The organism is Pseudomonas sp. BP11-1-1 (genome assembly GCF_052112105.1).
Lineage (GTDB): Bacteria > Pseudomonadota > Gammaproteobacteria > Pseudomonadales > Pseudomonadaceae > Aquipseudomonas > Aquipseudomonas alvandae.
In genome coordinates this window covers 1-56850 of record NZ_JAUTYU010000023.1, presented here as the reverse complement: position 1 = coordinate 56850, position 56850 = coordinate 1, and the positions used below count along the sequence as shown (strand labels likewise).

Genomic DNA, 56850 nt, shown 5'->3' with positions numbered 1-56850 from the left:
CGACTCGCCCCTGGGCAACTTCCGCCTGCGGGCCGAATTTCGTCTGTGGCGCGAGGCTGGCGAACGGCATTACGCCATGTTCTCCCAGGACGACAAGCGCACGCCGATCCTGATTGAAGAGTTTCCCATCGCCAGCCTGCGCATCAATCAGTTGATGCCGCAGCTCAAGGCCGCCTGGCAGGCCAGCGCGCCCTTGAGCCACAAGTTGTTCCAGGTGGAATTCCTCACCACCCTGGCCGGCGACGCGATGATCACCCTGTGCTACCACCGCCCGTTGGATGAACACTGGCATGCCGCGGCGTCGAAACTGGCGACCGACTTGGGCGTCAGCATCATTGGTCGCTCCAAGGGCAAGCGCGAAGTGATCGGCCACGATTACGTGGTGGAGAAACTTGAGGTGGGCGGTCGCACCTTCAGCTATCGCCAACCCGAAGGCGCCTTCACCCAGCCCAACGGCACGGTCAACCAGAAGATGCTCAACTGGGCTTATGAAGCCCTGGGCGATCGTGCTGACGACCTGCTGGAGTTGTACTGCGGCAACGGCAACTTCACCCTGCCGCTGGCAACCCGCGTGCGCAAAGTCCTCGCCACCGAAATCAGCAAGACCTCGGTCAACGCCGCGCTGAGCAACCTCAGCGAGAACGCTGTGGATAACGTCACGCTGGTGCGCCTGTCCGCCGAAGAGCTGACCGAAGCCTTGAACGAAGTCCGGCCGTTCCGTCGTTTGCAGGGCATAGACCTGAAAAGCTACGAATTCGGCAGCGTCTTCGTCGACCCGCCTCGCGCCGGCATGGACCCGGACACGTGCGAACTGACGAGGCGGTTCGACAACATCCTGTACATCTCCTGCAACCCCGAGACCCTCGCCGCGAACATCGCGCAACTGAACGACACCCACCGCATCACGCGTTGCGCGTTGTTCGATCAATTCCCTTGGACCCATCACATGGAATCCGGGGTGTTGTTGACGCGGCGCTGAACCCGCCTTTTGGGGTAAAGGATTACCTTGTGGCGAGGGGATTTATCCCCGCTGGGCTGCGGAGCAGCCCCATGCCTGTCTGTGCCATCAGTTTGCGAGCGCTGCGCGCTCGAGCGGGGATAAATCCCCTCGCCACAATTGCCTTCCCCAATCTCTCGGCTGATGCAATGTTCGATCATCGAACACTTATTGCCCGCCGACGGCTGCTTTATTTGACCAAATTAACCATCTAGTACAATTTATCTCCACCGGCTGGATCCCCGCCGACACCAACAATAAAAAATGTGGAGAAATGTGCGATGCCTCCGATCGTTCTGGTGCTCAACGGCCCGAACCTGAACCTGCTCGGCACCCGCGAGCCGGCAACCTATGGCCACGAAACCCTGGCTGATATTTCTGCGTTATGTGCCCGCACCGCCGAGGAGCTGGGTCTTGCCGTGGAGTTTCGCCAGACCAACCAGGAAGGTGAATTGCTGGACTGGATTCACGGCGCCCGTGGCCGATGTGCCGGCATCATCATCAACCCGGCGGCCTGGACCCACACCTCCGTGGCAATCCGCGACGCCCTGGTGGCGAGCGAAGTGCCTGTCATCGAAGTCCATCTTTCCAATGTCCACGCCCGCGAGACGTTCCGTCACCACTCCTTTGTTTCATCGGTGGCCATCGGCGTGATGTGCGGATTCGGCAGCCATGGTTATCGCCTGGCCCTGGAACATTTCAGTCAGCGGTTGAAGGGTTGATACGCATGTCGAATATCACTGTGCTGGCCGGGCTCATCGGCGCGGGCATCCAGGCGTCGCGCACGCCGGCGCTGCATGAGCGCGAAGGCGATGCCCAGGGCATGCGCTACCTCTATCGCCTGATCGATCTCGATGCACTGAAGCTCGACAGCAGCGCCCTGCCCGACTTGCTGCTGGCCGCCGAGCGCATGGACTTCACTGGCCTGAACATCACCTTTCCCTGCAAGCAGGCGATCATCCCGTTATTGGACGAGTTGTCGCCCGAGGCCAGCGGGATCGGTGCGGTGAATACCGTGGTGCTCAAGGACGGCAAGCGCATCGGCCATAACACCGACTGCCTGGGGTTCGCCGAAGGTTTTCGTCGTGGCTTGGGTGATGTCGCGCGCAAGCGCGTGGTCCAGATGGGCGCAGGAGGCGCCGGCGCGGCGGTGGCCCATGCATTGCTGGTGGAAGGCGTGGAGACGCTGAGCATTTTTGATGTCGAGGTCAGCCGTGCCGAGGCATTGGCGAACAACTTGAATCAACACTTCGGCGCCGGCCGCGCTCGTGCCGGGCATGACCTTGCAATTGCCATGGCCGAGGCCGACGGCTTGGTGAACACCACACCCATGGGCATGGCGAAACTGCCGGGCATGCCGGTGCCGGTCGAGTTGTTGCGGGGCGACCTGTGGGTGGCGGAGATCGTTTATTTCCCGTTGGAAACCGAACTCCTGCGCAACGCCCGCGCCCTCGGCTGCCGCACGCTGGATGGCGGCACCATGGCGGTGTTCCAGGCGGTCAAGGCGTTCGAACTGTTCAGCGGCGTGGCGCCGGATGCGCAGCGGATGCTGGCGCATTTCCAGAGCATGAATCACTAAAGCCGAGTGAAAATCCCTGCGAGGAATGAACTGTGGGAGCGAGCTTGCTCGCGATTGCGGTACACCAGTCACCATCGAGGTTGGCTGATCCACCGCTATCGCGAGCAAGCTCGCTCCCACATAGGATTGCTTGCACGTCAGGTTCGGTGTCAGGCCCGCAAATATCTCAACACCGACTCACACACCATCTGCCGATGCCGCTGCTTGACCGCTTCGTCCGACAGGTCGATCTGGAAGATCTCACCGAACGTCTGGCGGTTGGATACCCGGTAGAAGCAGAACGAGCTGATCAGCAAATGCACATCCAGCGGCTCGAGGCCGGCACGGAATACGCCTTCTTCGGCGCCACGACGGAGGATCACGCCCAGGGAATCGAGGATGGTGTTGGTCATCGCCTTGATCGCACCGGACTGTTTCACGTATTCGGCGTTGTGGATGTTTTCGATGCAGACGATGCGCACGAAATCCACGTTGCGATCATGGTGATCGAAGGTGAATTCCACCAGGCGCCGGATCGCCTCGACCGGCGCCAGTTCCGCCAGGTGCAGGCGGCTTTCTGTGGTGCGGATATCACCGTAGAGTTTCTCCAGCACCTCGACGTACAACTGCTCCTTGCTGCCGAAGTAGTAATAGATCATGCGCTTGGAGGTGTGGATGCGCTCGGCGATGGCGTCGACCCGGGCGCCGGCCAGGCCTTGCTGGACGAACTCGACGATGGCTTCCTGGAGAATATTTTCCCGGGTTTTCTCCGGGTTGTTCTTGCGACTCTTGCGCGGCGCGGCGACAGGCTCGTCGAGGGCTGCGGGAAGCTCTGGATTCATAGTCATTGCGGGCTCAGGCCGTCACTGCACAGGTGGGCGATTATGGGCTGCACCGGGCAGTGAAGGAAGCCAAGGCACTGCCCTTTACCGCCACGGTTACGATTTCCCTACAACTTGGCGTGTCGCACGCCGCCGCTGCGGGACTTGGCCATGGCCGCCAGGCGCACCGCGACGTTGGCCGCGCCGTAACCGGCGTAACCGTTCTTGCGCTGGATGATCTCGAAGAAGAACCGCCCTTCGAACGGCTCGGTGTAGACGTGGAACAGCTCACCGCCTTGGGCATCACGGTCGTACAGCACGTTGAAATAGGCCAGTTCGCTGAGAAACTCGTCGTCGAAATCGAAACGCGCCGCCAGGTCGTCGTAATAGTTGAGCGGAATGTCGAGCAACGGCACCCCCGCCTCTTTGGCACGGCTGACTTGGGCAAAAATATCATCGCAATCGAAGGCGATGTGATGCACGCCGGAACCGCGATAACTCGACAGCGCGTGTGAAATAGCAGTGTTGCGGTTCTCGGAAATGTTCAACGGCAAGCGAATCGAACTGCAACGACTGCGCAGGGCACGGCTTTTCACCAGGCCATAAGGGTCGGGCAGCACCACTTCATCGTCAGCCTCGAAATCCAGCAGGCTCTTGTAGAACAGCACCCAACTGTCGAGGCTGTCGGCGGGCAACGCCATCGCCATGTGGTCGATGCGCTTGAGCCCGGCGCCGACGGCGGCAGCCGGTTGCAGGTGGAAATCGGTGCCATAGACATCGGCGTCCCGATCCACCAGGTAGATCAGGCTGCTGTCCGGCGCGCGCACCGCCGCCAGTTCCAGTTCGTTGGGCCCGACCAGGCCGCGATAAGGCTGGCCTTTAAAGGCCACGGCCCGTTTCAGGGCGCTGGCGCTGTCCTTGACCCGAACCGCCATGGCGCACAGCGACGGGCCATGGGCTTCGAAAAAGCTGTGGGCGAAGGAATACGGCTCGCAGTTGAGGATCAGGTTGATATCGCCCTGGCGCAACAGGCTGACGTTCTTGGAGCGATGCTGGCCAGCCTTGACGAAACCCAGGCGCTCCAACCAATGGGCGAGCTTGGCCCCCAGGTTATCGTTGACAGCGAACTCCAGGAACTCGATGCCGTCGTACTCGCTGGCCAGCGCTGTTTCAAAAAGAATGTCGGGGTTCTGCGCGGGCGCTTGTTCGGCCAGGCGCTGACGGGTCTTTTCTTCCAGGTACAACAGCGAACGCAAACCGTCGGCAGCGTTGGCCCTTGGTGGCGCGGCGCGAAAACCGTCGTTGAAGATTTCCAGCGACAGCGGCCCGGTGTAGCCACTCTGGATGATCGGCGCGAGGAAACCTGGCAAGTCGAATTCGCCCTGGCCCGGGAAACAGCGGAAATGCCGGCTCCACTCCAGGACGTCCATCGCCAGGATCGGCGCATCGGCCATTTGCACAAAAAAGATCTTGTCGCCGGGAATCTCGGCGATCGCACTCGGGTCGCCCTTGAGGGACAAGGTGTGGAAGCTGTCGAGCAGCACGCCGAGGCTCGGATGATCAGCCTGGCGCACGATGTTCCAGACCTGTTGGTACGTATTGACGTGCCGGCCCCAGGCCAACGCCTCATAACCGATGCGCAGGCCCCGCGCGCCGGCCCGCTCGGCCAGCAGGCGCAGGTCGTCGATCAGGATCTGTTCATCGCCAACGCTGTCAGCCGAGGCATTGCTGCACACCAGCACCAGGTCGGTGCCCAACTCCTGCATCAAATCGAATTTGCGCTCGGCCCGTTCCAGGTTGCGCGCCAGGCGATCGCGGCGGCAGCCTTCGAAATCACGAAAGGGTTGGAACAGCGTGATGGCGACACCCAGGTCGGCGCACATCTGCCGGATCTCCCGAGGGCTGCCATCGTAGTAGAGAAGGTCGTTCTCGAAGATCTCCACGCCGTCGAAACCGGCGGCGGCAATGGCTTCGAGTTTTTCCGGCAGGGTACCGCTCAACGAAACGGTGGCAATGGAACGCTGCATGACTTCGGCTCCCGGGACAGGCGTCGGCTACAAAAAATGCGCCGCTTTTTAAAAGAGTCAGGGGATTATTGAGCTGACGGTTTCTTTGGGCAATTTAATATGTACCGTCTGGTTAGTTTTTAGGGCGATTATCGAACACAATGCCCGATCAGCGAATTGACGATTTTTTGTCCACTGCCCACCATCGGCCCCACGTTGACGCCCGACTTCGGGCTCAATGCAGACCCAGACCACACCATAAGAATTTCAAGAACGGGTGCACCTTATGATTCCTTCCCAAAGTTCCCGCCTGGCCCCCGGCCCGGTTGCCACCCGCGGTGGCATCGGCGACAAGATCCGTGGCGCGATGGCCGTGGGCAAGACCCGTTGGGGCATGCTCGCCCTGGTGTTCTTCGCCACCACGCTGAACTACATCGACCGCGCGGCCCTCGGGGTGATGCAGCCGATCCTGGCCAAGGAAATGAGCTGGACGGCGATGGACTACGCCAATATCAATTTCTGGTTCCAGGTCGGTTATGCGATCGGCTTCGTGCTGCAAGGCCGATTGATCGACCGGATTGGCGTCAAGCGCGTGTTCTTCTGCGCCGTGCTGCTCTGGAGCCTGGCGACCGGCGCCCACGGCCTGGCCACCTCGGCAGTGGGCTTCATGGTTTGCCGCTTTATCCTCGGCCTCACCGAAGCCGCCAACTACCCGGCCTGTGTGAAAACCACGCGGCTGTGGTTCCCGGCCGGCGAACGGGCCGTGGCCACCGGGATCTTCAATGCCGGGACCAACGTCGGTGCGATGTTTACCCCGATGCTGCTGCCACTGGTCCTGCACGTGTGGGGCTGGCAGGCCGCGTTCCTGTGCATGGCGACGCTGGGCGGGATCTGGTTGCTGTTCTGGGGCCTGAAATACTTCAACCCCGAAGACCACCCGAGCGTGAAACAGTCGGAACTGGACTACATCCAGGCCCAGGACGAACCGGACCAGGCCCGCGTGCCCTTCTCTCGAATCCTGCGCATGCGCGGTACCTGGGCGTTCGCCCTGGCCTACTCGATCACTGCGCCGGTGTTCTGGTTCTACCTTTATTGGCTGCCGCCGTTCCTGAACCAGCAATACAACCTGGGCATCAACGTGACCCAGATGGGCATCCCGCTGATCATCATCTACCTGACCGCCGATTTCGGCAGCGTCGGCGGCGGGATCCTGTCTTCATTCCTGATTGGCCGCGGGGTCAATCCGATCAAGGCGCGACTGATGTCCATGTTGCTGTTCGCCTGCTGCATCGTCGGGGTGATCATGGCGGCCGGTTCCAGCAGCCTCTGGGTCGCGGTGTTTGCGATTTCCCTGGCCATCGGTGCACACCAGGCCTGGACCGCCAACATCTGGAGCCTGGTGATGGACTACACGCCCAAGCACATGATGAGCACGGTGTTCGGCTTCGGCGGCATGTGCGCGGCCATCGGCGGGATGTTCATGACGCAGCTGGTGGGGCACATCCTCACGATCACGAACAACAACTACACCGTGCTGTTCACCCTGATCCCGGCGATGTACTTCATCGCGCTGACCTGGATGTACTTCATGGCACCGCGCAAGGTGCCTACGCTGGAAAACTGAAACTGGAGGCATCTCCGGGCAATCAAGCCGAGCACATTTGTGGCGAGGGGATTTATCCCCTCGCCACAGGAGTCTGCATAGCCTCTTACTTACGCCGCTGTTGCCACGCCGCCGCCAACCCACTCAAGCAGATCAAGGTAATCCCCACCACCGTGGTCAGCGTCGGCGTATGGCTGAAAAACAACCAGCCCAGCAACCCGGCAAAGATGATCTGGCAATACCCGAACGGCGCGAGCAGCGCCGGGGCGGCAAAACGGAAGGCCTGGGTCAGCATCAAGTGCGCGGTCATCCCGCAGGCCCCCAGCGCTAGCATCATCAAGCCGTGGGACACGCTGGGCACCTGCCAGAAGAACGGCACCAAGGCGCTCATCACCAACGTGTTGCACAACCCGGCGAAAAAATTGCTGGTCGTGGGGCTGTCGATCTCGGCGAGTTTGCGCGTGAGCAGCTGGTAGAAGCAGAAAAACAGCGCCGAGCAGAACGGCAACAGCACCGCCGGCGTGAACAGATCGCCACCGGGATGAACAATGATCAACACCCCGATGAACCCGAAGATCACCGCAATCCACTGACCGCGCGTCACGTGCTCGCCCAGCAGCGGTACCGACAATGCCGTGACCAGCACGGGGGCGAGGAAGTTGACCGCCGTCGCCTCTGCCAATGGGATGAACATCAGCGACGTGGTGAAAAACAGACTGGTGCCCAACAGGCACAACGCCCGCGCAACCTGCCACAACGGGCGCTTGGTGCGCAGCACGCGCAGCCCCGAGCGCGGCAGGAAAATACCCGCCATCAACAAGGTGTGCACCACGTAACGGGCCCAGACCACCATGATGATCGGATAGAAACCCGAGAGGTATTTGGACAGCGCGTCGTGACTGGAGAACAGGAACGTTGCGACCAGGATAAGCACGATGCCCTTGAAAGCCTGATTGACGCCGGAGAGCGGAGTGCTGATGGTCATGAAGGAAACCTGCGTTGCTTGATATTGAGGCCGTGATGCACAGTGCAGTTATTGGGCCAGCGAGGGTTCCGATAGTTCTGGATCCCAAGTGTAATGAAAATTCGGCGGCCGGACAGGATTGGCTCGCCGATGAACCAAAATCCTCGTCCGTTGCCTCACTGCTCAAGCACGCCGCGCGCCTTGGGCGCCCGGAAGCTAGACTCACCGCCACAGCAGTCATTTCTTCGCAGGGCCATTCAGAGGACTTCCCACATGTTATGGAAAAAAGGTCGCCGCAGTGACAACGTGGTGGATGCCCGTGATGACGGTGGGGGCGGCGGTGGAATGCGTTTCGGCGGCGGCAAGGGGTTGAGCCTGACGGCGATCATCCTGATCGTCGGCATCGGCTGGATCACCGGCCAGGACCCCATGCAGATCCTTGGGCAATTGGCCGGGCAGATGGACCAAGGGGCCGCGCCCACCTCTTCTCAAACCCGCCAGGCGCCGCCGGCCAATGATGAACAGGCCGAATTCGTGCGCGCCATCCTCGGCGATACCGAAGACACCTGGGGCCAGGTCTTCCAACAGGCCGGTCGCCAATACCAGCAACCGAAGCTGGTGCTGTTCAGCGGTCGGGTCAACTCGGCCTGCGGCCTGGCCTCCTCGGCGACCGGCCCGTTCTATTGCCCGGCGGACCGGCAGGTCTACCTGGACATGAGTTTCTTCCAGGAAATGTCCCAGCGTTTTTCGGCCGCCGGGGACTTCGCCCAGGCCTACGTCATTGCCCACGAAATCGGCCACCACGTGCAAACGCTGCTCGGCGTCTCGGCGAAAGTCCAGGAGGCGCGCCAGCAAGGCCGGCAAATGGAAGGTGACGGCGGCTTGCTGGTGCGCCAGGAATTGCAGGCCGATTGCCTCGCCGGCGTCTGGGCCAACCACGCGCAAAAACGCCTGAACTGGCTTGAGCCGGGGGACATCGAAGAAGCCTTGAACGCCGCCAATGCCATTGGTGACGATCGCCTGCAGCAGCAAGGCCAGGGCCGCGTGGTGCCGGACTCGTTTACCCATGGCACCTCGGCGCAACGGGTGCGCTGGTTCAAGACCGGTTTCGCCCAGGGCCAGGTCAGCCAGTGCGACACCTTCGCGGCGAAAAACCTGTAGATGAAGTGGGCGACGTTGATCTGGCTGGTGCTCGTTTGCGCCGTTGCCCAGGCCGAGGAACACGCCGTCAAGGCAGTCGCCCAAGGTCGCCTGTTGCTCAAGGGCGGGGTCATGGCCGTTGCCGTGAGCCCGCCGCCGGCTTCGATCCAGCGGGTGCTGATCATCGTCCACGGTCGGCTGCGCAATGCCGACACTTATCTTCGCAGTGGCGAAAAGGCCGCCGCGCAGGCCGGTCAAACGACAACCACGCTGATCATCGCCCCGCAATTCCTCAACGAACAGGACGTGGCGCGCCATCAACTGCCCGCCGACCTCCTGCGTTGGCAAGGCAACGACTGGATGGCGGGAGGGCTGTCCATAGGGCCGAATCCAGTCAGTTCCTTCCAAGTGCTGGATGACATCATTGCGCGGGTCAGCGATCGACAGCAGTTCCCTGAGGTGAAGGAGATCGTCATCGCCGGCCACTCCGGCGGCGCACAAGTGGTGCAGCGCTATGCCCTGCTCGCCCACGGCACCTACCGCATCGCGCCACGGTTCGTCATTGCCAATCCATCCTCATATGCCTACCTCGACGCGCAGCGGCCCATGGCGTTCGCCCTCGCCAGTTGCCCGTCCTTCAACCGTTGGAAATACGGCCTGGAGCACCTGCCCGCCTACGCCGCCGGGCAAACGCCGACGCAACTCGAAGATAACTACATCAAGCGCGACATCACTTATTTGCTGGGACAACAGGACATTGATCCGGAGCATCCGGCGCTGGACAAAGGCTGCGAGGCGCAGACCCAAGGGGCGTACCGACTGCTGCGCGGGCATTTCTTTTTCGACTACCTGACGCGACGCCATCCGCAGGGGCTGAATCAGCGACTGATCGAAGTGCCCGGGGTTGGGCATGATGGGGATGGGATGTTCAATTCGCCGGAGGGGTTGAGGGTGTTGTTTGGGCAGTGAGTCTTGTGGCGGCTTATCGGACCTCATCGCGAGCAAGCTCGCTCCCACAGTGGGCCTGGTGCAGACACAAATCTTGCGCTCGACAAAAATCCCCTTGTGGGAGCGAGCTTGCTCGCGATGACGGTCAATCAGCCAACCGACCTCTCAAGCCGACAACATCCGCCGCAACTCAAAGCAATCCCGCGCATGCCAATCCGTCAGCTCCGGCCACGGATTATCCGGCAGATTCACCAGCACCGTCCGCGCCCCTGCCGCGCGACCGCAGTCTAGGTCGAAACGGTAGTCACCCACCATGGCCATCGAGCCCGGGGCCACGTCCCATGCCTCGGCCAGTTTCAACAGGCCTCCGGGATGCGGCTTGGGCGGTGCTTCGTCGCGGCCCAACACGTCCTCCACCGCGAAACAATCTGCCAGGCCAATGGCTTCCAGGGTGATATGGGCCAGCTCGCGAGCGTTGCGGGTCAGGATGCCCAGGCGATAGCCGCGTCCGGCCAGCTCACGCACCAGCTCGACCGCCCCGGGCGCGGGCTTGGAGCCCAGCGCCAAGTCCCGTTCGTGTTCCAGCAGCCAGGCGTGCTTGGCGGCGGCTTCTGCAGCGGGCAGGGCCGCCAGGTGGGTGAGGATGTCGTCTTCGGCCGGAATCGCCAGGGCTACGCGGATCGCGGCGAAGTCATGCACGGCGATGGTCAGCGTGCCGTCCATGTCGAACACCCAATGCCGCACATCGGCCAGGCTCATGCCCAATCCTTGCGATGGCGGATCAAGCCTTCCTGGGTCACCGACGCGACCAGTTGTCCGGCGCGGTTGTACACACTGCCCCGGGAAAAACCACGGGAATTGCCGGCCCACGGGCTGTCCATGGCGTAGAGCAGCCAGTCATCGGCGCGCAGGTCCGCGTGGAACCACAACGCGTGGTCAAGGCTCGCGACCTGCATATCCTTGTGCCACACCGATTTGCCGTGGGGCAGCAGCGAGGTGGTCAACAGGCCGAAGTCCGACGCGTAGGCCAACAGGTATTTGTGCAGGGCCGGAATGTCCGCCAAGGCGCCATCGGCACGGAACCACACGTATTTGACCGGATCGGCCGGTTGCGGGTTGTAAGGATCTTTTTCGGTGACCGGGCGCACCTCGATCGGCTTGGGGCACAGCAGTTTTTCGCGCATGTGCTCCGGCAGCAGATGGGCGCGCTGCTGGGTCAGCTCCAGCTCGGAAGGCAGGTTTTCCGGCCCGACGACTTGCGGCATGCTGCTCTGGTGCTCGAAACCCTGCTCGTCGTACTGGAAAGAGGCGCTGCAGGTGAAGATCGGGTTGCCCTTCTGGATCGCCGTGACCCGCCGGGTGCTGAAGCTGCCGCCATCGCGAACGCGATCGACCTGGTAGACCACCGGCAACGCCGCATCCCCCGGACGCAGGAAATAGCCATGCATCGAGTGCACGTGGCGCGCCTCTTCCACGGTCTGGCTGGCCGCCGACAATGACTGGCCCAGTACCTGGCCGCCGAACAGCTGGCGAAACCCGAGGTCCTGGCTACGACCGCGAAACAGGTTCTCTTCGATCGGTTCCAGGGTCAGCAGGTCGACCAGATCTTCCAACACGTGGCTCATTCAGACTTTCCTCACACAGCGCAAAAACCGCGCAGTCTGTGCTGCGGCGGATCGATAATTGGCCCGGGCCATTTTGGCGGGCATTGTAACGTCCGTGTCGGCTAACCGTGCAGCGTCTGCAACCACTGCTCACGATCGATGCGATAGAGCACATGGTGACGCAATGGATGATCAACCGCGAGCTTGGGGTGTTCGAAGTCATCCGCCGGATCATGCTGCATGCCGATGGCCTGCATGACCTTCTGCGACGGCAGGTTATCCACAGCGGTAAACGCCACCACTTCGTCCAGCCCCAGGCGGTCGAAGGCACAGCGCAACGCCGTCCACGCCGCTTCGCTGGCATAACCGAGCCCCCAGTGTTCGCGGGCCAGGCGCCAACCGATTTCCACCGCCGGGGTGAAATGCGCGTCGAACCCGACCACGCCCAGCCCGGTGAAGCCAATGAAAGCGCCAGTGTCCTTGCGCTCCAGTGCCCACAAACCAAAACCATGCTCGGCAAAATGCCCGCGCACGCGGCCGATCAACGCAGCGCTTTCCAGGCGACTCAAGGGTGCCGGAAAATAACGCATCACTTGCGGATCGGCGGACATGGCCGCAAACGCCGGCAAATCATCGTCGCGCCACTGCCGCAATATCAGCCGTGCGCTTTCCAGTTCCAGTATCGGCTCCATCTTCACTCCCTTTCCATGCCCCAGAGTCTACATCGCTGGTAGGATCCTTCACTCATTCGCTGCTGAAAACACTATGCCTTTGCCGCTGATCTACCACGAAGACTACAGCCCCGAGTTCCCAGCGGATCACCGCTTCCCCATGGACAAGTTCCGCCTGCTGCGCGACCACCTGGTAGAAAGTGGCCTGACGACAGATGCGGACCTGTTGCGCCCCGCCCTGTGCCCACCAGATATCCTCGCCCTGGCCCATGACCGCGCTTATATCGAACGCTACATGGGCGGCGAGTTGTCCCGCGAAGACCAACGGCGACTTGGCCTGCCCTGGAGCGAAGCCCTGGCCCGGCGAACGGTACGCGCGGTGGGTGGCTCGCTCCTGGCCGCCGAAAAGGCCCTCGAACACGGGTTGGCCTGTCATCTGGCCGGCGGCACCCATCACGCCCACTACGATCACCCGGCCGGCTTTTGCATTTTCAATGACCTGGCGGTGATCAGCCGCTACTTCCTGGCCAGCGGTCGCGTCTCGCGGGTGTTGATTTTCGACTGCGACGTGCACCAGGGCGACGGTACTGCTCGAATACTCCATGACACCCCGGACGCCGTGACAGTTTCCCTGCACTGCGAAAAGAATTTTCCGGCACGCAAGGCGCAAAGCGATTGGGACATTCCGCTGCCGATGGGCATGGACGATGCCGCTTACCTTAAAGTCGTGGACGATGCGCTCAATTACCTGCTGCCGCTCTACCAGCCGGACCTGGTGCTGTATGACGCCGGCGTCGACGTGCACAAGGACGACGCCCTCGGTTACCTGAAACTGACCGACGAAGGCCTCGCCGCCCGGGACGAGAGCGTGATGCGTCATTGCCTCGGGCGGGACATCCCCGTCGTCGGCGTGATCGGTGGTGGCTACAGCAAGGACCGCAAGGCCCTGGCCCGACGCCACGGGATCCTGCACCACAGCGCGCAAAAGGTCTGGATGTCATCAGGCTGTCATTGAACGCTGGGCGCGTTACCCACAATGCCTGTGGAGCGGCCTGTGGATAACCTGAGCGAAACGGCTCGCAGCCTGTGTTGCCTATGGCTCGCAGGGGCTTGGTTGTTTTTTGATCACCTTAATTTAAGAACGCCACCTACCTTGTGGGAGCGGGCTTGCTCGCGAACGCGGTGTGTCAGTCGATATTTGCCTCACTGACACACCGCTTTCGCGAGCAAGCCCGCTCCCACAGGAATTTGTGCTGATAGAATGCCGCGCTATTCCTAGCTTCCGCAGTTCACACCATGACCTCGACCACCCAGCCTCCCTTCCCAAACATCGCCATCATCGGCGGCGGCCCTGCTGGCCTGATGGCGGCCGAGGTGTTGAGCCAGGCCGGTGTCCGGGTCGATCTGTACGACGGCATGCCCTCGGTGGGCAGGAAATTTCTCCTGGCCGGCGTCGGCGGCATGAACATCACCCACTCCGAAGCCTTCCCGGCCTTCCTGTCCCGCTACGGCGAACGCGCGTCGAATATCGCCCCGCTGCTGCGAGCATTCGGCGCGGATGAGTTATGCCAATGGATTCACGGCCTGGGCATCGACACCTTCGTCGGCAGCTCGGGACGGGTATTTCCAACCGACATGAAAGCCGCCCCGCTGCTGCGCGCCTGGCTCAAGCGTTTACGTGAGGCCGGGGTGGTGATCCACACCCGCCACCGCTGGCTCGGCTGGAACCCCGACGGCAGCCTGCGCATCGCCAGCCCGGAGGGAGAAAAGAGTCTTGCGCCCGACGCGACATTATTGGCATTGGGCGGCGGCAGTTGGTCGCGCCTGGGCTCCGATGGTGCCTGGATGCTGCCGCTGGAACAGCGCGGCGTGGCCCTTGCGCCGCTGCAGCCGAGTAACTGCGGATTCGACGTGACGGCCTGGAGCGACCTGATGATCAGCAAATTCGCCGGCGCCCCGCTGAAGAACATCGCCATCGGCCTCAACGACGATGTGCCTCGCCTGGGCGAATGCGTCATCACCGCCACCGGCATCGAAGGCAGCCTGATCTATGCGCTGTCGGCAGCGATTCGTGAGGCCATCAACCAGCACGGCCGCGCGACCATTCATCTGGACCTGTTGCCGGGCCGGCCTGTGGATAAAATCCTCCAGGCCCTGAACAAGCCACGCGGGTCGCGCTCGATGGCCAAGCACTTGCACAGCCAGTTGGGGATCGACGGGGTCAAGGCAGCCTTGTTGCGCGAGCTGACATCCGTCGATTGCTTCGCCGACATGGCGCGGCTGGCGGAAGCGATCAAGACCTTGTCGGTCACGCTGGTGAAAACCCGTCCGCTGGACGAAGCGATCAGCAGTGCCGGCGGCGTGGCCTTCGAAGCGTTGGATGAACGGCTGATGCTCAAGCAGCTCCCCGGCGTTTTCTGCGCAGGAGAGATGCTCGACTGGGAAGCGCCAACCGGCGGCTACCTGCTCACGGCGTGCTTTGCCAGTGGTCGGGCGGCGGGGTTGGGGATGGTGGAGTTTCTACGAAACAGCGGGAAGTTATAAGCTGCAAGCTGCAAGCTGAAGACCATCGACATACAACTTGCGGCTTGCAGCTTGAAACTTGCAGCTGCCGTCAAGGCTTACGCTTACGCGGCCCGGTATTGAACACCGGCACTTTTCGCACCGGCTTGACTGACGGCTCCACCGGCCCCGAATCGCCACTGTCCACCCACTTGCCCAGGTTGCGCTTGCCGCCACTGCCCTGGGTTTTCGGTTTCTTCGGCTTCTTCGGTTTCTTGATCACCTGGCCGCTGGCATCGGTCTCCGGCACGCGGTGCTCAGGCTCGAAATCCTGCTCCATCTGCCGGGGCAATGTCTGACGAGTCAAGGTCTCGATGGCCGACAGCAGATTCACTTCATCGGCGCAGACCAGGGAAATCGCCTGCCCGGTGGCGCCCGCCCGGCCCGTGCGGCCGATGCGGTGGATGTAGTCCTCGGCGACGATCGGCAGGTCGAAGTTCACCACCAATGGCAAATCCTCGATATCCAGGCCACGGGCGGCGACGTCGGTGGCCACCAGGATCTGCACTTCGCTGGCCTTGAAGCGATCCAGCGCGCGCTGGCGGGTCGCCTGGGGCTTGTCACCGTGGATGCCATCGGCATTGACACCGAGGCCCTGGAGTTTTTCCACCAGCGCATCGACGCCGTTGCGGGTCTTGGCGAACACCAGCACCTGTTTCCACTTGTGCTTGCGCATCAGATGAATGAACAGCTCCGGCTTGCGCTTCTTGTCCACCGTCACCACCCATTGCTTGACGGTGTTGGCGGCCACGTTGCGCGGGCTCACTTCGATGCTCAGCGGATCGTTGAGCATCTGCCCGGCCAACAGGCGGATCGCATCGGAAAAGGTCGCCGAGAACAGCAGCGTCTGGCGCTTCTTCGGCAGCGCCTTGTAGATGTTCGCCAGTTCCTCGGAGAACCCCAGGTCGAGCATGCGGTCGGCTTCGTCCAGCACCAGGGTCTGCAACTGGTTGAACTTCAGCGCGTTCTGGCGGAACAGGTCGAGCAAGCGGCCCGGCGTCGCCACCAGCAAGTCGACGCCTTTGCGCAACTTCATCATCTGCGGGTTGATGCTGACGCCGCCGTACACGGCGTAGGTGCTCAAGGGCAGGTTCTGCGCGTATTGGCGCACGCTTTCGTGGACCTGCTCGGCCAGCTCGCGGGTCGGCACCAGGATCAACGCACGCACCGAGTTGGCGGCGACTTTCGGCCCTTCGGTGGTCAGCAACTGCAACAGCGGCACGGCGAAACCGGCGGTCTTGCCAGTACCGGTCTGGGCCGCGGCCATCAGGTCGCGCCCGGCGAGCACGGCCGGCATGGCTTGGGCCTGGACCGGCGTCGGAGTCTGGTAGCCGAGCGTCTCGAGGGCGCGCAGCAGGGGTTCGATCAGGCCAAGGGTGGCGAAAGTCATGGAGGTACCGTAGGAAAAATCAGCGCAGGGTGTGCAATGCGCGGCAGTTTACCCTAAATCAGGATTCGGCCGGTGCAGGCTTGGGCTTGCGCCACTGCGGCAAGCCGATCAACACCACGGCGCTGATGATCACCAGCATCGCCAAGGCTTCTTCGATGCCAATGGTTTCTCCTGCGAAGACGATGCCCAGCAACACCGCCACCGCCGGGTTGACGTAGGCATAGCTGGTGGCCGCCGCCGGACGCACATGCTTGAGCAGGTACATGTAGGCATTGAAGGCGATGATCGAACCGAAACCGATCAGGTAGACCAGCGCGAACCAGCCTTCCAGCGGCGGCATGCTTTCCAGGCGTTCGCCACTGGCGAAGCTGCCGATCAACAGCACCACGCCGGCTACCAGCATCTCCACCGCGCTGGCCATGGCACCTGCGGGTAGTTGCACATGTTTGCTCAACACCGAACCGAAGGCCCAGGACGCCGCCGCAAACACCAGCAAAGCCGCCCCCAAAGGACTCGATTGCAGGTTGGAACCCAGGTTGAGCATGGCGATGCCGATCAATCCCAGCACAATCCCCGCCCACTCGAGACGGGTATTGCGTGCGCCCCAGAAATATCCGCAGAGCAAAGTAAACAATGGCACCGTCGCCACGGCCAGCGCCGCCACGCCCGAAGCCACGCCCGTATGCTCGGCGATACTCACCGCACCATTGCCGAAGGTCAGTAGCAACACGCCAATGAGCGCCCCGGCCTTCCATTGCGCCCAGGTCGGCGCCGGCGCGCCCTTCCACCGCAAGAAGCCGTACATCAACGACCCGGCGATCACAAAACGAATCCCCGCCAGCAGCAACGGCGGCCAATGCTCGACGCCGATGCGAATCACCAGGTAGGTCGAACCCCAGATGACATACAAGGCGAAAAAGGCAGCGATCAACGGCAACGGAAAACGGCGTGGGCCAGGCATGTTCAACTCGAAGTCAGGACGATGAAACCCATCATTCTAAAAAGGCGCTCGGCAGAAATTAAGTTACAAAATCTGTTTATCCGAGCCATACACTTTTCAAGGCACGACCAATACGACTGAACACAGACCAACCCTGTGGGAGCGAGCTTGCTCGCGATAGCTTTGGATCAGCCAACATAACATTGACTGATACACCGCAATCGCGAGCAAGCTCGCTCCCACAAAAGGTTTCGCGGTGCGTTCAGAACCCGCGATGGCGCTTGAGGTGTTCGTTGATCTTCGCCGCCGGCACTTTCTGCAAACTGCACAGCAGGTCATGGGACAACTCCCGCAACCCATGCTTCTGGCGCAATTCCGCAGCGAGGTGCGCGGTAAGGTTGGCGGCCATTTCGGCGTCGGCCATGGCCCGGTGAGCCTGGCCGGTGTGGGGCAGGCCGGCGAATGCGTTGAGCGTGCCAAGCTTGTGGTTCGGCGCCGATGGCATCAAGCGCCGGGCCAGCAACAACGAACAGGCAAAGTTCTGCAGGCGGGTGCGCTTGATGCGCCCCAGTTCGAAGTCCCAGAACTTCTGGTCGAACGCGGCGTTATGCGCCAGCAGCGGCGTGATGCCGACAAACTCGTTGACCTCGTTCATCACTTTTTCCGCAGGGGGAGCGCTGCGCAGCATGGCGTTGCTGATCCCGGTCAGTTGTTCGATGAAGGCCGGCACGCGAACACCGGCGTTCATCAGGCTCTGGTAACGGTCGACGATCCGGCCTTGTTCAAGGATCACCACGGCGATTTCCGTGGCCCGGCAACTGCTGCTCGGGGTGATGCCGGTGGTTTCAAAGTCGATGACTGCGATGCGTTCCAAACCTGTGGGGCTCCTTGAAGATCAATTCTTGAGCAGCAACGCGCCTTCGATGGGCACGTAGCGGCTGGCGGCGCGGATCAGCGAGTTGGCGGTCAGCCCCGGCACACCGTAGGCCACCGCTTGCACGCCGTGCTTGCTGATGATGCGTTCGAGCAGCATGTCGAAATCGCCGTCGCCGGAGGCCAGCACCACTTCATCGACATGGTCGGCAGCGTCCATGATGTCGAGCGTGATGCCCACGTCCCAGTCGCCCTTGGCCGAACCGTCGCTGCGTTGGATGTAGGGCTTGAGCTTCACGGTGAAGCCGAGGTTGCGCAGGATCTGCTGGAACTGCTGTTGCTTGCTGTCGCCGCGATCGATCGCGTAGGCATAGGCCTCGACGATCTGGCCCTGTTTGCTGACGTCAGCCCATAGCGCCGCGTAGTTGAAATGGCAGCCATAGGCTTGGCGCACGGTGTAGTAGAGGTTCTGGACATCGGCGAACACTGCGATTTTTTTCACCGCGTTTCCTCATGAATGCACACGCGTGCAGGCCAGCCGGCCCGAAAAGTCGCCCAGTATGCCAGCCTCGAGGAATGTTCCGCGAATAATCGGCCCGAGGCGCCCGGGCGCCTCGGACGAATGGCAGGTCAGACGAACGAGTCGTCGTCGCCGAAGAAGGACGAATCGTCGCCGTAGTCCGCGTCGCTGACACCGCCCGGGTCGTTGTCGTAGGAACCGTTGTCGGCCACGCGCTGGTCATCGCCCCAGCCGTTGTCGCCGCTGTTGGCCGTATCGTTGACGGGCTGGGCCGGTTCTTCCTTGAGGATCTCGACGATTTCCTGAGGCTGATTGCTGTGGAACAGACTGCTGATGCCCTGGGCCAGCATCACGCCACCGGCCACGCCCGCCGCGGTTTTCAGGGCGCCACCGAGGAAGCTGCTGGCCGCCGGGGCCGGCTGTTGCGGCGCGCCATAGTTGCCGGGCGCGGCACCAAAACCTTGCTGGGCCGGCGCGTTGAACGACGGCCGTCCCGGTTCACGCCAGCCGCCACCGCTGGGCGCTGGTGTACTTGCAGGATGCGAATCGCGGTTGCCGCCACCAAAAATACTCGAGAGAAAACCACCGCCGCCGCTGGGCGCCGAAGCCGGATTGCGAGCCTGCTGCAACTCGGCTTGCAATTGCTCGACCTGCTGGGCGAGTTGCTTGTTCTGCTCGTCCAGGCGCTTGATCGCCGCCTCTTGCACCAGAATCGCCTGGGCCATGAAATAGCCCGCCGCAGGCTGGTTGGCCAAGTGTTCCTTGATCCGCGCCTCAGCCTGGGCGTCGCGCGGGGCTGATTCCTTTTCGGCCTGTTGCAGCCGTGAAAACAGTCCATCGATCAGGGTTTGTTCTTCGCTGTTCATGGCGACCTCATCAGATTGCCGGATAAAAAACCAAGCCGGTCCACAAAAGACCGGTGCCCGTCAGTAATGGGGTCCGCCAGGAACCTTTCAATGGTCTTTACCTGATGTTTACGTTTGTTTATGCGGTCACCTGATGGGTAAAGTGTCGGACCGCTTTTTTGAACTGCGATACCGACCCATGAATCCCTTAGAAGTACTGCGTGACTCCTTGTATTTTTTCAAACGCCATCTGGGCCGCATCGCCCAGTTGTGCCTGCCGCTGGTGATCATTGAAGCGGTGCTGCAACAAGGAGTGGACAACGCCTTCGGGGCCGACGGTTTTTCCGGCTACAGCGTGATCGTCGGTCTATTGGTGTACCCGTTGTATACCGCAGCGTTGATTCTGTTCCTCGATGCCCGCAGCCGTGGCGAAGCCCCGCGGGCGCGCGACCTGCTCGCGGCCGCCCTGCTTCAATGGCCACGCTTCGCCTTGCTGACCGCCCTCAATACGCTGCTGATCCTGATTGGCATCTCATTGTATTTCCTGCCGGGGTTGTGGCTGATGGTGGTCCTGGCCTTTGGTGAATACCTGTTGGTGTTGAGGGGTATGTCGCCTCTGGCCGCCATGAAGGAAAGCGCGCGCCTGAGTCGAGGCCATTTCTGGCGAATCCTGCTGTGCATCCTGGCCGTAATGGTCCCGCTGTGGCTGCTCAAGGGCGCCAGCGTCTCGGTGTACCCTGCACCGCAGAACCCCTTGATCAGTCTGCTGATCGATAGCATTCACAGCTTCCTGCAACTGTTCACCACTGTGGTGTTGTTCCGAATGTTCATGCTGATTGCCGAAAAACCCGAGCCATGAGCCGTCTGCTGCGATACACCGTGCTGGGCCTGTTGTTGATCGTCGGCATCGGCGTCTTCTCGATCTATGGGCTGACCTGGCGTCCCCAGGCCCGGGAAGCGCTGCCCGTCAGTTGTGCCGCGGACGCCGCGCCGCTGATGCCCGGCCAGGCGTTGAAGGTGATGACCTGGAACGTCCAGTTCCTGGCCGGCAAGCGCTACGTGTTCTGGCACGACCTGGCCCAGGGCGACGATGAAAGCCCGACCCTCGAAGACATGGCCTTTAGCCTCGACGAAGTGGCGCGGGTCATTCGCGATGAACAGCCGGACGTGGTGTTGCTCCAGGAACTGGACAACGGTGCCAAGGCCAGCCATTACCAGGAACAACTCAAGCTGCTGCAGGAGCGCCTGGCCGACCTCTACCCATGCGGCACCAGCGCCTTCGACTGGAAAGCCGATTTCATCCCCAGCCCGCGCATCTTTGGCAGCGTTGGCCGGCAATTGGCGACGCTGAGTCGCTACCGCATCGACCATGCCGAGCGGGTGCAATTACCCGTGGCGGATGGGAGTTTCATCAGTCGTCAGTTCCAGCCGAAAAACGCCTTGCTGGTGAGTTACCTGCCACTGAGCGGCAGCGGCCAAGTGGCGGTGCTCAATACACACCTGGAGCGGGCGGCACGGCCGGACGACACCGCGCAGAAACAGATCGATGCCGTGTCCAAGGCTTTGGACAAGCTCGAATCCGCCAGCACGTCCTGGCTGATCGGTGGCGATTTCAACCTGTTGCCCCTGGGTCAATACCGGCGCCTGCCGGCGGAACAGCGCTCGCCCTACTCCGCCGACAGCGAGCTGCATCTGTTGTGGGACAAATACCCGATGATCCCGACCAACAACGAGGCCAGCGGCATCGACCGCGAACACTGGCTCACCCACTACCCGAACGACCCGGGCCTCAACGGCCCCGACCGCACCGTCGACTACCTGTTCTACAGCCCACGCCTCAAGCGGGTCGAAGCCCAGGTCCGGCAGGACGACACCTTGCGCATCTCCGATCATTTGCCGGTGATTGCGCGGTTTTTGTTGCCGGCAGCGCCTTAGCCGACTCACCGCCAAACACCTGTGGGAGCAAGCTGGCTCGGCCCACAAGGATTTCGAGAGCAGCACGGCCCTGTGGCGAGGGAGCTTGTTCCCGCTTGAGTGCGCAGCGCTCATTGCTTTTGGGGCCCGCTGCGCGCGCCAGCGGGAGCAAGCTCCCTCGCCACAAAAGCTCTCAAGCATCACGCCACAGATCGATCAACGCTCCCACAGGCCTGCCGGCGCCAAAACGCATTACAGCGCCACCGGCGTAACCAGCCTCCCCTCTTCGAAATAGGTATCGAGATTTTCGAGAACCAGGTCCGCCATGGCTTGGCGGGTCTCGTGAGTACCGCTGCCGATATGTGGAAGCAATACGACGTTATCCATTTCCAGTAACGCGGCCGGAACATGGGGCTCGTCCTCGAACACGTCCAAGGCGGCACCGCCGATTTCCGACTCAAGGAGGGCCGTGACCAACGCCGCCTCATCGACGACACTGCCCCTGGCCACATTGATCAGAAAGGATTTGGGACCGAGCGCGCGCATGACCTGTCGATTGATCAGATGCCGGGTTTGCGGGCCGCCAGGAACGAGAACAACAAGGTAGTCCGCGGCAGTGGCCAATGCTTGAAGGTCGGCGTAATGGGTATAGGAAACCTCGGCATACGGCCCATTGGGTCGATAATACGCGACGTTCATGTCGAAGGCCGAGACCCGTCTGGCGAGCGTCTTGCCGATCTTGCCCAAGCCTACGATGCCGCAGGTTTTACCGTGCAGGTCATTGCCCAAGGGGAATTTTGCCTCCCGCCATTTGCCGGCCCGCACGAAGCGCTCGGCCTCGCAGACTCTACGGGATACGCAAAGCATCAACGCCAGTGCCGTTTCGGCCACGCTGTTGTTGAGCACGTCCGGCGTATTGCTCAACTGGATACCACGACGGGCCAGGTAAGCCGTATCGAGAGCGTCATAACCGACACCGAAACTGGTAATCACCTCGAGATGGGGCAGCTGTTCCAGGACCTGATGGTCAGCCCCGTACACACCACTGGTTACAACCGCGCGTATAGAATCGCCATGTAAAGCGACCCAGTGGGTGAAGTCGGCAATCTCCCAGCGCTTGTGGACGCTGTAGTGTTCTTCCAACGACTGCATCAAGGATGGGTGCATGGGCCCCCATACCAGCACGTCCATTTTGAGATCGATCACGGTAGCTCCCCTTTCAAGGAGGCTCTGGATAGAGCCTCGCAAACCTATCCACTGCCGAACCGAGGAGATTCCTCAGGGACGGGCACCCACCTCGGTTTCCTGAACCGTCCACGGCTTGACTTGTTCGCTGAGCGTCAGCCCCAAACCGGGACGGGTGGGGACGAGCATCCGGCCGTCACGGGTCTCCAGGCGCTCGTTGAACAAAGGCTCAAGCCATTCGAAGTGCTCGACCCAGGGTTCGGTCGGATAGGCTGCCGCCAGGTGAACGTGCAGTTCCATGGCGAAATGCGGGGCCAGCATCAGGCCCGCTTGCTCAGCCATCGACGCGACCTTCAAGTAAGGGGTGATGCCGCCCACTCGTGGCGCGTCCGGCATCAAGAAGTCCGCGCCGCGCAGCTTGATGAATTCGGCGTGCTCGGCGACGCTGGTGAGCATTTCACCCGTGGCGATCGGCGTATCGAATTGTTGTGCCAACGCGGCGTGGCCTTCGGCGTCATAGCAGTCCAGGGGCTCCTCGATCCAGATCAGGTTGTACGCCTCGAACTGGCGGCACATGCGCTGGGCCGTCGGCCGATCCCATTGCTGGTTGGCATCGACCATCAGCGGGAAGTTGTCACCCAAGTGCTTGCGCACCGTGCTGACCCGCTCAATGTCGAGGGCACAATCCGGTTGTCCGACTTTCAACTTGATACCGCCGATGCCCTTTTCGCGGGACACGTCGGTATTTTTCATCAGTTGATCCAGCGGGGTATGGAGAAAGCCTCCCGAGGTGTTGTAGCAACGCACCGAATCGCGTTGGGCGCCGAGCAAACGGGCCAGCGACAAGTTGGCGCGCTTGGCTTTCAGGTCCCACAACGCCACGTCGAACGCCCCCAAAGCCTGGGTCGACATGCCACTGCGGCCCACCGAGGCGCCAGCCCAGCAGAGTTTGGTCCAGAGCTTGGAAATGTCACTCGGATTTTCGCCGATCAGCACCGGGGCGATTTCCTTGGCATGGGCGAATTGCCCCGGTCCGCCGGCACGTTTCGAGTAACTGAAGCCGAGGCCACGATGCCCCTCGAGGGTTTCAATTTCAGCGAAGAGGATGGCGATCTCGGTCATCGGTTTCTGCCGCCCGGTAAGCACCTTGGCATCACTGATCGGATTGGCCAGCGGCAAGATCACCGAAGCGACACGAACCCAGGCAATACGGTCGTCATCGGAGGACTTGGGAAGGTCTTTTGATACGAACATGTGTGCGCTCCTTGGACATTGAAAAGCGTTCAGGTGTGGAAGCTCCTGCCAGCCTATGATTGCGCAATCATAGGCTGATCAAAAAAAAGCCCTCGCTCGATAAAACCGAAGACCTTTGAATGGATACTACACTGATTGCGCAATCATTCAACCGAAGGCAACCGATAAACAGATTTTCAATTCAGGTGCTCGCGCGGTCGATCAAGGTGAAACCGGTGTCAATCCGCACCGTTTTCTGGGCCAAAGGGTTTTCGAATCGCTCAAGCAGCGCCTCGGCCACTTGCAAGCCGATGCGCTTGCCGTCGACGCTGACAGTCGACAACGCCGGGTAGACCTGCGCGGCACTGCTCAGATCCCCGAACCCCATGACGGCAAGGTCGCCGGGCACATTCAAGCCTTGGCTGGCGGCTTCGGCCAAAACGCCTTGAGCCACGGTGTCCGAGCTGCACACCACGATGTCGGGCCGCGGTGATTGGTCCAGCAGTCGCCGAAGCCCCTCTCGCCCGACTTCGAGCGTGGCAGGTGGCGCCAGGATTTCCATGGGCACTTGCTCGATTCCCTGGCGTTTCAGCTCGGCGATAAGGCTGTTGCAACGGCGCAGACCCCGGGGGTCGCTGATGGTCACCACGGAAAATCGCCTGTAACCCTTTTTCACTAGGTGTCGCGCGGTCTCCTCCCCCACCTTTTCGTGGGAAAAACCCACCAGCATGTCTAAAGGGTCCTCACTCAAGTCCCAGGCCTCAACCACGGGAATACCCGCCTGAGCGAGGCGCAAGCGGCTTGATTCGGTGTGAAGCGTACCGGTCAGTACGATGCCATCCGGACGCCGGCCGAGTACCGCCTCCAACAGTTTTTCTTCCTGCTCTGCGCTATAGCCTGTAAGGCCCAGCAGGGTCTGATAGCCCGCCTGGGTCAGGCGGTCCATCAACGATTGCACGGTGTCTGCAAAAATGGAGTTAGCGATAGTGGGAAGGAAAATCGCCACTAGGCGGCTTTTGTTGCTCGCCAAGCCACCGGCCAGCATGTTTGGCACATAACCCGACTGGCGCACCGCCTCCCGGACCTTTTCCCGCGTGTTCTCGCTCACCAGCTCCGGTCGATGCAAGGCCCTGGAAACGGTCATTGGCGAGACCCCGGCAATCTTTGCCACATCGATCAATGTCAAGCTGGCCCCTTTGTTGGCCGCTGTCATCGATGCTTCAGTGGTGGGCGTTGCGGGTTTCTTTGCCATGACATGTCCAAATCTGGAGCTGAGTAACCGAGGCTGCGTGGAAAAGCAGCTTATCCGTCGGTGAATTTACCATCTGCGACCCTGGCCAAGCCGGGGATTTTCACTTGCGCGGCTTGACCCGCGCCGTCGCTTCCGCCACCAACGGATCATCCGGCCAGTAATGCTTGGGATAGCGCCCCTTGAGATCCTTCTTCACCTCGGCATAGGTGCTGCGCCAGAAGTTCGCCAAATCCTGGGTCACTTGCACCGGCCGACGCGCCGGCGACAGCAGGTGCAGCTTGACCACCTGCCGTCCGCCGGCGATGCGCGGGGTATCGGCCAAGCCGAAAAGCTCCTGCAAGCGCACGGCAAGAATTGGCGGATGCTCGCTGTAATCCAGGCGAATCGACGATCCCGAAGGCACGTTCAAATGGTGGGGCGCCTGTTCGTCCAGGCGTTGCGGCAAAGGCCAGGGCAGCAGGTTGTGGACGATGCTCGACAAATCCAGGTTCGCGAAATGACTGAGTCGAGAGACGCGTCCCAGATACGGCATCAACCAATCCTCGAGACTGCCCAGCAATGCCGTGTCGCTGACATCCGGCCATTCGCTTTCGCCCTTGGCCTCCAGGTCGAGCCGGCGCAACAGCGCCACGCGCGCTTGCCATTGCCGCAACTCCGGCGTCCACGGCAGCAGCTCCAGGCCCTTGCGCCGCACCAGGTTGACCAGCGCCTGGCTGCGGGCTGCTTCATCCAGCCCGGCCAGCGGCTCGCGGCTGAGCACCAGTTCGCCGACCTTGCGCTGGCGTTCGGCCCGCAGCACGCCTTCGCGCTCGTCCCAGTCCAGTTGATCGACCGTCTGCACCTGCTCGGCCAGCACTGAATCGAACAGCGCCGGGTCGAAATCCGTCGCCAGGTAAATCCGCTCCTCCCGCTGGCCCTGGCGACTGCCCAATTCGGCGATCACCAGCCACGCTTGTTTCATCAGGCTATCCGCCTCGGCGAACAGCGCCGCACGACCATTGGCCAGGCGATACTCCGCACCGCCGGGGCGCCGTTGCTGGGCGACACGATCCGGATAGGCCAACGCCAACAATGCACCGAGCCAGCGTGGATGATCGGGATCGGCGACGGCTTCCCCGGCCTTGCCCCGTAGATAGCCGCGATATTGCCGGGCCAATTGCCGGGCCCGCTGCACGCCACCTTGGGCGCCGCGTGCCGCTCGCTCCTCGCCGGACAACAAGACCAGACGGCTGTGCAGATCTGCGCCGGCGCCGCGCAGGATGTCGCGCTCGCCAAGCAGCGCCGCCACGTTGCAAGCCATGTCCGCCAACCCCAGCGCCTGGCCACGCAACAGCAAGTGTGCGATACGTGGATGAGCCGGCAGCTCGGCCATGGCCTGGCCGTGGCGGGTCAGTTGGCCGCCATCGAGTGCGCCGAGACGTTGCAACAGATCCTGGGCCTGGGCATACGCGGCGGTCGGCGGAACGTCGAGCCACACCAACTGCTGCGGCGTCACGCCCCAACGCCCCAATTGCAGGGCCAACCCGGCCAGGTCCGCCGAAAGAATCTCGGCGCTGCCGTAGGCGGCCAACTGTTCGTGCTGGTCTTCGGACCACAACCGATAGCACACCCCTGGTTCCAGGCGCCCGGCTCGACCGGCCCGTTGGGTCGCGCTAGCCCGGGAGATGCGTTGGGTATCGAGACGGGTCATGCCGCTGCCCGGATCGAATCGCGGTACGCGGGCGAGCCCGGCGTCCACCACTACCCGCACACCGTTGATGGTCAGGCTCGTCTCGGCGATGTTGGTGGCCAGCACGACTTTACGTTGGCCGGGCGGCGCCGGATCGATGGCGGCGCGCTGGGCAGCGAGGTCCAGTTCGCCATGCAACGGGCACAGCAACACGTTGCCGCCGTCGCCGAGGGCATCGGCCAATTGTTGATGAACGCGACGGATTTCCGCTTGCCCAGGCAGGAACACCAGCACGCTGCCGGTTTCATCGTGCAGCGCCTCGAGCACGGTCTGCACCAGTCGCGGCTCGATAAATTCCCCAGGCTGGAATGGCCGGCCCCAGCGCACCGCCACCGGGAACATGCGCCCTTCGCTGCGCAGGATCGGCGCGTCGTCCAGCAGTCCAGCCAGGCGCTCACCTTCCAATGTCGCGGACATCAGCAGGATCTTCAGCGGCTGCTCTTCGCGAAACAGCTCCCGGCCATTGAGGCTCAGGGCCAGCGCCAAATCAGCGTCAAGGCTGCGCTCGTGAAATTCATCGAAAATCAGCAGCCCCACGCCTTCCAGGGCCGGGTCGTCCTGCAAGCGGCGGGTGAGGATGCCTTCGGTGACCACTTCAATGCGCGTATGGGGGCCCACCTTGCTGTCGAGGCGAATCCGGTAGCCGACGGTTTCGCCGACCTTTTCCCCCAGCTCGCTGGCCAGCCGCTCGGCCGCCGCCCGTGCCGCCAGGCGCCGGGGTTCGAGCATGAGGATGGTCTGCCCGGCCAGCCAGGACTCGTTCAACAGGGCCAGGGGAACTCGGGTGGTTTTACCGGCGCCAGGGGGCGCTTCGAGCACCGCTTCGTGGCGCTTGGCCAGGGCTTGGCGCAGCGCGGGTAAAACTTCATCAATCGGCAAGGAAATCATGCTGGCTCCAAAACAGAGGGCCGAGTATAACGGCGAACTGTTTAGCGTGGTCTGGACTCCAACCAGCAACGCCCATACCTGCTCAGGAGATTGCTATGCGTATTCCCTATCGCGTGATCGGCGGCGTCCTGGTCGCCACCCTGCTGACCCAGATCAGCGCCTGTGGCTCGATCTTCTACCCGGACCGTCGCGGCCAGATCGAAGGCAAGATCGACCCGGCCATCGCCGCGCTCGATGCCGTCGGCCTGTTGTTCTACATCATCCCCGGCCTGATCGCCTTTGCCGTGGACTTCGCCACCGGCGCGATTTATTTCGAGCCGGGCAAGAGCGTCCAGATCGACCCGGAGAAACTCAAGCCAGCCATCAACCCCGACGGCACGGTCAATAATCACAAGCTGCAAGCCATCCTTGAAAGCGAACTGGGCCGCAGCTTCCCGCTGGACGATCCACGCCTGATCCAGCACAAGGGCAACGTTCAACAACTGGCCACCCTCGGTCTGAAACCCGCTGCTTGAAGCAACCCAAGGATGATCGCGTCATGACCACTGGTGCCGAACACGCTCGCCTGCTACGCCTGGCCACCCGGGCGTCGGTGGCCGTGGCGCTTATCCTTGTCGCCGCCAAGGCGCTGGCCTGGTGGTCGAGTGGTTCGGTGAGCATGCTCGCCGGCCTGACCGACTCGGCGCTGGACGGCGTCACTTCGTTGCTCAATCTGCTGGCGGTGCATTACGCGCTGCGCCCTGCCGACGACGATCACCGCTACGGGCATGGCAAGGCCGAGTCCTTGGCGGGCATGGCCCAGGCGCTGTTTATCGGCGGCAGTGCGGTGCTGATTGCCTTGCAGGCTTTCGAGCGGCTGAAAAACCCGTTGCCCGTGGAAGCGCCTTGGCTGAGCGTCGGCGTGATCGTGTTTTCCCTGGTGCTCACCTTGGCGCTGCTGGCGTTGCAGCATAGGGTCGTGCGCGCCACCGGCTCCAACGCGGTGCGCGCCGATTCGCTGCATTACCGTTCGGACTTGTTGCTCAACGGCAGCATCCTGGTCGCGCTGGTCCTGGCCGGGTTCGGTTGGTATCAACTCGACGCCTGGTTCGGCCTGGGCATCGCCCTCTACATTCTGTGGAGCGCGGTGCAGATTGCCCGGGAGAGCCTTGCAGTGCTGATGGATGAAGAACTGCCGCCGGACGTCAGCCAGCACATGCTGGAACTGGCATGCGCCGTACCCGGCGTGGTCGGTGCCCATGACCTGCGCACGCGGATCTCCGGCAACCATTGGTTCGTGCAGTTGCACTTGGAATTGCCGGGGGAACTGACCTTGTCAGTCGCCCACGGCATCAGCGACCAGGCCGCCGACGCGATTCACCGCGCGTATCCAAAGGCCGAGGTGCTGGTGCATGCGGATCCGCTGGAAGTGGTGAAGCCCACCAGCGCCTAGCTCGGGCTCACAAACTTGTGGCGAGCGGATTTATCCCCGCTGGACTGCGAAGCAGTCCCAAAGCAGCCAACTCAATCTGCCTGGCACACCGAGGCGGAGGTTCAGGGCCGCTTCGCACCCCAGCGGGGATAAATCCCCTCGCCACAAAAAGCAGCGTCCGCACGATCTTTGCCACGCCTCAGTACGTCACCTGATACCCACGGCTACTCAAGCAACTCCCCTCGGCCTGGCGATAGGTCTGCACCACCTCCGGCGCCGGTGGGTAGGTGTAGTTGCGCGGATCGAAACCACTCTGCTGCACCGCCCAGCGATAGCAATCGTAGCCGTCCTGGTTGACCTGCTCGGGAGACTGGCCGTTGGCCGGGTAAGCCACCACGTCAAAACCGTTGCCCTGGGGTTGTGGCTGCGGGTTCGCGGCCGGCGCCTCGACCACGACGTAATCCTGGGTATTGGCTTCGTAGATGTAATACGCGCCGGCGGCAAGGAAGAACAGCGAACTGCCGATCCAGACCTCACGGGCATAGTCCGGCAGATAGCGCGTGCGAATCCCCCGTGGCGGCTGGACCACGACATAACGCGGGCCTTGCGGGCGATACCAGTAGCCACCGGAATAGAAATAATCCTGGCCGCGATAAGGCACGCGGTAGTTGCGATCCGGGAAACGATCGATCACATACCCAGGCCGATACTGTGGCCCCGGGCCCCAGCCATTGCCATGCCCGTCCGGCCGACCGGGCCAATGTTGCTCGGGACGCCCCTCATGACCAGGACGAGGCCCGCCGTTCGGATAGCCGTCGTTGCGGCGCGGAATATCGCGGTAGTACCCCGGTTGCGGTTCACGGGTCTGGGTCACGCTGTCGGGCCGCCCCTGGATCGGCAAATGATTGCCCGGTGGCTGCTGCGGCGGGCGACCTTGGACGTTGGGGTCCTGCGGCGGCCGTTCGTAGCGTTGTCCGCCCTGGTATTGCGGCTTGACCTCGAACTGTCGGCTGTTATCGCCCCGGATGATCTCGTTGCTTTGCTGCCTGGGCTGGCCTGAATAACCCTGGCCGTTGCCGCCTCGTCCGTCCTGGCCGTGACCACCGTCGGGGCCGCCACGGTTTTGCTGATCGTCGGCCATTCCCTGCGCACTGACACTTGCCCACAACAGACCAACACCTGCCAAACGCCAGATGCGCGACTTCATGAAATTCCTCACAACGGTTCGGGGCCTGCAAATAAGACTGGAAAAGCCAAGGCCGGTTCTGCGACAGGTTATCAGGCGCGGGGTTTATTTCGCAGGCATAAAAAAGGGAGGCCCGTCGGCCTCCCCTTGAGAACTTCGTCCGTGCGCGACGCTTATGACGTCGGCTCACCTCACGCCGTCTTCTGGACAGTGTGCAGCTCGGGGGTCTGCCAGTACCGGTGGGTACTGCGACCGCAGCCGGCCGGATTGGGCGGGCTGCACTGGACTGTTTGTCCGAGCAGTGATCTTGGTGGTAAGCATAAGCCCGGGGCGCCGGCAGGGGATTGCGAAGATTGCTTGAATAAACACCACTTGCGCAATTTTTACCCTTGGATGGATAATCTTCCGCAATTAACCGAATAAAGGCCCGCTCGATGAGCAAACTCGACCGTTACGACCTGAGCATTCTGGCGGAATTGCAGCGCGACGCGCGTATCTCCAACCAGGAATTGGCCGAGCGCATCGGCTTGTCGCCCTCCCCGTGCTCCCGGCGGGTCAAGCAACTGGAGGACGACGGCTACATCACCCGCCAGGTCGCCCTGCTCGACCGCAAGATGCTGGGCCTGAGCCTGACGGCCTACGTGCTGATCGGCATGGACCGCCATACCCCCGATCGCTTCGAGACCTTCGAAGCCGCGATCCGCAGCCTGCCGCAAGTACTGGAGTGCAGCCTGGTGACCGGCATCGACGCGGACTACCAGCTCAAGGTGGTGGTGCCGGACATGGACCATTACCAGAAACTGTTGCTGGGGCACCTGACCCGAATCGAAGGGGTCACCAGCGTGCGCTCGAGTTTTGTGTTGAATCAGGTGCTAAACAGCACTGAATTACCGTTGACGCATCTGCGCAGCTAACCGCTTTCATGCCCATCTACTGTGGGAGCGGGCTTGCTCGCGAAGACGACGGCACATTCAACATTTTTGCTGATTGACAGACCGCTTTCGCGAGCAAGCCCGCTCCCACAGTCAATTCAAGCGCTGCTGAGTCCGAGTTCAGATGAACAGCTGCGACACACCGTCGCAGCCCAATCCTGCGCCCTGCCGCCGTGCCGTATACTCGCCCCGCCTTTCCAACCCCGCCAACGCCGGAGTGCCCCGATGGATCCTGCTGTTTTCGAAGAGTGGATGATGACCGGCCTGGTCAGCATCCTGATCATTTTCATGGGTTTCATCGTCTGGGACCTGGCGAAGAAGTCCAAGGCCGGGCGCTTTGGCTCGTTTATCCTGTTTTTCGTGCTGGGCCTCGGCGTCGCGGCATTCGTCATCAAGAGCGTGGTGATCGGCCTGATCGAATCCGGCGCGTTATAAGCGCGCCGGCACTTCCTTCCACTGGCCCTGGTCGAGCCCTTCGAGCGTCCAGTCGCCAATCCTGACACGCACCAGGCGCAAGGTCGGCAAGCCTACCGCGGCGGTCATGCGTCGTACCTGGCGGTTGCGTCCTTCGCGTATGACCAGCTCCAGCCAGCTCGTCGGCACGCTTTTGCGAAAGCGCACCGGCGGGTTGCGCGGCCACAATTGCGGTTCGTCCAGTTGACGGGCCTCGGCAGGCAGCGTCATGCCATCGTTCAATTCCACGCCATCGCGCAGGCGCTGCAGCTGTTCGTCGCTCGGCTCGCCCTCGACTTGCACCCAGTACGTCTTGGCCAGCTTGTGCTTGGGATCGGCGATGCGCGCCTGCAGTTGTCCGTCATTGGTCAACAACAGCAGCCCTTCGCTGTCGCGGTCGAGGCGACCGGCCGGGTAGATGCCGGGCACGTCGATGAAATCCTTGAGCGTCGCCCGCCCTTCGCCGTCGCTGAATTGCGTCAGCACATCAAAGGGTTTGTTGAATAGGATCAGCTTCGGCTCGGCCGGAGGCGCCTTGGCCACACGGCGCGGGGCGGAGGCTGGAGGCTTCGCGCCAGGGCGGCGGGAAACGGGACGTGGGGGACGGGGCATGGCAGCGACAACATCTAACGGTCAGGGCCGACCATGCTAGTGGCCCGACCGTTAAATGACCACCATCCGATCAGCGGAACGGCGGCTCGTCGAAGCTGCGCAGCTTGCGCGAGTGCAACGAATTGAGCTCGGTGCGCAGCAGGTCCACCGCCGCGATCCCGATCTTCAGGTGCTGGTTGACCGCCCGCTCATAAAAAGCGTTGGCCGAACCCGGCAGCTTGATCTCGCTGTGCAGCGGCTTGTCCGAAACGCACAGCAACGTGCCATAAGGCACCCGCAGACGATAACCCTGGGCGGCAATGGTGCCGCTTTCCATGTCCACCGCCACCGCGCGGGACAGGTTGATCAACGGGCGCTCCTGGGCCCAGCGCAGCTCCCAGTTGCGGTCGTCGTAGGTCAGCACGGTGCCGGTGCGCAGGCGCTTTTTCAGCTCGTCGCCTTTCTCGCCAGTCACGTTCGCCGCCGCCTGCTGAAGCGCCAGTTGCACTTCGGCCAGGGCCGGGATCGGGATGTTCGGCGGCACCACCCGGTCGAGAATCCCATCGCGGCGCATGTAGGCGTGGGCCAGCACGTAATCGCCGATGGTCTGGGACTGCCGCAGGCCGCCGCAGTGTCCGATCATCAGCCAGCAATGCGGGCGCAGCACGGCCAGGTGATCGGTGATGTTCTTGGCGTTGGACGGGCCGACGCCGATGTTCACCAGGGTCACGCCGTGGCCGTCGCTGGCCTGCAAGTGATAGGCCGGCATCTGGTAGCGGTGCCAGACCACGCCGGCGGCGATGGCCGAGGCTTCGCCGTGGTCCATGTTCTTGTCGATGATCACGTTGCCCGGCAAGACCATGCGCACGAAACGCGGGTCGCTGCGCAATTGCTCAAGGCCATGGACGATGAATTGGTCGACATAGCGGTGGTAGTTGGTCAGCAGGATCCACGGCTGCACATGGCGCCAGTCGCTGCCGGTGTAGTGCACCAACCGGCGCAGGGAGAAATCCACCCGGGCGGCGTCGAACAGCGCCAGGGGCAACGGGTCGGTGTTTTCCCAATCGTAGAGGCCATCGGCGATGCCATCGGTGGCGGCCGACAAGTCGGTGCTCGGGAACACCCGCGCCAGCACGGCGGCGGTGACACCGGAGCCAGCGAGCTCATCGCCCTGCTCAACCACGTACGGGTAAGGAATGTTCTGCTCGCTGACGCCCACCTCGACCGTGACGGTGAAGTCGTGCATCAACGGCACGAGCTGTTCCAGCAGGTATTTGCGGAACGCGGATGGATGAGTGACGGTGACACTGTAAGTGCCCGGCAATTGGACCTTGGCGTAGGCGCGGGTGGTTTGCGGGACTTCGCCGTGGCAATGGTAGGTCAGGCGCAGGGCCGGGTAACGAAACAAGGCCCGTTGCTCGGCATCCGGCTCGATGCGGTCCTTGAGGTAGCGCTTGAGCGCCTGGTTCAGCGCGGTGGTCGCACGCTCATGCAGGGCCGCGAGACGATCCACGGCTTGTTCGGCGGTTTGAACGACAATAAACGCTTCGGTCACGATCAGCTTCCTGTGTTCTGACTTGCAGGCCTTCATCTTGCCTGCATCGTGGTCCGACGGGAACAGTGGCGTATTGGGTATTCGCCGATGGGAAACCTGTGGGAGCGAGCCTGCTCGCGAAAGCGGTATTTCAGGCACTGCATATGTTGGATTTGCCGACGCCTTCGCGAGCAGGCTCGCTCCCACAGGGTCTGGTGGTGTCTCGAATCCTGTGTACCGCCTAAACCCTCTGTGGGATGTGTTGATCCTAGAGACCCTGCGGGGTCGAGCGCGCAACGATCGCCTCTACATTCAAGCCACGGGGCAATGCGCCGTAGACCCTGGCGCCGGATCCAAGGCGACTGGCAATAAAGGCATCGCTGACATCACTGTTCCCCGCTTCGAGCAGCAACCTCGCTTGCAGGCCTACGGCGATGTCTTCGGTCAATTGCCGGGCGCGGTACTGGATGTCGTCGGTGTCCTTGAACGCCGCGTGCAATTGGTCGATATGGGCGGCCAGGCGCTTGTCCCCATGACCGTCGCCCAGTTCGTTGAACAGCACTTCCAGCACGCCTGGCTCCTTGGACAAGGCGCGCAATACATCGAGGCATTGCACGTTGCCTGAACCTTCCCACGTCGAGTTGACCGGTGCCTCCCGATACAGGCGCGGCAGGATGCTGTCTTCGACGTAGCCGGCGCCGCCCATGCATTCGGCGGCTTCGTTGATCATTGCGGGGGCACGCTTGCAGATCCAGTACTTGCCCACCGCCGTCACCAGTCGGGCGAACTTGGCTTCGTGCTCGTCGTCCAGATGGTCCAGCGCCCGGCCCATGCGCAGGCTCAGGGCCAATGCAGATTCGCTTTCCAGCGCCAGGTCGGCGAGCACGTTCTGCATCAGTGGCTGTTCGCTCAAGACTTTGCCACCGACCTTGCGGTGCGCGCAGTGGTGACTGGCCTGGGTCAGCGCCTGGCGCATCAGGGCGCTGGAGCCGACCATGCAATCGAAGCGGGTCATGGCGACCATCTCGATGATCGTCGGCACGCCTCGGCCCTCTTCACCGATCATCCAGGCCAGCGCGCCACGGAACTCGACTTCGCTGGACGCATTGGAACAATTGCCCAGCTTGTTTTTCAGTCGCTGGATATAGAACTGGTTGCGCGTGTCGTCCGGGCGATGGCGCGGCAGCAGGAAACAGCTCAGACCCTTGTCGGTCTGGGCCAGGGTCAGGAACGCATCGCACATCGGTGCCGAGCAGAACCATTTATGCCCCACCAGTTCATAGGCCTGCCCCGGCCCGCTGGCACCCACTGGAAAAGCCTTGGTGGTATTGGCCCGCACATCGGTGCCGCCCTGTTTTTCGGTCATCGCCATGCCCAGCGTGACCCCGGCCTTGTGGGCCATGCCGACGTTACGCGGGTCGTATTCGGTGGCGAGCACCTTCGGCACCCAGCGCTCGGCCAGGTCCGGCTGCAGGCGCAGCGCCGGCACGCTGGCGAAGGTCATGGTCAAGGGACAACCAGTGCCGGCTTCGGCCTGGCTGTGCAGGTAAGTCATGGAAGCGCGGGCGACATGGGCGCCGGGTTGCGGATGAGCCCACGGCAGGCTGGGCAGGCCATGCTCGATGGCGGTGCGCATCAACTGGTGATACGCGGGATGAAACTCCACCAGGTCAATGCGATGGCCGTAGCGGTCATGACTGGAAAACACCGGTTTGTTCTGGTTGGCCAGGAACCCGGCCTCCATCAGCGGCCCACCCGCCAGCGCACCGTAGGCATCGATCCGCGCCTGCGCCCAACCGGCGCCGAAACGCTGCGACCACTGTTGCAGCGGCAGGTCGATGCGATACAGGTTGGCACCGTCCAGGGACGGCGGCTGATTGGTGACGTCGTGGGTTTCGGCGAACTGGTGCAGGTTCATGACGGGGCTCCTTGGCCGGCCAGCAGGGATTCAGTTAAGCATCGCCTCCTGATCGATCAAAGTGGCATACCCGCCTAAATATCGGCGCTTTCACCCTGTTTCGGACAAAGTACTCGCCGCTGCAAAACGGCTTGCAAGACCTCGAATTTCACCGGTTTGCCCAGATAGTCGATCAAGGCTCCCGAAGGGCAGCAAGCTGCATCATGACGCGGACTGGCTACCAGCACGGGCAAATCCTCGCAACCGGCCAGCGCCCGAATCTGGCAGCCGACTGACACGCCATCCTGGGGCGATGACTGGCAATCGAGGAGCACTGCGTCAAAACTTTCGACCTGCAGCACATCCAAGGCAGCCCGACCACTGTCGACGGTACGCACCCGGTAGCCCAGCTTGAGCAGCATGCCGCGCATGACCAACTGATCGATGTTGTTGTCATCCGCCAACAGCACCGTGCAATCCTGGGGCTCACGCGAATCCCGGCGCCCGCTGAACGAAAAAGGGCTCGGGACACCCGCCGGCAACGCGATGTCGAACGCCACGTCCAGCTGGAAACGGCTGCCGCGCCCCGGCTCGGAGGTGTGGGTCAGCCGCCCGCCGAGCAATTCGACCAGTTGGCGGCAGATCGCCAAGCCCACACCGAGGCCGCCGTATTCGCGGGTCATCGAACCGTCGAGCTGGAAAAAACGCTGGTACAAGGTTGCCTCGCCAAGGTCGGTGAAACCGATACCGGTGTCGATCACGGCGAAGGACAACACCAGGCGATCGAGCTCCGACGGACGCCCGCTGACCCGCAACGCGACGCCGCCGGAGCGGGTGAACTTGATGGCGTTGTCCAGAAGGCATTCCAGGCACTGGGCCAGTTTGCCGCTGTCACCCAACAGCCGGTCTGCCAGGCCGGGGTTTATGTCGACCTTGAAATCCAGGCCCTTGGCCGCCGCGTTGGCACCGAACTGCACCTGCAACGCGTCAATCACACCGCGCAGGCTGAACGGCGCCGGGTAGACCTTGAGTTTGCCGGCCTGCAACTCGGTGAGCGTAAGGATGCCGTTGACCATGCGCATCATGTCCCGCGCCGAACCGGCGGCGGTCTGTTGGTACTGGGTCAACTCCTCGTCCATTTCGACGGTTTCCATCAACTCCAGCGAGCCGATCACGCCGTTCATCGGCGTGCGCAACTCATGGGTCAAGGTGGCGAGGAATTCATCCTTGAGTTTGTTGCCATGGGCCAGTTGTTGGTTGAGCACTTCCAGTTTCTGCCCGGCGTCGAACAGCGTCTGGGCCTGCTGCTCGCGCATGGCGTTGATGCGGTCGGCCAGGGCCAGGGACAACAGCGCCACCTCGATGGCCGAGCCAATCTGGCTGGCGTACATGGTCAGGAAGATGTTCGGCAGATAACCGAGCACCATCATTGTGTTGACGATGCCGCCCAGCAGGAACGCCGACCAGGCGATGATGAAATAACGCGCGACCCGCAGGCCACGCCACCAGGCGAACAGCCCGGCGGCGAAAATCACCACAGTGAACACCAGCGCCAATGCCGTTGCCAGGCGCAACGCCAGGGCGTAGCTGGTCATCAATGACAAGCCCACCACCACGGCGCCGTAGGCAATCAGTGCCAGCAGCAACCGGTCGAGCCAGCGGCTGTGTTGCGCGGTCTGCAGGAAGCTCCGGGCGAACTGGCTGCCGAACAGGCCCGCGCAGCCGATGAAGAACGGCGTCGCGGCGTTGGCCCACCAGGGGTTGTCCGGCCAGAAATACTCCACCGCCGCGCCATTGACCGACAATTGATACAGGCCGAACGAGGCAATGTAGAAGATGTAATACAGGTAGCTGGTGTCGCGCACGCTCAGGTAAATGAACAGGTTGTAGACCAGCATGCCCAGCAACACGCCATAAATGATCCCCAGCACATACAGGCGCAACGGCTGTTGTTCCAGATAAGCGGTGCTCGACCACAACGTCAGCGGCGCCTGGATCGAGCCCTCGCTTTGCAGTCGCAGGTAGACGGTCTGGTGTTGATCGGGCTGGAAATCCAGGCTGAACAGATAATTGTTCTGGCGGATCTCCCGGCTGGCGAACGGCAGCGCGTCGCCCGTCTGGCGGACCAGGCGATAGGCTCCGGTGCCATCGGCCAGATACAGGTCCAGGTGATCCAACGGTGGATATGCCAGCTCCAACAGCCAGGTGCGCTGGGCGTCGGGATTGCCGGGACGATAGTGCAAATCGATTTTCAGCCAGAACACCGAGCGCGAATAACCCGCGTTCAACGTGGCTTTTTCATGGGGTTTGAAGCGACCGGTCGCGGCCTGGGCCAGGACGTCATCAATGGAAGCCGTGCCGCTGGCGTCTTCAAAGACTTGCAGGGCATGGCCCAAGGGCAGGCTCTGGGTAAATTCATCAAATTCGAGGGCGCTTGCCAAGGGGGACAAGCACAACAGCAACATCAGCAAATAGCGCATTTAAGCCCCAGCGTGGCCTGTCCGGTTGAGTCAGGAAGCCCCCCATTCCCTGAGTAGACGTAACACCGGCATTACCTGTTATTGGTTGGATCCATCCCTAGCATAGCCGTTGATGGCCAATTTGCACCATGGAAATTTTTCAGACAAAAGGCTCTAGGACGGGCGTCTCAGCGCCAAGCATTGAGATAGAGCTGTTGCTTTGGTCAGGTCACAATTTCGTCGGCGCGGAGTTCTATTGTGGCGAGGGGATTTATCCCCGCTGGGCTGCACAGCAGCCCCAATAACTGTCGCCGCGGTATACCAGCCAGTTTGAATGGGGGCGCTTCGCACCCCAACGGGGATAAATCCCCTCGCCACAGATAAATCCCCTCGCCACAGACGACTTGCATCAACAGAGGTGCGCGCCGATCGGTGGGGTTTGGTGATAAGCTCGCGCACCATGAATATCTACAGCTCTCGCCCCGTTGTCCTCTGTCTCTCCGGCCACGACCCCAGTGGTGGCGCCGGCTTGCAGGCAGATATCGAAGCCCTGCTCGCCCAGGGCTGTCATGCCGCCCCGGCGGTTACCGCGTTGACCGTGCAAGACACTGTCAACGTCAGCGATTTCCGCGTACTCGATCGCGAGTGGGTGCTGGCGCAAGCCAATGCCGTGCTCAACGATTCGCCCGTGGCGGCGGTCAAGCTGGGGATGCTCGGCTCGCTGGAAATGGTCGACACGGTGGTCGAGCTGCTCCAGGCGCACCCCCATCTGCCGATGGTCTGCGACCCGGTGCTGCGCGCCGGTGGCGGTGGCCGGCTAGGCAAGGATGAAGTCGGCTACGCCATGCGCGAACGCCTGCTGCCGCTGGCGATCATCGCCACGCCCAACCTGCCCGAAGCGCGCATCCTCGCCGAACTGCCAGAAGGCAGCGCCGATGAATGCGCCGAAAAACTGCTGCCCTTCGTCAAGCACCTGCTGATCACCGGCGGTCACGGCGACGAACATGAAGTCCATAATCGCCTGTACAGCCGTGACGGGCACCGCGAAACGTTCACCTGCCAGCGCTTGCCCGGCAGCTACCACGGTTCCGGTTGCACCCTCGCCAGCGCCATTGCCGGCCGGCTGGCTCAGGGCGAACAGCTCGCCAGCGCGGTCAAGACAGCGCTGGACTACACCTGGCGCACCCTGCGCGACGCCGAGCAACTGGGCAAAGGCCAGTTCGTACCGCGTCGCCTGCCGCTGGATTTCTGCTCGTAGCACAGGAGCCTTGGAATGAAATTACGTGGCCTTTATGCCGTCACCGATAGCCAGTTGCTGGCCGGCAAATTCCTCGCTTATGTCGAAGCGGCGCTGGAAGGCGGCGTGACGTTGCTGCAATACCGCGACAAAAGCAGCGACGAGGCCCGGCGCCTGCGGGAAGCCGAAGCCCTGCGCAACCTGTGCGAGCGCTACAAGACCCAACTGATCATCAACGATGACGCCGAACTGGCCGCGCGCCTCGGCGTCGGCGTCCACCTGGGCCAGACCGATGGCCCGTTGGCACCGGTGCGGGCGTTGCTGGGCCACAAGGCAATCGTCGGCTCCACCTGCCACGCCAGCCTGGAATTGGCCGAACAGGCCGTCAACGAAGGCGCCAGCTATGTCGCGTTCGGGCGCTTCTTCAACTCCAGCACCAAGCCCGGCGCGCCCAGCGCAAACCTTGAACTGCTCGAACAGGCCCGCATCAAATTGCATGTACCGATTTGCGCGATCGGCGGCATCACCCTGGAAAACGCCGCCCCGCTGGTGGCCCACGGGGTCGATCTGCTCGCGGTGGTTCATGGCCTGTTCGGCGCCGACAGCACCGCTGAAGTGACGCGCCGCGCCCGCGCCTTCAACGACCTGCTGCTCATCAAATAGTCATTTCCGTTTTCGAGAGCCCAACCATGTCCCGTTCCGAAACCCTGTTTGCCAACGCCCAGAAACACATCCCCGGCGGCGTGAACTCGCCCGTTCGTGCGTTCAAGAGCGTCGGCGGCACCCCGCTGTTCTTCAAGCATGCCGAAGGCGCATACGTCACCGACGAAGACGACAAGCGCTACGTCGACTATGTGGGTTCGTGGGGTCCGATGATCCTCGGCCACAGCCATCCTGACGTGCTGGATGCCGTGCGCAAGCAGCTGGAACACGGCCTGTCCTACGGCGCGCCGACGGCGATGGAAACCGAAATGGCCGACCTGGTCTGCTCCATCGTGCCGTCGATGGAAATGGTGCGCATGGTCAGCTCCGGCACCGAAGCGACGATGAGCGCGATTCGCCTGGCCCGCGGCTACACCGGTCGCGACAGCATCATCAAGTTCGAAGGCTGCTACCACGGCCATTCCGACAGCCTGCTGGTCAAGGCCGGTTCCGGCGCGCTGACCCAAGGCGTGCCCAGCTCGGCGGGCGTGCCGGCGGCGTTCGCCAAACACACCCTGACGTTGCCGTTCAACGATCTCGAAGAAGTCGAGAAGATGCTCGGCGAAGTCGGCCAGGAAGTGGCCTGCATCATCGTTGAGCCGGTGGCCGGCAACATGAACTGCGTGCCGCCGGCGCCAGGCTTCCTCGAAGGCCTGCGCAGCCTGTGCGACCAGCATGGCGTGGTGTTGATTTTCGATGAAGTGATGACCGGTTTCCGCGTCGCCCTCGGCGGCGCCCAGGCCCATTACGGTGTGACGCCGGACTTGAGCACCTTCGGCAAGATCATCGGCGGCGGCATGCCGGTGGGCTGCTTCGGCGGCAAGCGCGCGATCATGGAGTGCATCGCACCGCTGGGCCCGGTCTACCAGGCCGGCACGCTGTCGGGCAACCCGCTGGCCATGGCTGCCGGCCTGACCACCCTGCGCCTGATCAGCCGCCCGGGTTTCCATGCCGAATTGACCGACTTCACCACGCGCCTGCTCGATGGCTTGCAGGTACGTGCCGATGCGGCGGGCATTCCGTTCGTCACCACCCAGGCCGGTGGCATGTTCGGCCTGTATTTCAGTGGCGCCGATGACATCGTGACCTTCGACGACGTGATGGCCAGCGACTCTGACCGCTTCAAGCGCTTCTTCCACCTGATGCTCGAAGGTGGCGTCTACCTCGCGCCGAGCGCGTTCGAAGCCGGCTTCACCTCCATCGCCCATGGCGACGCCGAGTTGAAGATCACACTCGACGCGGCCGAGCGCGCCTTCGCGGCGCTGAAATAAGCCTGTGGATAACTGACGCTGGCTCACACCAGCGTCAGCGATTGCCCATGTAACCCGCGTTGTTTTCCTACATATTTGCCCCATAAGCCGTTCCTGCCGTTCCATCGCAGCAGAAAAACGAGTAAAGACTTTGTAAGGATGGCCCCGCTTATTTCATAATGCGCGCTTATTGGATCCCCCGGAGGGTCCACGCGCCCCTCAGAGGTAAGTCGATTCCCATGAACCGCACCGGCCGCACCCTTGCCCTGGGCTGCCTGTTGCTCCTTCAGCCCCTGCTCGCGAATGCACAGGCAGGCGGTAACTCGTTGTTGATCCCGGCGATGGGCCGTTGCACGCTCAACACCCAGCCACAAGATCTCGCACCGGCACTCGACGCCTGTCGAAAAGCGGCCGACGCGGGCGACGCGCAAGCGCAATACGAGTTGGGCGAGTTCTACTACGACGGCAAGGCCGCGCCCCGCGACCTCAAGCAAGCCCTCAGCTACTTCGAAAAAGCCTCGCTGCAAGGCCATGCCCAGGCGCAATACAAGCTGGGTGGCATGTTCTTCCATGGTGAAGGCGTGCCGGCCAACAATGTCCAGGCTTATATCGTCTTGAAGATGGCGGCGGTCAACGGCGCTGAAGAGGCATTGGACACCGCTGATGAAGTCGCCGAGCAGATGCCCCGCGACGAACTCGAAGTGGCGACCCAGGTGCTGGGGCAGATCTTTCGCAAATACCTGATGGAATTGCAGAACGCCGATGGGCGCACGCCGTTCTCGCCATTGCCCTGATTATTGCGCAGGCCTTGATGGCCTCATCGCGAGCAAGCTCGCTCCCACACTGGATCGCTGGTGTACACAAATCTTGTGTTCACAAAGCCCCCACTGTGGGAGCGAGCTTGCTCGCGATTGGGAGCAACCCGATCTTGAATCCTACTTCTCAGGCATCGGCATCGGAAACGGCATCACATTGCCGACCGCGCCGCGGGCTTCGCTGATTTTTGGCGTGCCGAGGCGCTCCACCTCATCGATGCGCACGATCGAATGCATTGGCACGAAGCTGCGCACCACGCCTTCGAATTGTGCCTTGAGCTTTTCTTCGCTCGGGTCGACGACCACTTGCGTGCGCTCGCCAAAGACGAATTCCTCGACTTCCAGGAAACCCCACAGATCACTTTGATAGATCTGCTTGGCGTACATTTCGAACACCTGGCCCTGGTTGAGGAAAATCACCTTGTAGATTGGAGCTTCACGTTTGGTCATGGCTGGCGAAACACATCGGCGGGTAAAAAATGAGGGCGCGAACTATAGCATAGCCACTGCTCGCACAGCGGTAGGAACAGCGGGACTTGTTCCCTATAATGCGCGGTTCTTTGAATCACGTGATGAACCCGTCCATGGCCAAGAAGCTTTACATCGAAACCCACGGTTGCCAGATGAACGAGTACGACAGCTCGCGCATGGTCGATCTGCTGGGCGAACACCAGGCCCTGGAAGTCACCGCCCGCGCCGAAGACGCGGACGTGATCCTGCTCAACACCTGTTCGATCCGCGAACGTGCCCAGGACCGGGTGTACTCCCAACTGGGCCGCTGGCGCGAACTGAAGCTCGCCAACCCGGAGATGGTCATCGCCGTGGGCGGTTGCGTGGCCAGCCAGGAAGGCGCGGCGATTCGCGATCGTGCACCGTACGTGGACGTAGTCTTCGGCCCGCAGACCTTGCACCGCCTGCCGGAAATGATCGACGCCGCGCGCGTAACCAAATTGCCGCAAGTCGACGTTTCGTTCCCCGAGATCGAAAAATTCGACCACCTGCCCGAGCCGCGTATCGACGGTCCCAGCGCCTATGTCTCGGTGATGGAGGGCTGCAGCAAGTACTGCACGTTCTGCGTAGTGCCCTATACCCGCGGCGAAGAAGTCAGCCGGCCGTTCGACGACGTGATCGCAGAGATCATCCACCTGGCCGAAAACGGCGTGCGCGAAGTGACCTTGCTGGGGCAGAACGTCAATGGCTATCGCGGCCTGACCCATGACGGGCGCCTGGCGGATCTCGCCGAGCTGATCCGCGTGGTGGCGGCGGTGGACGGTATCGACCGAATCCGCTACACCACGTCCCATCCGCTGGAATTCTCCGACAGCCTGATCCAGGCCCACGCCGAGGTCCCGGAGCTGGTCAAGCACCTGCACCTGCCAGTGCAATCGGGCTCCGACCGGATCCTCGCCGCCATGAAGCGCAACCACACGGCGCTGGAATACAAATCCAAACTGCGCAAGCTGCGCGCCGCCGTGCCGGGCATCTGCATCAGTTCGGACTTTATCGTCGGCTTCCCTGGCGAAACCGAGAAAGACTTCCAGCAAACCATGAAGCTGATCGAAGACGTGGGCTTCGACTTCTCCTATTCTTTCGTCTACAGCCAACGCCCCGGGACCCCGGCGGCCGATCTCGCGGACGAAACCCCGGAAGAAGTCAAAAAGGAACGACTCAACGCCTTGCAGCACCGCCTGAACCAACAGGGTTTCGAGATCAGCCGACAAATGGTCGGTTCGGTCCAGCGGATCCTGGTCACCGATTACTCGAAAAAAGACCCGGGTGAATTGCAGGGCCGCACCGAGAACAACCGCATCGTCAACTTCCGTTGCGACACGCCGGCCTTGATCGGCCAGTTCGCCGACGTGCACATCGACGCCGCGCAACCGCACTCGCTGCGTGGTTCGCTGGTCCAGTAACAACACAATCCCATGTGGGAGCGAGCTTGCTCGCGATAGCGGTATCACAGCCAATACTCAGGTTGAATGTGGGGCCGCCATCGCGAGCAAGCTCGCTCCCACAGTGGCCGTGGCAAGCCCTGTGATCAGATTCGCCCGTTTAAGAGCTTTCGCACCCAGCCTACTGGCGTTATCCTTGATTTCACCTTAATTGCCCCTGGGCGGCTAAAAACGACCTTGAACGCACCCATCGAACCTCATCGTTTCATACTCGAGCCCTTTGAGGCTCGCCGCTTCGCCAATCTGTGCGGGCAATTCGACGAGCACCTGCGCTTGATCGAACAGCGCCTGGCCATCGAGATCCGCAACCGCGGGAACCAGTTCGAGCTGATCGGCGAACCCAAGCACACCTCCTCCGCGGAAAACCTGCTGCGCCGCCTCTATCGGGAAACCAAGGCGAGCGAGCTGTCTCCGGACATGGTCCACCTGTTCCTGCAGGAATCGGCGGTCGAAGAACTCGACAACCACGCCCCTTCCGAACCTGCCGTGGCCCTGCGCACGAAAAAAGGCATGATTCGCCCACGCGGCTTGAATCAGCAGCGCTACGTGAAGGAAATCCTGGCCAACGACATCAACTTCGGCATCGGCCCGGCCGGTACCGGCAAGACCTACCTGGCCGTGGCCTGCGCCGTCGATGCGCTGGAGCGCGAACAGGTACGACGCATCCTGCTGGTGCGTCCGGCTGTCGAGGCGGGCGAAAAGCTCGGCTTCCTGCCCGGCGACCTGGCCCAGAAAATCGACCCATACCTGCGTCCGCTCTATGACGCGCTGTACGAAATGCTCGGTTTCGAATACGTCGCCAAGCTGATCGAGCGCCAGGTCATCGAGGTCGCGCCGCTGGCCTACATGCGCGGTCGCACGCTGAACAACAGCTTCATCATCCTCGATGAAAGCCAGAACACCACGGTCGAACAGATGAAGATGTTCCTGACGCGGATCGGCTTCGGCTCCACCGCCGTCATCACCGGGGACATCACCCAGGTCGACCTGCCCCGTGGCACCAAGTCCGGACTGAACCACGTGATCCAGGTCCTCAAGGACGTGCCGGGCATCAGCTTCACGCATTTCATGCCCAAGGACGTCGTGCGCCATCCGTTGGTGCAGCGCATCGTCGAAGCCTACGAGCGTTTCGAGCATCGCGCCGAGGAAGAGTTGGCCGGCAGCAAAGGCAATGGCCGCAATGCTTGAACTCGACCTGCAACTGGCCAGCGACCACACGGCCCCCAGCGAGGCCCTGTTCCGTCAATGGTGCGAGCTGGCCTTGCGCCAGCGCAGCGCCGATTCGGAGCTGACCATTCGCCTGGTGGACGAACCCGAAGGCCGTGAGCTCAACCGCACCTGGCGACAGAAAGACTACGCCACCAACGTGCTGTCCTTCCCCGCCGACGTTCCCGACGAGTTGCTCGACATTCCATTGCTGGGCGACCTGGTGATCTGCGTCCCGGTGGTGGAGCGTGAAGCCGCCGAGCAAGGCAAGTCCCCGGAAGCCCATTGGGCACATCTGGTCATTCACGGCTGCTTGCATCTATTGGGTTACGACCATATAGAAGATGACGAAGCCGAGGAGATGGAAGGACTGGAACGGACGTTGCTTGCCGAACTGGGGCATCCCGACCCTTACGCCGACGACGAACATTGATACATCAACTGTAACGACAAAGGATTCAGAGTAATCGCTATGAGCGAAGATCGATCGACCAACGGGCATAAGTCATGGCTGGGCAAGCTCACCCAGGCTTTTGCCCATGAGCCGAAAAACCGCCAGGAGCTGCTTGAGCTGCTGCGCGATGCACACCAGAACAAACTGCTGGACAGCGAAGCGCTGGCCATCGTCGAAGGCGCCATCCAGGTCGCTGACCTGCAAGTGAGGGACATCATGGTCCCGCGCTCGCAGATGATCAGCATCAAGGCGACCCAGACACCCCGCGAGTTCCTGCCCGCCGTGGTCGACTCCGCCCACTCGCGCTACCCGGTCGTCGGCGAAAGCCATGACGATGTCATGGGCGTGCTGCTGGCCAAGGATCTGCTGCCGCTGATCCTCCAGGAGAACGGCGACAGCTTCAACATCAAGGACCTGCTGCGTCCGGCCACCTTCGTGCCCGAGTCCAAGCGCCTGAACGTTCTGTTGCGTGAATTCCGCGCCAACCACAACCACATGGCCATCGTCATCGACGAATACGGCGGCGTGGCTGGGCTGGTCACCATCGAAGACGTGCTCGAACAGATCGTCGGCGACATCGAGGATGAGCATGACGTCGAGGAAGACAGCTATATCAAGCCACTGCCCAGCGGCGACTTCCTGATCAAGGCGCTGACGCCGATCGATAGCTTCAACGAGTTTTTTGACAGCGAATTTTCCGACGATGAGTTCGACACCGTCGGCGGCCTGGTGATGAGTGCTTTCGGACACCTGCCCAAGCGTAACGAAACCACCGAGATCGGTTCCTGGCGCTTCCGCATCCTGAATGCCGACAGCCGCCGGATTCATCTGCTGCGCCTGTCACCCATTGCCCGTTAAACCCTGCGAGACCCGCTAAGGATTCAAATGCGCTGGATAACCCGCCCCGGCTGGCCCGGTAACCTGCTGGCCGTGGCGGCCGGCGCGATCACCACCCTGGCCCTGGCGCCCTTCAATATCTGGCCGCTGGCATTGCTGGCGGTCGGGCTGTTCTATGCGGGCTTGCGCGAGCTCTCGCCACGCCAGGCGCTGGGACGTGGCTGGTGTTTCGGTTTCGGCCTGTTTGGCGCGGGCACCAGTTGGATCTATGTCAGCATCCATAACTTCGGTGGCGCCTCGGTGTTGCTCGCCGGGTTGCTGATGCTGTTATTCATCGCCGCCATCGCCTGGTTCTTTGCCCTGCCCGCCTGGCTCTGGGCACGTTGGCTGCGGCGCAGCGAAGCGCCCTTGGCCGATGCCCTGGCGTTCGCCGCGCTGTGGCTGGGCCAGGAGGCGTTTCGCGGCTGGTTCCTGACCGGTTTCCCCTGGCTTTACTCCGGCTACAGCCAGCTCGACGGCCCACTGGCCGGCCTCGCGCCGCTGGGTGGGATGTGGCTGATTTCCTTCACCCTGGCCCTGACCGCCGCGCTGCTGTACAACGCGCCCCGGCTGGTGCGGTCCGGGCGCAAAGGCTTCATCGTCGCGGGCGTGGCGCTGTTGGTTGGCCCATGGCTCGCCGGCATGGCGCTTAAAGGGCATGCCTGGACCAGTCCTTCGGGCGATCCGCTGAGCGTCGCCGCGATCCAGGGCAATATCGAACAAAGCATGAAATGGGACCCGGAACAGCTCAACGCCCAGTTGGCGCTGTACCGCGACATGAGTTTCACCTCCAAGCGTGTCGACCTGCTGATCTGGCCGGAAACCGCCGTGCCCGTGCTCAAGGAGTCCGCCCAGGGCTACCTGGACATGATGGGCAGTTTTGCCGCCGAGCGGCACTCGGCGCTGATTACCGGCGTGCCGATTCGCCAACTGGTGCGCCACGAAAAACGCTACTTCAATGGCATCACCGTAACGGGTGAAGGCGACGGGACTTACCTCAAGCAAAAGCTCGTGCCCTTCGGCGAGTACGTGCCGCTGCAGGACCTGCTGCGCGGGCTGATCGCGTTTTTTGACCTGCCCATGTCGGATTTTGCCCGTGGCCCGGCTGACCAGCCGTTGCTGCAGGCCAAGGGATACCAGATCGCGCCCTTTATCTGCTATGAGGTGGTCTACCCGGAATTCGCCGCCAGCCTTTCGGCGCGCAGTGATTTGTTGCTGACCATCAGCAACGACACCTGGTTCGGCACCTCGATCGGCCCGTTGCAACACCTGCAGATGGCGCAGATGCGTGCGCTGGAGGCGGGTCGCTGGATGATTCGCGCCACCAACAACGGCGTCACCGGCCTGATCAACCCGTTTGGCCAGATCACCGCCAGCATCCCGCAATTCGAACGCGGCATCCTCTATGGCGACGTGGTGCCGATGCACGACCTGACGCCTTACCTGCAATGGCGCTCGTGGCCGCTGATCATCTTGTGCGTGTTGCTGCTGGGCTGGGCGCTGATGGCGGGACGGATGGCCAAGACCGTTTGATTCCTTCCCCATGTGGATGAAAAACCTGTGGCGAGGGAGCTTGCTCCCGCTGGACTGCGCAGCAGGCCCCGCTTTTTAGGGGCTGCTTCGCGCCCCAGCGGGAGCAAGCTCCCTCGCCACAATAGCGTTCACCTTGATAAATCAGCGGTAGAACAACCAATACCCCACCAGTCCCACCGCTTCATTCATCAGCTGCCCCGACTGCCAGATCGACTTGAATTCCGGCATCCAGCCGCCCAGTGGCCGGGCGTTATCCTGGCCCAGGAAGCCCACCGGCGCCGGGATTACCTCGAAACCTGCCCGTTCGAAACTCCAGACCGCGCGTGGCATGTGCCAGGCCTGGGTCACAACCACCACGCGCTTCACCCCTTCGGGCAGCAAAATCTGCGCGCTCATCTGAGCGTTTTCCCATGTCGTGCGGCTGCGCTCCTCCTGCCAACGCACGGTCACGCCGAAGTCGTCGAGCATCGAGTCGGCCATCAGCTTCGCCTCGCTGGGCGGAGTGCCGTAGTGCAGGCCACCGGTGGTCAGCACCGGCAAACCGGACGCCTTGGCCAGCCGCGCGGCATAACGCTGGCGCTCCAGGCCGATACCGGTGGGCTGGTCGGCGCCCCACGCCAGGTCGCCGCGCTCACGCCCCGAACCCAGCACCACAATGGCGTCGGCGCGCTGGGCCAGGGTCGCCCATTCGCTGCGCAGTAGCGGCGCCTCGCGCTCCAATGTCCAGGCGCTCCATTGCACCACCACCGGCAGGCTCAATAGCCAGAAGCCCCCCAACCCCGCGGCGAAACACACCCGGGCCAGGCGCGGCCGGGAGTGACGCCACCACCAGGCAAGCGCCAACAGCAGTAGAAGAATGCCGGGCGGCAATAAAAGTTGTTTGATGAAATAGCGAAACGGCATCGGGCATCTCCATAGATGCCCGAAGCCTAGGTGGGTTGACGCAAAGCGACAACAGATTCCAAAAACATCGAATCAAAAAAAAGCGACACGCGTGAATCCGGCGTTACTTGAACTGCAATGACCGGACCTTTACAGCATCCTTGTCGGGCGTCCGGTCCTTTAGCCAGACAACTTTGGCCGAACGGGGCGCATCGAGACGCTTGTTTGCCTGGGCCCCGCTTGCAGGTCCCTGGTGCCCGACCTGCTCAAGGTAGGCCTTGACCAGTTCGAACTCTGCGGGGCTCAAGCCGCGCAGTTCCAGCTCTGCCGGGCGTTCATCACGCAAGCGACCGGCGGTTCTTGCAGCGTCCAGGGCCACCCCGAGACGATCGATCAGTTTTTCGTATAACTCAGGTGTAGCGACTTTTCGTTGTGATTCAACCATCCCTCACCTCATTGAAGATAAGACTCACTCCCCATTGAGAAGCTTAGCTTCGCTGGGCAAACCGGCAGCGCGCCGCGACCAACGGCCCTGAACACCGGTCGTCGGCGAAGGTCTGCAAGGCTCGGCAATGGTTCGGCAGCAATCAGGGTTTCCCTCGGCAGAGCGCGGTCATGTATGCTACGGCGCTTCCTGTAACTCCACTTCCAGCTTGGCTGGGCATTGAGAACGCCGCATTCGGCGTCGTCCGCGTCCAGCATGGCAACGAAGAGGATTGGGCCACCCCATTCAGTACAAAAGTAGCCATGCACGAACACTACCAGCCCCGTGAAATCGAAGCCGCCGCCCAGTCGTTCTGGGACGAGCAAAAGTCCTTTGAAGTCAGTGAACAGCCAGGCAAGGAGACGTACTACTGCCTGTCGATGTTCCCTTACCCCAGCGGCAAGCTACACATGGGGCACGTGCGCAACTACACCATCGGCGACGTGATCTCCCGCTACCAACGCATGCAAGGCAAGAACGTCCTGCAACCCATGGGTTGGGACGCCTTCGGCATGCCGGCGGAAAACGCCGCGATGAAGAACAACGTGGCCCCCGCCAAGTGGACCTACGAAAACATCGCCTACATGAAGTCCCAGCTGCGCAGCCTGGGCCTGGCGGTGGACTGGTCCCGCGAAGTCACCACCTGCAAGCCTGATTACTACCGCTGGGAACAATGGCTGTTCACCCGCCTGTTCGAAAAAGGCGTGATCTACCGCAAGAACGGCACCGTGAACTGGGACCCGGTGGACCAGACCGTACTGGCCAACGAGCAAGTGATCGACGGCCGCGGCTGGCGCTCCGGCGCGCTGATCGAAAAGCGCGAGATCCCGATGTACTACTTCAAGATCACCGCGTACGCGGATGAACTCCTGGAGAGCCTCGACGAGCTGACCGGCTGGCCCGAGCAGGTCAAGACCATGCAGCGCAACTGGATCGGCAAGTCCCGGGGCATGGAAGTGCAGTTCCCGTACGACGTCGCCTCCATTGGCGAAGCCGGCACCCTGAAAGTCTTCACCACCCGTCCGGACACCCTGATGGGCGCGACGTATGTCGCTGTGGCCGCCGAGCATCCGCTGGCGACCCTGGCAGCGCAGAACAACCCCGAGCTGCAGGCGTTCATCGCCGAATGCAAGGGCGGCAGCGTCGCCGAAGCCGACGTTGCCACGCAGGAGAAGAAAGGCCTGCCGACTTCACTGTTCGTCGAGCACCCGCTCACCGGCGAGAAACTGCCGGTGTGGGTCGCCAACTACGTGCTGATGCACTACGGCGACGGCGCGGTGATGGCCGTTCCGGCCCACGACGAGCGCGATTTCGAGTTCGCCCACAAGTACAACCTGCCGGTCAAACCGGTCGTGCGCACCAGCGCCGGCGACCAGACCCCGGCACCTTGGCAAGACGCCTACGGTGAGCACGGCGAGCTGATCAATTCCGGTGAGTTCAACGGCCTGGATTTCGCCGGCGCGTTCGATGCCATCGAAGTGGCCCTCATCAAGAAGAACCTCGGCGCCTCGCGCACCCAGTTCCGCCTGCGCGACTGGGGCATCAGCCGCCAGCGCTACTGGGGCTGCCCGATCCCGATCGTGCATTGCGACACCTGCGGCGACGTACCGGTGCCGGAAGATCAACTGCCCGTGGTCCTGCCGGAAGACGTCGTACCCGACGGCGCCGGTTCGCCCCTGGCGCGCATGCCCGAGTTCTATGAGTGCAACTGCCCGAAATGCGGTGCACCGGCCAAGCGCGAAACCGACACCATGGACACCTTTGTCGAGTCCTCGTGGTACTACGCGCGCTACGCCTCGCCGCACTTTGAAGGCGGCCTGGTGGAAAAATCCGCGGCCGACCATTGGTTGCCGGTGGACCAGTACATCGGCGGCATCGAACACGCCATTCTCCACCTGCTCTACGCGCGTTTCTTCCACAAGCTGATGCGCGACGAAGGCCTGGTGAGCTCCAACGAGCCGTTCAAGAACCTGCTGACCCAGGGCATGGTGATCGCCGAGACTTACTATCGTCGCGAAGCCAACGGTGCCTACACCTGGTTCAACCCGAGCGACGTCGAACTCGAACGCGACAGCAAGGCCAAGGTCATCAGCGCCAAGCTGATCGCCGACGGCCTGCCGGTGGAAATCGGCGGCACCGAGAAAATGGCCAAGTCGAAGAACAACGGCGTCGACCCACAGTCGATGATCGACCAGTTCGGCGCAGACACCTGCCGCCTGTTCATGATGTTCGCCTCGCCGCCCGACATGAGCGCCGAATGGTCCGACTCGGGCGTCGAGGGCTCGCACCGCTTCCTCAAGCGCGTCTGGCGCCTGGCCCAGGCCCACGTCACCCAGGGCCTGCCGGGCAAACTGGACGTGGCCAGCCTGAACGACGAGCAGAAAGCCGTTCGCCGCGCGATCCACCTGGCCATCAAGCAGGCCAGCCATGACGTCGGCCAGAACCACAAATTCAACACCGCCATCGCCCAGGTGATGACGCTGATGAACGTACTGGAAAAAGCCGCCCAAGGCACCGAGCAGGATCGCGCGTTGATCCATGAAGGCCTGGAGGCGGTGACGCTGCTGCTGGCACCGATCACTCCGCACATCAGCCACGAGTTGTGGAATCAACTGGGTCACGCCGACCCGGTGATCGACGCCCGTTGGCCGCTGGTGGACGAAACCGCGCTGGTGCAGGACAGCCTGACCCTGGTCATCCAGGTCAATGGCAAGCTGCGCGGCCAGATCGAAATGCCGGCCGCCGCCACTCGCGAAGAAGTCGAAGCCGCGGCGCGTGCCAATGAGAACGTGCTGCGCTTTGTCGATGGCCTGACGATCCGTAAAGTGATCGTCGTGCCCGGCAAGCTGGTCAATATCGTCGCAAGCTAATTGGATCAGGCGACCGGGCCAGGGGCCCGGCGCCGAACATGACCTGCGGGGCCGCACGCTCGGCCCATGGGTTTCAAGGGGAGCAACAAGATGATCAAACGTAATCTGCTGGTTATGGGCCTCGCGGTCCTGCTGAGTGCCTGCGGCTTCCAACTGCGCGGTACCGGCAGCACCGACCTGGCCATCACCGAGCTGGACCTCAGCGCACGCGATGCTTATGGCGAAACAGTAAAAGCATTGCGCGATGCGCTGGAAAACAGCGGCGTGAAGGTCCACAGCGGTGCGCCGTACAAGCTGGTCTTGACCCGCGAGCAGCAAAACCAGCGCAGCCTGAGCTATGCCGGTGCCGGTCGTTCAGCCGAATATGAGCTGAACAACGTGCTGAACTATCAAATCCGCGGCCAGAACGACCTTGTGTTGATGGACGACAAGCTCCAGGTGCAAAAAGTCTATCTGCATGACGGCAACAACATCGTGGGTTCCGATCAGGAATCCAGCGAAGTACGCGAAGAAATGCGCCGCGACATGGTTCAGCGCATGATGCTGCGCCTGCAGCAACTGACACCCGCCCAGCTGGAGCAATTGCAGCAGACCGCCGACGCCAAGGCCAAGGCAGAAGCCGACGCACTGGAAGCGGCACGCAAGGCTGAGGCGGAAACCCCGCAACAGTCGCCGATGCAAATTCCAGCTCAATAAGCCTTGCGGGGCGCCTTGGCGCCCCGCTCGCCTACCCTTATGAAGCTCGCTCCCGCGCAACTCGGCAAACACCTGCAAGGCGCCCTCGCGCCGGTCTATATCATCAGCGGCGATGACCCGCTGCTGTGCCAGGAAGCCGCCGACGCCATCCGCTCCGCCGCTCGCCAGCAAGGTTTCGACGAACGCCAGGTGTTCGCCGCCGACGCCAGTTTTGACTGGGGTACGTTGTTGCAGGCCGGGGCAAGCATGTCGCTGTTTGCCGAGAAACGCCTGCTGGAACTGCGTTTGCCTTCAGGTAAACCCGGTGACAAAGGTGCCGCCGCACTGATCGAATATTGCTCGCGACCGGCCGAAGACACGGTACTGCTCATCAGCCTGCCGAAACTCGACGGCAGTGCGCAGAAAACCAAGTGGGGCAAGGCCCTGGTCGAAGGGCCGCAGACCCAGTTCGTGCAGATATGGCCGGTGGACGTCAGCCAGTTGCCGAGCTGGATCCGCCAGCGTCTGTCCCAGGCCGGGCTGTCGGCCAGCCAGGACGCGGTGGAATTGATCGCCGCCCGGGTCGAAGGCAACCTGCTGGCCGCCGCCCAGGAAATCGAAAAGCTCAAGCTGATGGCCGAAGGCGGGCAGATCACCGTGGAAACGGTCCAGGCCGCCGTAGCCGACAGCGCCCGCTTCGACGTCTTCGGGCTGACCGATGCGATCCTCAACGGCGAAGCCGCCCATGCCTTGCGCATGCTCGAAGGCCTGCGGGGCGAAGGCGTCGAGCCACCGGTGATTCTCTGGGCCCTGGCCCGGGAGCTGCGGCTGCTGGCCAACCTGTCGCTGCAATACAGCCAGGGCGTGCCTCTGGACAAGGCCTTCAGCCAGGCCCGTCCGCCCGTGTGGGATAAACGCAAACCGCTGATGAGCAAAGCCCTGCAGCGGTACTCGGCGTCACGCTGGGCACAACTGCTGCTGGAAGCCCAGCGCATCGATGCGCAGATCAAGGGCCAGGCTGCCGGCTCGCCGTGGATGAGCCTCAGTCGGTTGTCGTTGTTAATGGCCGGCCAGCGGTTGCCACTGCCAGCTGAATAAACCTCCCTTGAAAGCGCATCGCAATACCTGTGGCGAGGGGATTTATCCCCTCGCCACAAGACTGGACAACCATCCCACCCTGCCCCATGATTTCCCCCGCAAAACCACCCCACGAGAGATCCGATCATGAGCAAAAAGCCATCCAGGCATGGCCCCAACAAGGCCAAGTCCATCGTCGCCCAACCCCTGTTCCGCAGCCGCCAGGAACGACCCGCCAAGGGCAAGGGCAGCTACCGCCGCGAAGCCTTCCAGTCTGACAACTGGGAGGCTTCTTGCTTTCTGGCGGCTTGAAGCACCCAGACAAGCCCTACGCCCCTTTCGCATGTTAAGGTCGGCACCTGATTTGTATTTCTGGACCCGTGCATGCCCTTCTGTCTTTCCCATCGTTGGCCACTGCGCCAAATGATTGTTGCCACAAGCGTCGCCCTGCTTGTCGCCTGCGCCGAAAAACCTACCGCCGCCGACGCCCAACCGTTGCAGCCCGCACCCGCCGTGACCGCCCCCGCCATCGTGCCGCCGATCATGCCGACCAGTGACGACCTGGACATCGTACCGACCCAGACCTTCGCCGAATGGCAGGCCGGGTTTCGCCGAGAGGCGCTGGCCGCCGGGATCCGCGGCGATCTGTTCGATCGCGCGTTCATCGGTGTCAGCCCGGACATGAGCGTCATCAAGGCCGATCGCAGCCAGCCGGAATTCACCCGCCCCGTGTGGGAATACCTCGACGGCGCGCTGTCGCCGCTGCGGGTCAATAAAGGCAAGAGCCTGATCCAACAGAACGCCCAGGTCCTGCAAAACATCGAGCAGCGTTATGGCGTCGATCGCGCGGCGCTGGTGGCGGTGTGGGGCATGGAGAGCAACTTCGGTCAGTTCCAGGGCACCAAGTCCGTCATCAACTCCCTGGCAACCCTGGCCTATGAGGGACGGCGTCCGGCCTTTGCCCATGCCCAACTGATCGCCGCGCTGCAGATCCTGCAACAGGGCGATATCACACCGGAAAAAATGCTCGGTTCCTGGGCTGGGGCCATGGGCCAGACCCAGTTCATTCCGACCACCTACAACACCCATGCGGTGGACTTTGACGGCGACGGTCGCCGCGACATCTGGGGCAGCTCAACCGATGCCCTGGCGTCGACCGCGCACTATCTGCAGAGCTCCGGCTGGCAGCGTGGCCAACGATGGGGTTTCGAGGTCTCGCTCAACGAGGGCTTCGACTACACGCTGGCCGATGGCACGATCCGCAAGCCTGTCGCTGAATGGGAGCGACTGGGCGTTTCAGAATATGGTGGCCTGCCGATAACGCCGGATGACAAGCAACTCTCGGCGTCCCTCCTCCTGCCGGCAGGCCATCGTGGCCCGGCGTTCCTGATCTTCGATAACTTCCGCGCCATCCTCAAGTACAACAACTCGTCGTCCTACGCGCTGGCGGTTGGGCTGTTGTCGGAGCGCTTCAACGGTGGAGGCCTGGTCTACGGTCAGTGGCCCAAGGAAGACCTGCCGCTGAGCCGCAGCGAACGTATCGAATTGCAGGTGCTGCTGGGCAAGCACAACTACGACGCGGGCAACCCCGACGGCATCATCGGCGCCAACACCCGCAAGGCGATCCGCAGTGCGCAACAATCGTTTGGCTGGCCGGCGGATGGGTATCCGACGCACAAGTTGCTGGAGGCGTTGCGTAGCCGTTGAATTGGCGGCTGATGCCATCGCGAGCAAGCTCGCTCCCACAGGTGTTCTCGGTCAACCTGTGGGAGCGAGCTTGCTCGCGATGACTGACTATCAGGCAATAAAGAACTAAAGACTGACCACCACATCCTGCTCCAACACCAACTTCTTCTCCCCCGCGTCCAGCGTCACCAACGCGCCCATGGGCAAGGTCAGGTTCGGATCGCAGTGCCCGCTGCGCCAGCCAGACAACACTGGGATGCGCAACGGCGCGAAGGTTTGCTTGAGCAACCGGTTCAACGCCTCGAGGTCTACCCCCGCTATATCCCCTACCAGGACCCCGCGTAATTTCGCCAGGGTGCCCGCCAGCCGCAGTTGGGTCAGCAGTCGATCGATGCGATACAGCGGTTCGTTGACATCTTCGATGAACAGGATCACCCCTTCGGCGTCGATCTGATAAGGCGTGCCCATGGTAGCGGCGATCATCGACAGGTTGCCCCCCAGCAGGCGTCCGTGGGCGACGCCCGGCTCGACGGTGGTCAATGGGTAGGCCGCGGGATGGCTCAGCAGGCTGCCGGCTTTCACTTGTCCACGTAGCAGGCTGAAGAATGAGGTGACGGTCGGGGGTTCCTTGTCGCCCAGGAGGTCGGCGTTTAGCAGCGGGCCGTGGAAGGTGACGAAGCCTGCGTAGCGGCTGATGGCGAGGTGCAGGGCGGTGATGTCGCTGTAGCCTACGAATGGCTTGGGGTTGCGGCGTATGAGGGCGAAGTCGATGCGGTCGAGCAGACGGGGGGTGCCGTAGCCGCCGCGTAGGCAGATGATGGCTTTGATTTCAGGGTCGGCGAAGGCTGCGTGGAGGTCATTGAGGCGGATTTCGTCGGGGCCGGCGAGGTAGCCGTCTTTTTCGTAGGCGCCGGGGAAGATTCGCAGTTCATGGCCCCTTGCACGCATCCATTGGATGGCTTTTTCCGTGTCCAGGGGTGCGGGGCCGGCGGGGGCGATCACGGCGATCAGGCCTTCGTGCGGGAGTGCTGGGACGGGGTGGTGT

52 protein-coding genes (1 of these 52 only partly in view) are annotated in these 56850 nt (G+C 62.3%); 28 read left to right on the top strand and 24 right to left on the bottom strand.

Going from position 1 to position 56850, the window contains the following annotated elements; genetic code table 11:
* The 3 genes from trmA to Q7C33_RS26240 form a co-directional block, all read left to right on the top strand.
* Positions 1-979: the 3' portion of a tRNA (uridine(54)-C5)-methyltransferase TrmA gene (gene trmA, locus Q7C33_RS26250; protein WP_030140321.1), read on the top strand. Its footprint begins 101 nt before the window's first position; only the last 979 of its 1080 coding nucleotides appear in the window; its start codon lies off the left edge, out of view; the stop codon is at positions 977-979.
* Positions 980-1278: 299 nt separating this feature from the next.
* Positions 1279-1719 (top strand): type II 3-dehydroquinate dehydratase, encoded by a 441-nt coding sequence (gene aroQ, locus Q7C33_RS26245; RefSeq protein ID WP_198798303.1) that lies wholly within the window; start codon positions 1279-1281, stop codon positions 1717-1719.
* Positions 1720-1724: 5 nt separating this feature from the next.
* Positions 1725-2576, top strand: a complete 852-nt coding sequence (locus Q7C33_RS26240) for a shikimate dehydrogenase (protein WP_217860384.1) — start codon at positions 1725-1727, stop codon at positions 2574-2576.
* 149 nt (positions 2577-2725) lie between these two features.
* Here the strand turns inward: Q7C33_RS26240 and Q7C33_RS26235 are convergent, their stop codons facing one another.
* Positions 2726-3403, bottom strand: coding sequence for a TetR/AcrR family transcriptional regulator (locus Q7C33_RS26235; protein ID WP_217860385.1), 678 nt, complete (start codon positions 3401-3403; stop codon positions 2726-2728).
* Between the two features lie 101 nt (positions 3404-3504).
* A complete protein-coding gene (gene quiC, locus Q7C33_RS26230; RefSeq protein ID WP_407684383.1) occupies positions 3505-5403 on the bottom strand; it encodes a 3-dehydroshikimate dehydratase QuiC in 1899 nt (632 codons plus the stop codon).
* 265 nt (positions 5404-5668) lie between these two features.
* Here quiC and Q7C33_RS26225 point away from each other — a divergent pair, with 265 nt between their 5' ends.
* Positions 5669-7006 carry an MFS transporter gene (locus tag Q7C33_RS26225; RefSeq protein ID WP_407684382.1) on the top strand — a complete coding sequence of 446 codons (1338 nt, stop codon included), beginning with the start codon at positions 5669-5671 and terminating at the stop codon, positions 7004-7006.
* 85 nt (positions 7007-7091) lie between these two features.
* Here the strand turns inward: Q7C33_RS26225 and Q7C33_RS26220 are convergent, their stop codons facing one another.
* On the bottom strand, positions 7092-7970 hold the full coding sequence (locus Q7C33_RS26220; RefSeq protein WP_198798307.1) for a DMT family transporter: 879 nt from the start codon (positions 7968-7970) through the stop codon (positions 7092-7094).
* A 252-nt stretch (positions 7971-8222) separates the two neighbouring features.
* Here Q7C33_RS26220 and ypfJ point away from each other — a divergent pair, with 252 nt between their 5' ends.
* A complete protein-coding gene (gene ypfJ, locus Q7C33_RS26215; RefSeq protein WP_030140328.1) occupies positions 8223-9110 on the top strand; it encodes a KPN_02809 family neutral zinc metallopeptidase in 888 nt (295 codons plus the stop codon).
* On the top strand, positions 9111-10058 hold the full coding sequence (locus tag Q7C33_RS26210) for an alpha/beta hydrolase (RefSeq protein WP_407684381.1): 948 nt from the start codon (positions 9111-9113) through the stop codon (positions 10056-10058).
* A 144-nt stretch (positions 10059-10202) separates the two neighbouring features.
* Here the strand turns inward: Q7C33_RS26210 and Q7C33_RS26205 are convergent, their stop codons facing one another.
* The 3 genes from Q7C33_RS26205 to Q7C33_RS26195 all read right to left on the bottom strand — a co-directional run bounded on the left by Q7C33_RS26205 (position 10203) and on the right by Q7C33_RS26195 (position 12333).
* Complete coding sequence (locus Q7C33_RS26205) at positions 10203-10796, bottom strand: HAD family hydrolase (RefSeq protein WP_030140330.1); 594 nt, start codon at positions 10794-10796, stop codon at positions 10203-10205.
* Positions 10793-11662 carry an acyl-CoA thioesterase II gene (gene tesB / locus Q7C33_RS26200; protein ID WP_030140331.1) on the bottom strand — a complete coding sequence of 290 codons (870 nt, stop codon included), beginning with the start codon at positions 11660-11662 and terminating at the stop codon, positions 10793-10795. The genes Q7C33_RS26205 and tesB overlap by 4 nt, the downstream gene beginning before the upstream one ends.
* A gap of 101 nt (positions 11663-11763) precedes the next feature.
* Positions 11764-12333 carry a GNAT family N-acetyltransferase gene (locus tag Q7C33_RS26195; protein WP_030140332.1) on the bottom strand — a complete coding sequence of 190 codons (570 nt, stop codon included), beginning with the start codon at positions 12331-12333 and terminating at the stop codon, positions 11764-11766.
* 73 nt (positions 12334-12406) lie between these two features.
* Between Q7C33_RS26195 and Q7C33_RS26190 the strand changes: the two genes are divergently transcribed.
* Together Q7C33_RS26190 and Q7C33_RS26185 are read left to right on the top strand one after the other, a co-directional pair.
* Positions 12407-13327: a histone deacetylase family protein gene (locus tag Q7C33_RS26190; RefSeq protein WP_030140333.1), complete on the top strand. Its 921-nt coding sequence runs from the start codon at positions 12407-12409 to the stop codon at positions 13325-13327.
* Between the two features lie 281 nt (positions 13328-13608).
* On the top strand, positions 13609-14856 hold the full coding sequence (locus Q7C33_RS26185; protein ID WP_407684380.1) for a TIGR03862 family flavoprotein: 1248 nt from the start codon (positions 13609-13611) through the stop codon (positions 14854-14856).
* Between the two features lie 70 nt (positions 14857-14926).
* Here Q7C33_RS26185 and Q7C33_RS26180 read toward each other — a convergent pair whose 3' ends face one another.
* The 5 genes from Q7C33_RS26180 to Q7C33_RS26160 all read right to left on the bottom strand — a co-directional run bounded on the left by Q7C33_RS26180 (position 14927) and on the right by Q7C33_RS26160 (position 19463).
* Complete coding sequence (locus Q7C33_RS26180) at positions 14927-16264, bottom strand: DEAD/DEAH box helicase (RefSeq protein ID WP_030140335.1); 1338 nt, start codon at positions 16262-16264, stop codon at positions 14927-14929.
* A gap of 58 nt (positions 16265-16322) precedes the next feature.
* Positions 16323-17225 (bottom strand): drug/metabolite exporter YedA, encoded by a 903-nt coding sequence (gene yedA, locus Q7C33_RS26175; RefSeq protein WP_030140336.1) that lies wholly within the window; start codon positions 17223-17225, stop codon positions 16323-16325.
* Between the two features lie 241 nt (positions 17226-17466).
* Positions 17467-18078, bottom strand: a complete 612-nt coding sequence (locus Q7C33_RS26170) for a 3'-5' exonuclease (RefSeq protein WP_030140337.1) — start codon at positions 18076-18078, stop codon at positions 17467-17469.
* Positions 18079-18099: 21 nt separating this feature from the next.
* On the bottom strand, positions 18100-18579 hold the full coding sequence (locus Q7C33_RS26165; RefSeq protein ID WP_030140338.1) for a LabA-like NYN domain-containing protein: 480 nt from the start codon (positions 18577-18579) through the stop codon (positions 18100-18102).
* Positions 18580-18707: 128 nt separating this feature from the next.
* Entirely contained in the window at positions 18708-19463 is a 756-nt protein-coding gene (locus tag Q7C33_RS26160; RefSeq protein WP_030140339.1) for a DUF2076 domain-containing protein, read from the bottom strand.
* A gap of 178 nt (positions 19464-19641) precedes the next feature.
* Here Q7C33_RS26160 and Q7C33_RS26155 point away from each other — a divergent pair, with 178 nt between their 5' ends.
* Together Q7C33_RS26155 and Q7C33_RS26150 are read left to right on the top strand one after the other, a co-directional pair.
* Positions 19642-20301, top strand: a complete 660-nt coding sequence (locus tag Q7C33_RS26155; RefSeq protein WP_030140340.1) for a YciC family protein — start codon at positions 19642-19644, stop codon at positions 20299-20301.
* Positions 20298-21377, top strand: coding sequence for an endonuclease/exonuclease/phosphatase family protein (locus Q7C33_RS26150; RefSeq protein WP_407684379.1), 1080 nt, complete (start codon positions 20298-20300; stop codon positions 21375-21377). The genes Q7C33_RS26155 and Q7C33_RS26150 overlap by 4 nt, the downstream gene beginning before the upstream one ends.
* A gap of 231 nt (positions 21378-21608) precedes the next feature.
* Here Q7C33_RS26150 and Q7C33_RS26145 read toward each other — a convergent pair whose 3' ends face one another.
* From Q7C33_RS26145 to hrpB, 4 genes are all read right to left on the bottom strand, one after another.
* Entirely contained in the window at positions 21609-22562 is a 954-nt protein-coding gene (locus tag Q7C33_RS26145; protein WP_030140342.1) for a 2-hydroxyacid dehydrogenase, read from the bottom strand.
* A gap of 72 nt (positions 22563-22634) precedes the next feature.
* A complete protein-coding gene (locus tag Q7C33_RS26140; protein ID WP_030140343.1) occupies positions 22635-23795 on the bottom strand; it encodes an L-talarate/galactarate dehydratase in 1161 nt (386 codons plus the stop codon).
* Positions 23796-23976: 181 nt separating this feature from the next.
* On the bottom strand, positions 23977-25026 hold the full coding sequence (locus tag Q7C33_RS26135; RefSeq protein WP_030140344.1) for a LacI family DNA-binding transcriptional regulator: 1050 nt from the start codon (positions 25024-25026) through the stop codon (positions 23977-23979).
* Positions 25027-25126: 100 nt separating this feature from the next.
* Entirely contained in the window at positions 25127-27643 is a 2517-nt protein-coding gene (gene hrpB / locus Q7C33_RS26130; RefSeq protein WP_198796729.1) for an ATP-dependent helicase HrpB, read from the bottom strand.
* A gap of 95 nt (positions 27644-27738) precedes the next feature.
* Between hrpB and Q7C33_RS26125 the strand changes: the two genes are divergently transcribed.
* Positions 27739-28158 carry a polyribonucleotide nucleotidyltransferase gene (locus Q7C33_RS26125; RefSeq protein WP_407684378.1) on the top strand — a complete coding sequence of 140 codons (420 nt, stop codon included), beginning with the start codon at positions 27739-27741 and terminating at the stop codon, positions 28156-28158.
* A 23-nt stretch (positions 28159-28181) separates the two neighbouring features.
* Positions 28182-29075 carry a cation diffusion facilitator family transporter gene (locus Q7C33_RS26120; RefSeq protein WP_407684377.1) on the top strand — a complete coding sequence of 298 codons (894 nt, stop codon included), beginning with the start codon at positions 28182-28184 and terminating at the stop codon, positions 29073-29075.
* A 178-nt stretch (positions 29076-29253) separates the two neighbouring features.
* Here Q7C33_RS26120 and Q7C33_RS26115 read toward each other — a convergent pair whose 3' ends face one another.
* Positions 29254-30261 (bottom strand): DUF6515 family protein, encoded by a 1008-nt coding sequence (locus Q7C33_RS26115; protein ID WP_407684376.1) that lies wholly within the window; start codon positions 30259-30261, stop codon positions 29254-29256.
* A 413-nt stretch (positions 30262-30674) separates the two neighbouring features.
* Between Q7C33_RS26115 and Q7C33_RS26110 the strand changes: the two genes are divergently transcribed.
* Together Q7C33_RS26110 and Q7C33_RS26105 are read left to right on the top strand one after the other, a co-directional pair.
* Positions 30675-31154 carry an Lrp/AsnC family transcriptional regulator gene (locus Q7C33_RS26110; RefSeq protein ID WP_030140349.1) on the top strand — a complete coding sequence of 160 codons (480 nt, stop codon included), beginning with the start codon at positions 30675-30677 and terminating at the stop codon, positions 31152-31154.
* 243 nt (positions 31155-31397) lie between these two features.
* Complete coding sequence (locus tag Q7C33_RS26105; protein WP_003185724.1) at positions 31398-31607, top strand: DUF2788 domain-containing protein; 210 nt, start codon at positions 31398-31400, stop codon at positions 31605-31607.
* Here the strand turns inward: Q7C33_RS26105 and Q7C33_RS26100 are convergent.
* The 4 genes from Q7C33_RS26100 to Q7C33_RS26085 all read right to left on the bottom strand — a co-directional run bounded on the left by Q7C33_RS26100 (position 31602) and on the right by Q7C33_RS26085 (position 38127).
* Positions 31602-32168: a pseudouridine synthase gene (locus tag Q7C33_RS26100; RefSeq protein ID WP_407684390.1), complete on the bottom strand. Its 567-nt coding sequence runs from the start codon at positions 32166-32168 to the stop codon at positions 31602-31604. The two genes, Q7C33_RS26105 and Q7C33_RS26100, sit on opposite strands and share 6 nt — an antisense overlap.
* A gap of 139 nt (positions 32169-32307) precedes the next feature.
* The gene (gene amn / locus Q7C33_RS26095; protein WP_187293326.1) at positions 32308-33807 is read right to left on the bottom strand and encodes an AMP nucleosidase; all 1500 of its coding nucleotides are present in this window, start codon (positions 33805-33807) and stop codon (positions 32308-32310) included.
* A gap of 211 nt (positions 33808-34018) precedes the next feature.
* Entirely contained in the window at positions 34019-35668 is a 1650-nt protein-coding gene (locus tag Q7C33_RS26090; protein ID WP_407684375.1) for an acyl-CoA dehydrogenase family protein, read from the bottom strand.
* A gap of 74 nt (positions 35669-35742) precedes the next feature.
* Positions 35743-38127 (bottom strand): hybrid sensor histidine kinase/response regulator, encoded by a 2385-nt coding sequence (locus Q7C33_RS26085; RefSeq protein ID WP_407684374.1) that lies wholly within the window; start codon positions 38125-38127, stop codon positions 35743-35745.
* Positions 38128-38566: 439 nt separating this feature from the next.
* Between Q7C33_RS26085 and Q7C33_RS26080 the strand changes: the two genes are divergently transcribed.
* From Q7C33_RS26080 to Q7C33_RS26065, 4 genes are all read left to right on the top strand, one after another.
* Positions 38567-39364: a hydroxymethylpyrimidine/phosphomethylpyrimidine kinase gene (locus tag Q7C33_RS26080; protein ID WP_030140354.1), complete on the top strand. Its 798-nt coding sequence runs from the start codon at positions 38567-38569 to the stop codon at positions 39362-39364.
* Between the two features lie 15 nt (positions 39365-39379).
* The gene (gene thiE / locus Q7C33_RS26075; RefSeq protein WP_030140355.1) at positions 39380-40006 is read left to right on the top strand and encodes a thiamine phosphate synthase; all 627 of its coding nucleotides are present in this window, start codon (positions 39380-39382) and stop codon (positions 40004-40006) included.
* A gap of 26 nt (positions 40007-40032) precedes the next feature.
* The gene (gene hemL / locus Q7C33_RS26070; protein WP_030140356.1) at positions 40033-41316 is read left to right on the top strand and encodes a glutamate-1-semialdehyde 2,1-aminomutase; all 1284 of its coding nucleotides are present in this window, start codon (positions 40033-40035) and stop codon (positions 41314-41316) included.
* A gap of 218 nt (positions 41317-41534) precedes the next feature.
* Entirely contained in the window at positions 41535-42089 is a 555-nt protein-coding gene (locus tag Q7C33_RS26065) for a tetratricopeptide repeat protein (RefSeq protein ID WP_030140357.1), read from the top strand.
* 141 nt (positions 42090-42230) lie between these two features.
* Here Q7C33_RS26065 and Q7C33_RS26060 read toward each other — a convergent pair whose 3' ends face one another.
* Positions 42231-42560, bottom strand: a complete 330-nt coding sequence (locus Q7C33_RS26060) for a DUF1820 family protein (protein WP_003185742.1) — start codon at positions 42558-42560, stop codon at positions 42231-42233.
* Positions 42561-42694: 134 nt separating this feature from the next.
* Between Q7C33_RS26060 and miaB the strand changes: the two genes are divergently transcribed.
* From miaB to lnt, 5 genes are all read left to right on the top strand, one after another.
* Positions 42695-44023 (top strand): tRNA (N6-isopentenyl adenosine(37)-C2)-methylthiotransferase MiaB, encoded by a 1329-nt coding sequence (miaB, locus tag Q7C33_RS26055; protein WP_030140358.1) that lies wholly within the window; start codon positions 42695-42697, stop codon positions 44021-44023.
* 216 nt (positions 44024-44239) lie between these two features.
* Positions 44240-45250: a PhoH family protein gene (locus Q7C33_RS26050; RefSeq protein WP_407684373.1), complete on the top strand. Its 1011-nt coding sequence runs from the start codon at positions 44240-44242 to the stop codon at positions 45248-45250.
* Positions 45243-45701, top strand: coding sequence for an rRNA maturation RNase YbeY (gene ybeY / locus Q7C33_RS26045; RefSeq protein ID WP_030140360.1), 459 nt, complete (start codon positions 45243-45245; stop codon positions 45699-45701). The genes Q7C33_RS26050 and ybeY overlap by 8 nt, the downstream gene beginning before the upstream one ends.
* A 39-nt stretch (positions 45702-45740) precedes the next feature.
* Positions 45741-46580: an HlyC/CorC family transporter gene (locus Q7C33_RS26040; protein WP_030140361.1), complete on the top strand. Its 840-nt coding sequence runs from the start codon at positions 45741-45743 to the stop codon at positions 46578-46580.
* 27 nt (positions 46581-46607) lie between these two features.
* Positions 46608-48131: an apolipoprotein N-acyltransferase gene (lnt, locus tag Q7C33_RS26035; RefSeq protein WP_217860397.1), complete on the top strand. Its 1524-nt coding sequence runs from the start codon at positions 46608-46610 to the stop codon at positions 48129-48131.
* A gap of 141 nt (positions 48132-48272) precedes the next feature.
* Here the strand turns inward: lnt and Q7C33_RS26030 are convergent, their stop codons facing one another.
* On the bottom strand, positions 48273-49034 hold the full coding sequence (locus Q7C33_RS26030; RefSeq protein ID WP_407684372.1) for a YdcF family protein: 762 nt from the start codon (positions 49032-49034) through the stop codon (positions 48273-48275).
* 103 nt (positions 49035-49137) lie between these two features.
* Entirely contained in the window at positions 49138-49458 is a 321-nt protein-coding gene (locus Q7C33_RS26025) for a hypothetical protein (protein ID WP_198796720.1), read from the bottom strand.
* A 302-nt stretch (positions 49459-49760) separates the two neighbouring features.
* Here Q7C33_RS26025 and leuS point away from each other — a divergent pair, with 302 nt between their 5' ends.
* The 5 genes from leuS to Q7C33_RS26000 all read left to right on the top strand — a co-directional run bounded on the left by leuS (position 49761) and on the right by Q7C33_RS26000 (position 55826).
* A complete protein-coding gene (leuS, locus tag Q7C33_RS26020) occupies positions 49761-52367 on the top strand; it encodes a leucine--tRNA ligase (RefSeq protein WP_030140365.1) in 2607 nt (868 codons plus the stop codon).
* Positions 52368-52457: 90 nt separating this feature from the next.
* On the top strand, positions 52458-53063 hold the full coding sequence (locus tag Q7C33_RS26015; protein WP_030140366.1) for an LPS-assembly lipoprotein LptE: 606 nt from the start codon (positions 52458-52460) through the stop codon (positions 53061-53063).
* A gap of 39 nt (positions 53064-53102) precedes the next feature.
* On the top strand, positions 53103-54140 hold the full coding sequence (holA, locus tag Q7C33_RS26010; RefSeq protein ID WP_181289421.1) for a DNA polymerase III subunit delta: 1038 nt from the start codon (positions 53103-53105) through the stop codon (positions 54138-54140).
* 126 nt (positions 54141-54266) lie between these two features.
* The gene (gene arfA / locus Q7C33_RS26005) at positions 54267-54431 is read left to right on the top strand and encodes an alternative ribosome rescue factor ArfA (RefSeq protein WP_030140368.1); all 165 of its coding nucleotides are present in this window, start codon (positions 54267-54269) and stop codon (positions 54429-54431) included.
* A 72-nt stretch (positions 54432-54503) separates the two neighbouring features.
* On the top strand, positions 54504-55826 hold the full coding sequence (locus Q7C33_RS26000) for a lytic murein transglycosylase (RefSeq protein WP_407684371.1): 1323 nt from the start codon (positions 54504-54506) through the stop codon (positions 55824-55826).
* A gap of 105 nt (positions 55827-55931) precedes the next feature.
* Here Q7C33_RS26000 and Q7C33_RS25995 read toward each other — a convergent pair.
* Positions 55932-56850: S66 peptidase family protein (locus Q7C33_RS25995; RefSeq protein ID WP_407684370.1), on the bottom strand; the 919-nt coding region annotated here is incomplete at its 5' end.

What these genes read in the sequence shown, in the direction of transcription:
- Q7C33_RS26115 (WP_407684376.1), bottom strand. Translation starts at nt 30,261, where the DNA reads ATGAAGTCGCGCATCTGGCGTTTGGCAGGTGTTGGTCTGTTGTGGGCA.
- hemL (WP_030140356.1), top strand. Translation starts at nt 40,033, where the DNA reads ATGTCCCGTTCCGAAACCCTGTTTGCCAACGCCCAGAAACACATCCCC.
- holA (WP_181289421.1), top strand. Translation starts at nt 53,103, where the DNA reads ATGAAGCTCGCTCCCGCGCAACTCGGCAAACACCTGCAAGGCGCCCTC.
- Q7C33_RS26120 (WP_407684377.1), top strand. Translation starts at nt 28,182, where the DNA reads ATGACCACTGGTGCCGAACACGCTCGCCTGCTACGCCTGGCCACCCGG.
- Q7C33_RS26150 (WP_407684379.1), top strand. Translation starts at nt 20,298, where the DNA reads ATGAGCCGTCTGCTGCGATACACCGTGCTGGGCCTGTTGTTGATCGTC.
- Q7C33_RS26240 (WP_217860384.1), top strand. Translation starts at nt 1,725, where the DNA reads ATGTCGAATATCACTGTGCTGGCCGGGCTCATCGGCGCGGGCATCCAG.
- thiE (WP_030140355.1), top strand. Translation starts at nt 39,380, where the DNA reads ATGAAATTACGTGGCCTTTATGCCGTCACCGATAGCCAGTTGCTGGCC.
- Q7C33_RS26015 (WP_030140366.1), top strand. Translation starts at nt 52,458, where the DNA reads ATGATCAAACGTAATCTGCTGGTTATGGGCCTCGCGGTCCTGCTGAGT.
- Q7C33_RS26125 (WP_407684378.1), top strand. Translation starts at nt 27,739, where the DNA reads ATGCGTATTCCCTATCGCGTGATCGGCGGCGTCCTGGTCGCCACCCTG.
- Q7C33_RS26195 (WP_030140332.1), bottom strand. Translation starts at nt 12,333, where the DNA reads ATGGAGCCGATACTGGAACTGGAAAGCGCACGGCTGATATTGCGGCAG.
- Q7C33_RS26110 (WP_030140349.1), top strand. Translation starts at nt 30,675, where the DNA reads ATGAGCAAACTCGACCGTTACGACCTGAGCATTCTGGCGGAATTGCAG.
- Q7C33_RS26205 (WP_030140330.1), bottom strand. Translation starts at nt 10,796, where the DNA reads ATGAGCCTGGCCGATGTGCGGCATTGGGTGTTCGACATGGACGGCACG.
- quiC (WP_407684383.1), bottom strand. Translation starts at nt 5,403, where the DNA reads ATGCAGCGTTCCATTGCCACCGTTTCGTTGAGCGGTACCCTGCCGGAA.
- tesB (WP_030140331.1), bottom strand. Translation starts at nt 11,662, where the DNA reads ATGAGCCACGTGTTGGAAGATCTGGTCGACCTGCTGACCCTGGAACCG.
- miaB (WP_030140358.1), top strand. Translation starts at nt 42,695, where the DNA reads ATGGCCAAGAAGCTTTACATCGAAACCCACGGTTGCCAGATGAACGAG.
- Q7C33_RS26190 (WP_030140333.1), top strand. Translation starts at nt 12,407, where the DNA reads ATGCCTTTGCCGCTGATCTACCACGAAGACTACAGCCCCGAGTTCCCA.
- lnt (WP_217860397.1), top strand. Translation starts at nt 46,608, where the DNA reads ATGCGCTGGATAACCCGCCCCGGCTGGCCCGGTAACCTGCTGGCCGTG.
- Q7C33_RS26225 (WP_407684382.1), top strand. Translation starts at nt 5,669, where the DNA reads ATGATTCCTTCCCAAAGTTCCCGCCTGGCCCCCGGCCCGGTTGCCACC.
- Q7C33_RS26160 (WP_030140339.1), bottom strand. Translation starts at nt 19,463, where the DNA reads ATGAACAGCGAAGAACAAACCCTGATCGATGGACTGTTTTCACGGCTG.
- Q7C33_RS26140 (WP_030140343.1), bottom strand. Translation starts at nt 23,795, where the DNA reads ATGTTCGTATCAAAAGACCTTCCCAAGTCCTCCGATGACGACCGTATT.
- Q7C33_RS26105 (WP_003185724.1), top strand. Translation starts at nt 31,398, where the DNA reads ATGGATCCTGCTGTTTTCGAAGAGTGGATGATGACCGGCCTGGTCAGC.
- arfA (WP_030140368.1), top strand. Translation starts at nt 54,267, where the DNA reads ATGAGCAAAAAGCCATCCAGGCATGGCCCCAACAAGGCCAAGTCCATC.
- Q7C33_RS26060 (WP_003185742.1), bottom strand. Translation starts at nt 42,560, where the DNA reads ATGACCAAACGTGAAGCTCCAATCTACAAGGTGATTTTCCTCAACCAG.
- Q7C33_RS26180 (WP_030140335.1), bottom strand. Translation starts at nt 16,264, where the DNA reads ATGACTTTCGCCACCCTTGGCCTGATCGAACCCCTGCTGCGCGCCCTC.
- Q7C33_RS26085 (WP_407684374.1), bottom strand. Translation starts at nt 38,127, where the DNA reads ATGCGCTATTTGCTGATGTTGCTGTTGTGCTTGTCCCCCTTGGCAAGC.
- Q7C33_RS26220 (WP_198798307.1), bottom strand. Translation starts at nt 7,970, where the DNA reads ATGACCATCAGCACTCCGCTCTCCGGCGTCAATCAGGCTTTCAAGGGC.
- leuS (WP_030140365.1), top strand. Translation starts at nt 49,761, where the DNA reads ATGCACGAACACTACCAGCCCCGTGAAATCGAAGCCGCCGCCCAGTCG.
- hrpB (WP_198796729.1), bottom strand. Translation starts at nt 27,643, where the DNA reads ATGATTTCCTTGCCGATTGATGAAGTTTTACCCGCGCTGCGCCAAGCC.
- Q7C33_RS26235 (WP_217860385.1), bottom strand. Translation starts at nt 3,403, where the DNA reads ATGACTATGAATCCAGAGCTTCCCGCAGCCCTCGACGAGCCTGTCGCC.
- Q7C33_RS26030 (WP_407684372.1), bottom strand. Translation starts at nt 49,034, where the DNA reads ATGCCGTTTCGCTATTTCATCAAACAACTTTTATTGCCGCCCGGCATT.
- aroQ (WP_198798303.1), top strand. Translation starts at nt 1,279, where the DNA reads ATGCCTCCGATCGTTCTGGTGCTCAACGGCCCGAACCTGAACCTGCTC.
- ybeY (WP_030140360.1), top strand. Translation starts at nt 45,243, where the DNA reads ATGCTTGAACTCGACCTGCAACTGGCCAGCGACCACACGGCCCCCAGC.
- Q7C33_RS26185 (WP_407684380.1), top strand. Translation starts at nt 13,609, where the DNA reads ATGACCTCGACCACCCAGCCTCCCTTCCCAAACATCGCCATCATCGGC.
- Q7C33_RS26065 (WP_030140357.1), top strand. Translation starts at nt 41,535, where the DNA reads ATGAACCGCACCGGCCGCACCCTTGCCCTGGGCTGCCTGTTGCTCCTT.
- Q7C33_RS26025 (WP_198796720.1), bottom strand. Translation starts at nt 49,458, where the DNA reads ATGGTTGAATCACAACGAAAAGTCGCTACACCTGAGTTATACGAAAAA.
- Q7C33_RS26080 (WP_030140354.1), top strand. Translation starts at nt 38,567, where the DNA reads ATGAATATCTACAGCTCTCGCCCCGTTGTCCTCTGTCTCTCCGGCCAC.
- Q7C33_RS26090 (WP_407684375.1), bottom strand. Translation starts at nt 35,668, where the DNA reads ATGAACCTGCACCAGTTCGCCGAAACCCACGACGTCACCAATCAGCCG.
- yedA (WP_030140336.1), bottom strand. Translation starts at nt 17,225, where the DNA reads ATGCCTGGCCCACGCCGTTTTCCGTTGCCGTTGATCGCTGCCTTTTTC.
- Q7C33_RS26135 (WP_030140344.1), bottom strand. Translation starts at nt 25,026, where the DNA reads ATGGCAAAGAAACCCGCAACGCCCACCACTGAAGCATCGATGACAGCG.
- amn (WP_187293326.1), bottom strand. Translation starts at nt 33,807, where the DNA reads ATGAAGGCCTGCAAGTCAGAACACAGGAAGCTGATCGTGACCGAAGCG.
- ypfJ (WP_030140328.1), top strand. Translation starts at nt 8,223, where the DNA reads ATGTTATGGAAAAAAGGTCGCCGCAGTGACAACGTGGTGGATGCCCGT.
- Q7C33_RS26210 (WP_407684381.1), top strand. Translation starts at nt 9,111, where the DNA reads ATGAAGTGGGCGACGTTGATCTGGCTGGTGCTCGTTTGCGCCGTTGCC.
- Q7C33_RS26155 (WP_030140340.1), top strand. Translation starts at nt 19,642, where the DNA reads ATGAATCCCTTAGAAGTACTGCGTGACTCCTTGTATTTTTTCAAACGC.
- Q7C33_RS26000 (WP_407684371.1), top strand. Translation starts at nt 54,504, where the DNA reads ATGCCCTTCTGTCTTTCCCATCGTTGGCCACTGCGCCAAATGATTGTT.
- Q7C33_RS26040 (WP_030140361.1), top strand. Translation starts at nt 45,741, where the DNA reads ATGAGCGAAGATCGATCGACCAACGGGCATAAGTCATGGCTGGGCAAG.